General features: G+C 69.3%; 51 protein-coding genes and 1 riboswitch (2 of these 52 running past the window's edge). Of the genes, 17 read left to right on the top strand and 34 right to left on the bottom strand.

Annotated elements, in window-relative coordinates:
* A protein-coding gene (locus MRB47_RS01020) for a glutathione S-transferase family protein (protein WP_252101659.1) crosses the window boundary here: on the top strand, positions 1-342 show its 3' portion. It extends 273 nt beyond the left edge of the window; the window shows 342 of its 615 coding nt (coding positions 274-615); its start codon lies beyond the left edge, outside the window; it ends in the stop codon at positions 340-342.
* A gap of 104 nt (positions 343-446) precedes the next feature.
* Here MRB47_RS01020 and MRB47_RS01015 read toward each other — a convergent pair whose 3' ends face one another.
* The 3 genes from MRB47_RS01015 to alr form a co-directional block, all read right to left on the bottom strand.
* On the bottom strand, positions 447-1,466 hold the full coding sequence (locus MRB47_RS01015; protein WP_103736850.1) for a cytochrome-c peroxidase: 1,020 nt from the start codon (positions 1,464-1,466) through the stop codon (positions 447-449).
* A gap of 238 nt (positions 1,467-1,704) precedes the next feature.
* Entirely contained in the window at positions 1,705-2,538 is an 834-nt protein-coding gene (locus MRB47_RS01010) for a hypothetical protein (RefSeq protein ID WP_252101658.1), read from the bottom strand.
* Between the two features lie 8 nt (positions 2,539-2,546).
* A complete protein-coding gene (gene alr, locus MRB47_RS01005; RefSeq protein ID WP_252101657.1) occupies positions 2,547-3,644 on the bottom strand; it encodes an alanine racemase in 1,098 nt (365 codons plus the stop codon).
* A 140-nt stretch (positions 3,645-3,784) separates the two neighbouring features.
* Here alr and lplT point away from each other — a divergent pair, with 140 nt between their 5' ends.
* The 3 genes from lplT to MRB47_RS00990 all read left to right on the top strand — a co-directional run bounded on the left by lplT (position 3,785) and on the right by MRB47_RS00990 (position 6,636).
* Complete coding sequence (gene lplT / locus MRB47_RS01000) at positions 3,785-5,062, top strand: lysophospholipid transporter LplT (protein WP_011803644.1); 1,278 nt, start codon at positions 3,785-3,787, stop codon at positions 5,060-5,062.
* Positions 5,063-5,212: 150 nt separating this feature from the next.
* Positions 5,213-6,154, top strand: a complete 942-nt coding sequence (locus tag MRB47_RS00995; protein ID WP_103736853.1) for a DMT family transporter — start codon at positions 5,213-5,215, stop codon at positions 6,152-6,154.
* Positions 6,151-6,636: a glutathione peroxidase gene (locus MRB47_RS00990; RefSeq protein WP_252101656.1), complete on the top strand. Its 486-nt coding sequence runs from the start codon at positions 6,151-6,153 to the stop codon at positions 6,634-6,636. The genes MRB47_RS00995 and MRB47_RS00990 overlap by 4 nt, the downstream gene beginning before the upstream one ends.
* A 266-nt stretch (positions 6,637-6,902) precedes the next feature.
* Here MRB47_RS00990 and MRB47_RS00985 read toward each other — a convergent pair whose 3' ends face one another.
* The 11 genes from MRB47_RS00985 to MRB47_RS00935 all read right to left on the bottom strand — a co-directional run bounded on the left by MRB47_RS00985 (position 6,903) and on the right by MRB47_RS00935 (position 16,891).
* Positions 6,903-7,631: a helix-turn-helix transcriptional regulator gene (locus MRB47_RS00985; RefSeq protein ID WP_252101655.1), complete on the bottom strand. Its 729-nt coding sequence runs from the start codon at positions 7,629-7,631 to the stop codon at positions 6,903-6,905.
* 77 nt (positions 7,632-7,708) lie between these two features.
* Positions 7,709-8,179: a GyrI-like domain-containing protein gene (locus MRB47_RS00980; RefSeq protein WP_012655292.1), complete on the bottom strand. Its 471-nt coding sequence runs from the start codon at positions 8,177-8,179 to the stop codon at positions 7,709-7,711.
* A gap of 92 nt (positions 8,180-8,271) precedes the next feature.
* A complete protein-coding gene (locus MRB47_RS00975) occupies positions 8,272-8,661 on the bottom strand; it encodes a VOC family protein (RefSeq protein ID WP_252101654.1) in 390 nt (129 codons plus the stop codon).
* Between the two features lie 99 nt (positions 8,662-8,760).
* Entirely contained in the window at positions 8,761-9,630 is an 870-nt protein-coding gene (locus MRB47_RS00970; RefSeq protein WP_252101653.1) for a ProQ/FINO family protein, read from the bottom strand.
* A 61-nt stretch (positions 9,631-9,691) separates the two neighbouring features.
* Positions 9,692-10,930: a glycolate oxidase subunit GlcF gene (gene glcF, locus MRB47_RS00965; protein WP_088887896.1), complete on the bottom strand. Its 1,239-nt coding sequence runs from the start codon at positions 10,928-10,930 to the stop codon at positions 9,692-9,694.
* 25 nt (positions 10,931-10,955) lie between these two features.
* Positions 10,956-11,753, bottom strand: coding sequence for a YoaK family protein (locus MRB47_RS00960; protein WP_123675321.1), 798 nt, complete (start codon positions 11,751-11,753; stop codon positions 10,956-10,958).
* 270 nt (positions 11,754-12,023) lie between these two features.
* Complete coding sequence (glcE, locus tag MRB47_RS00955; protein ID WP_252101652.1) at positions 12,024-13,133, bottom strand: glycolate oxidase subunit GlcE; 1,110 nt, start codon at positions 13,131-13,133, stop codon at positions 12,024-12,026.
* 103 nt (positions 13,134-13,236) lie between these two features.
* On the bottom strand, positions 13,237-14,187 hold the full coding sequence (locus tag MRB47_RS00950; protein ID WP_252101651.1) for an SMP-30/gluconolactonase/LRE family protein: 951 nt from the start codon (positions 14,185-14,187) through the stop codon (positions 13,237-13,239).
* A gap of 139 nt (positions 14,188-14,326) precedes the next feature.
* On the bottom strand, positions 14,327-15,754 hold the full coding sequence (locus MRB47_RS00945; protein WP_252101650.1) for an ammonium transporter: 1,428 nt from the start codon (positions 15,752-15,754) through the stop codon (positions 14,327-14,329).
* 46 nt (positions 15,755-15,800) lie between these two features.
* Positions 15,801-16,139, bottom strand: coding sequence for a P-II family nitrogen regulator (glnK, locus tag MRB47_RS00940; RefSeq protein ID WP_011803632.1), 339 nt, complete (start codon positions 16,137-16,139; stop codon positions 15,801-15,803).
* A gap of 20 nt (positions 16,140-16,159) precedes the next feature.
* The gene (locus MRB47_RS00935) at positions 16,160-16,891 is read right to left on the bottom strand and encodes a TorF family putative porin (RefSeq protein WP_172205344.1); all 732 of its coding nucleotides are present in this window, start codon (positions 16,889-16,891) and stop codon (positions 16,160-16,162) included.
* 219 nt (positions 16,892-17,110) lie between these two features.
* Between MRB47_RS00935 and MRB47_RS00930 the strand changes: the two genes are divergently transcribed.
* Positions 17,111-18,649, top strand: a complete 1,539-nt coding sequence (locus tag MRB47_RS00930) for a YifB family Mg chelatase-like AAA ATPase (protein WP_252101649.1) — start codon at positions 17,111-17,113, stop codon at positions 18,647-18,649.
* A gap of 45 nt (positions 18,650-18,694) precedes the next feature.
* Positions 18,695-20,419: a methyl-accepting chemotaxis protein gene (locus MRB47_RS00925; protein WP_252101648.1), complete on the top strand. Its 1,725-nt coding sequence runs from the start codon at positions 18,695-18,697 to the stop codon at positions 20,417-20,419.
* A gap of 122 nt (positions 20,420-20,541) precedes the next feature.
* Here MRB47_RS00925 and MRB47_RS00920 read toward each other — a convergent pair whose 3' ends face one another.
* Entirely contained in the window at positions 20,542-21,351 is an 810-nt protein-coding gene (locus tag MRB47_RS00920) for an SDR family NAD(P)-dependent oxidoreductase (protein WP_252101647.1), read from the bottom strand.
* Positions 21,352-21,459: 108 nt separating this feature from the next.
* On the opposite strand from MRB47_RS00920, the gene MRB47_RS00915 reads away from it, so the two are divergent.
* Positions 21,460-22,377, top strand: a complete 918-nt coding sequence (locus tag MRB47_RS00915) for a LysR family transcriptional regulator (RefSeq protein ID WP_252101646.1) — start codon at positions 21,460-21,462, stop codon at positions 22,375-22,377.
* A 30-nt stretch (positions 22,378-22,407) separates the two neighbouring features.
* Here MRB47_RS00915 and MRB47_RS00910 read toward each other — a convergent pair whose 3' ends face one another.
* From MRB47_RS00910 to MRB47_RS00900, 3 genes are read right to left on the bottom strand one after another with little or no spacing between them, the layout of a single operon-like run.
* Positions 22,408-23,997 carry an ATP-binding cassette domain-containing protein gene (locus MRB47_RS00910; protein WP_252101645.1) on the bottom strand — a complete coding sequence of 530 codons (1,590 nt, stop codon included), beginning with the start codon at positions 23,995-23,997 and terminating at the stop codon, positions 22,408-22,410.
* Positions 23,994-25,889, bottom strand: a complete 1,896-nt coding sequence (locus tag MRB47_RS00905; RefSeq protein WP_252101644.1) for an ABC transporter permease — start codon at positions 25,887-25,889, stop codon at positions 23,994-23,996. Before MRB47_RS00905 ends, MRB47_RS00910 begins: the two co-directional genes overlap by 4 nt.
* Before the next feature lie 18 nt (positions 25,890-25,907).
* Complete coding sequence (locus MRB47_RS00900) at positions 25,908-27,104, bottom strand: ABC transporter substrate-binding protein (RefSeq protein WP_252101643.1); 1,197 nt, start codon at positions 27,102-27,104, stop codon at positions 25,908-25,910.
* Between the two features lie 202 nt (positions 27,105-27,306).
* On the opposite strand from MRB47_RS00900, the gene MRB47_RS00895 reads away from it, so the two are divergent.
* A complete protein-coding gene (locus tag MRB47_RS00895) occupies positions 27,307-28,080 on the top strand; it encodes a ferredoxin--NADP reductase (RefSeq protein ID WP_252101642.1) in 774 nt (257 codons plus the stop codon).
* 170 nt (positions 28,081-28,250) lie between these two features.
* On the opposite strand, the gene MRB47_RS00890 is transcribed toward MRB47_RS00895, so the two are convergent.
* Positions 28,251-29,093: a glycine zipper 2TM domain-containing protein gene (locus tag MRB47_RS00890; protein ID WP_252101641.1), complete on the bottom strand. Its 843-nt coding sequence runs from the start codon at positions 29,091-29,093 to the stop codon at positions 28,251-28,253.
* A 125-nt stretch (positions 29,094-29,218) separates the two neighbouring features.
* On the bottom strand, positions 29,219-30,136 hold the full coding sequence (locus MRB47_RS00885; RefSeq protein WP_252101640.1) for a YihY/virulence factor BrkB family protein: 918 nt from the start codon (positions 30,134-30,136) through the stop codon (positions 29,219-29,221).
* A gap of 131 nt (positions 30,137-30,267) precedes the next feature.
* Here MRB47_RS00885 and MRB47_RS00880 point away from each other — a divergent pair, with 131 nt between their 5' ends.
* On the top strand, positions 30,268-30,804 hold the full coding sequence (locus tag MRB47_RS00880; RefSeq protein WP_012655272.1) for a shikimate kinase: 537 nt from the start codon (positions 30,268-30,270) through the stop codon (positions 30,802-30,804).
* 69 nt (positions 30,805-30,873) lie between these two features.
* Here MRB47_RS00880 and MRB47_RS00875 read toward each other — a convergent pair whose 3' ends face one another.
* From MRB47_RS00875 to MRB47_RS00860, 4 genes are all read right to left on the bottom strand, one after another.
* Positions 30,874-31,446 carry a YcbK family protein gene (locus MRB47_RS00875; RefSeq protein ID WP_252101639.1) on the bottom strand — a complete coding sequence of 191 codons (573 nt, stop codon included), beginning with the start codon at positions 31,444-31,446 and terminating at the stop codon, positions 30,874-30,876.
* A gap of 33 nt (positions 31,447-31,479) precedes the next feature.
* Entirely contained in the window at positions 31,480-33,081 is a 1,602-nt protein-coding gene (locus MRB47_RS00870) for a murein L,D-transpeptidase (protein WP_252101638.1), read from the bottom strand.
* Positions 33,082-33,116: 35 nt separating this feature from the next.
* On the bottom strand, positions 33,117-35,906 hold the full coding sequence (gene metH, locus MRB47_RS00865; protein ID WP_252101637.1) for a methionine synthase: 2,790 nt from the start codon (positions 35,904-35,906) through the stop codon (positions 33,117-33,119).
* Positions 35,907-35,936: 30 nt separating this feature from the next.
* A riboswitch (S-adenosyl-L-homocysteine riboswitch) is annotated at positions 35,937-36,058 on the bottom strand.
* Between the two features lie 166 nt (positions 36,059-36,224).
* Entirely contained in the window at positions 36,225-37,577 is a 1,353-nt protein-coding gene (locus tag MRB47_RS00860) for a sigma-54 interaction domain-containing protein (protein ID WP_252101636.1), read from the bottom strand.
* A 203-nt stretch (positions 37,578-37,780) separates the two neighbouring features.
* Between MRB47_RS00860 and petA the strand changes: the two genes are divergently transcribed.
* Both petA and ccoG read left to right on the top strand, forming a co-directional pair.
* Positions 37,781-38,395, top strand: coding sequence for a ubiquinol-cytochrome c reductase iron-sulfur subunit (gene petA, locus MRB47_RS00855; RefSeq protein WP_011803614.1), 615 nt, complete (start codon positions 37,781-37,783; stop codon positions 38,393-38,395).
* A 43-nt stretch (positions 38,396-38,438) separates the two neighbouring features.
* Complete coding sequence (gene ccoG / locus MRB47_RS00850) at positions 38,439-39,851, top strand: cytochrome c oxidase accessory protein CcoG (RefSeq protein WP_252101635.1); 1,413 nt, start codon at positions 38,439-38,441, stop codon at positions 39,849-39,851.
* 86 nt (positions 39,852-39,937) lie between these two features.
* Here the strand turns inward: ccoG and MRB47_RS00845 are convergent, their stop codons facing one another.
* Genes MRB47_RS00845 through MRB47_RS00830 form a run of 4 tightly spaced genes read right to left on the bottom strand, consistent with a single transcriptional unit; the run spans position 39,938 to position 43,453 of the window.
* Positions 39,938-40,930 carry a tripartite tricarboxylate transporter substrate binding protein gene (locus MRB47_RS00845; RefSeq protein WP_252101634.1) on the bottom strand — a complete coding sequence of 331 codons (993 nt, stop codon included), beginning with the start codon at positions 40,928-40,930 and terminating at the stop codon, positions 39,938-39,940.
* Between the two features lie 26 nt (positions 40,931-40,956).
* On the bottom strand, positions 40,957-41,880 hold the full coding sequence (locus MRB47_RS00840; protein ID WP_252101633.1) for a dioxygenase: 924 nt from the start codon (positions 41,878-41,880) through the stop codon (positions 40,957-40,959).
* Positions 41,881-41,925: 45 nt separating this feature from the next.
* The gene (gene catC, locus MRB47_RS00835; protein WP_252101632.1) at positions 41,926-42,222 is read right to left on the bottom strand and encodes a muconolactone Delta-isomerase; all 297 of its coding nucleotides are present in this window, start codon (positions 42,220-42,222) and stop codon (positions 41,926-41,928) included.
* Between the two features lie 28 nt (positions 42,223-42,250).
* Entirely contained in the window at positions 42,251-43,453 is a 1,203-nt protein-coding gene (locus MRB47_RS00830) for a muconate cycloisomerase family protein (RefSeq protein WP_252101631.1), read from the bottom strand.
* Positions 43,454-43,602: 149 nt separating this feature from the next.
* Here MRB47_RS00830 and cynR point away from each other — a divergent pair, with 149 nt between their 5' ends.
* Positions 43,603-44,529, top strand: coding sequence for a transcriptional regulator CynR (gene cynR / locus MRB47_RS00825; protein ID WP_220638304.1), 927 nt, complete (start codon positions 43,603-43,605; stop codon positions 44,527-44,529).
* 44 nt (positions 44,530-44,573) lie between these two features.
* On the opposite strand, the gene MRB47_RS00820 is transcribed toward cynR, so the two are convergent.
* The gene (locus MRB47_RS00820; protein ID WP_220638303.1) at positions 44,574-45,062 is read right to left on the bottom strand and encodes a PACE efflux transporter; all 489 of its coding nucleotides are present in this window, start codon (positions 45,060-45,062) and stop codon (positions 44,574-44,576) included.
* Positions 45,063-45,133: 71 nt separating this feature from the next.
* Between MRB47_RS00820 and MRB47_RS00815 the strand changes: the two genes are divergently transcribed.
* The 4 genes from MRB47_RS00815 (at position 45,134) to MRB47_RS00800 (ending at position 49,822) form a co-directional block, all read left to right on the top strand.
* Positions 45,134-46,057 carry a LysR family transcriptional regulator gene (locus MRB47_RS00815; RefSeq protein ID WP_012655259.1) on the top strand — a complete coding sequence of 308 codons (924 nt, stop codon included), beginning with the start codon at positions 45,134-45,136 and terminating at the stop codon, positions 46,055-46,057.
* 29 nt (positions 46,058-46,086) lie between these two features.
* Entirely contained in the window at positions 46,087-47,004 is a 918-nt protein-coding gene (locus tag MRB47_RS00810) for a PPK2 family polyphosphate kinase (protein WP_252101630.1), read from the top strand.
* A 180-nt stretch (positions 47,005-47,184) separates the two neighbouring features.
* Positions 47,185-48,489 carry a Glu/Leu/Phe/Val family dehydrogenase gene (locus tag MRB47_RS00805; protein WP_011803604.1) on the top strand — a complete coding sequence of 435 codons (1,305 nt, stop codon included), beginning with the start codon at positions 47,185-47,187 and terminating at the stop codon, positions 48,487-48,489.
* A 352-nt stretch (positions 48,490-48,841) separates the two neighbouring features.
* Entirely contained in the window at positions 48,842-49,822 is a 981-nt protein-coding gene (locus MRB47_RS00800) for a porin (protein WP_252101629.1), read from the top strand.
* A 7-nt stretch (positions 49,823-49,829) separates the two neighbouring features.
* On the opposite strand, the gene MRB47_RS00795 is transcribed toward MRB47_RS00800, so the two are convergent.
* Complete coding sequence (locus MRB47_RS00795; RefSeq protein WP_088888631.1) at positions 49,830-51,116, bottom strand: CaiB/BaiF CoA transferase family protein; 1,287 nt, start codon at positions 51,114-51,116, stop codon at positions 49,830-49,832.
* Between the two features lie 128 nt (positions 51,117-51,244).
* On the opposite strand from MRB47_RS00795, the gene MRB47_RS00790 reads away from it, so the two are divergent.
* On the top strand, positions 51,245-52,159 hold the full coding sequence (locus MRB47_RS00790) for a LysR substrate-binding domain-containing protein (RefSeq protein ID WP_252101628.1): 915 nt from the start codon (positions 51,245-51,247) through the stop codon (positions 52,157-52,159).
* Between the two features lie 88 nt (positions 52,160-52,247).
* On the opposite strand, the gene MRB47_RS00785 is transcribed toward MRB47_RS00790, so the two are convergent.
* The 4 genes in view from MRB47_RS00785 to MRB47_RS00770 are tightly spaced (at most 26 nt apart) and all read right to left on the bottom strand, a layout consistent with a single transcriptional unit that may run on beyond the window.
* Entirely contained in the window at positions 52,248-52,670 is a 423-nt protein-coding gene (locus MRB47_RS00785) for a PaaI family thioesterase (RefSeq protein WP_411275719.1), read from the bottom strand.
* Complete coding sequence (locus MRB47_RS00780; RefSeq protein WP_252101627.1) at positions 52,667-53,824, bottom strand: acyl-CoA dehydrogenase family protein; 1,158 nt, start codon at positions 53,822-53,824, stop codon at positions 52,667-52,669. The genes MRB47_RS00785 and MRB47_RS00780 overlap by 4 nt, the downstream gene beginning before the upstream one ends.
* Positions 53,825-53,850: 26 nt before the next feature.
* Positions 53,851-55,059 (bottom strand): thiolase, encoded by a 1,209-nt coding sequence (locus MRB47_RS00775; protein ID WP_252101626.1) that lies wholly within the window; start codon positions 55,057-55,059, stop codon positions 53,851-53,853.
* Positions 55,056-55,061 carry the 3' end of a Zn-ribbon domain-containing OB-fold protein gene (locus MRB47_RS00770; protein WP_252101625.1) on the bottom strand. 378 nt of this gene lie beyond the right edge of the window, so only the last 6 of its 384 coding nucleotides appear in the window; the start codon falls outside the window, past its right edge; the stop codon is at positions 55,056-55,058. Before MRB47_RS00770 ends, MRB47_RS00775 begins: the two co-directional genes overlap by 4 nt.

Below are 55,061 nucleotides of genomic sequence, written 5' to 3'. Positions count from 1 at the left end.
GCGCGCATGCAGGAATTCCACAGCTACCTGGCCTCCACCGTGCACATCGCCCACGCCCACCGCCCGCGCGCCAGCCGCTGGGCCGACGAGCCCGAGGCCCAGGCCGCCATGCAGCGCAAGGTGCCCGCCAACATGACCGAGTGCTTCACGCTGATCGAGCGCCACTACCTGGGCGACGGCCCGTGGGTGCTGGGCGAGCAGTACTCGGTGGCCGACGGCTACCTCTTCACCGTTGCGGGCTGGCTCAAGAGCGACGGCGTGGATATCGCGCAGTTTCCCAAGGTGCACGCGCACTCCCAGCGCATGGCGCAGCGCCCCGCGGTGCAGCGCGCCCTGGCCTGACGCCCAGGCGGGCATACCCGCCCCCCAAAAAAAGCCGGCGCCCCTTGCGAGGCCCCGGCCTGTAAAGGCCCGCAAGCGGGCCGGCTTTCATCCGTGACGGCGCATCAGTCGAAGGGCTGGGGGCGCTTGGTCGCATCGCTGGAGGGCGGCAGGATCGGCAGGGCGATCTGCGGCTGATCGCCCGTGAGCGTCTTGAGGAAGGCCACGATGTCGGCGTTCTCCTGCGCGGTGAACTTCTTGCCCAACTGGATGCGGCCCATGGTGTCCACGGCCTCGGCCAGCGTGTCGGCAGCGCCGTCGTGGAAGTAGGGGTAGGTCAGTTCCACGTTGCGCAGCGTGGGCACCTTGAAGTTGAAGCGCTCGGCATCGTTGCCCGTGACGGCGGAGCGGCCCTCGGCCGGGTTGTCCGTCTTGTATGCCTCCACCAGGCCCATCTTCTGGAAGGAGTTGCCGCCCAGGTTGGGGCCGTTGTGGCAGGCCACGCAGCCGCTGGTCTTGAAGAGCTGGTAGCCGCGCAGTTCCTGCGCCGTGATGGCCTTCTTGTCGCCCTTGAGCCATTGGTCGAAGCGCGCGTTGGGAGTCACCAGCGTTTCCTCGAACGCGGCGATGGCGGCCGTCACCTCGTCGATGGTGAGCTTGTCATGCCCGAAGACCCGCTTGAACTCCGCCACGTACTGGGGAATGGAGCGCAGCATGTCTACCGCGAGGTCATGCGAGAAGGCCATCTCGCCCGGGTTGGCGATGGGGCCGCCCGCCTGCTCTTTCAGGTCCTTCGCGCGGCCGTCCCAGAACTGGGCCAGGTTGAGACTGGAGTTCAACACCGTGGGCGAGTTGATCGGGCCTTTCTGCCATTTGTCGCCGATGGAGGTCTTGAGGTTGTCCGAGCCCCCCATGCTCAGGTTGTGGCACGAGTTGCACGAGATGAAGCCCGAGCGCGACAGGCGCGGATCGAACCACAGCTTCTTGCCCAGCGTGACCTGGGCGGGGTTGGTCACCTTGTGGGGCGCGATGGGCTGCACGGGCTCCTGTGCGCCGGCGCTGCCCATGGACAGCAGGGCCGCAGCCGAGACGATGCCCAGGAAGAACCGCGCGGCGGGACGGGAGGAGGGGGACTGGCTTTGCATAGGGGACTCCACTTCTTGTTCAGCGAACGTTCAAAGCGCTGCACGCCCGAGCACCCGGGGCGCCCCTGCGGGCCGCACAGCAGGTGTTCGCTGTGAGAGTCATTCTTCGGGAAGACCCTGAGTAATGGCTTGATGCAAAACAAAGCCAAAAACATTTTCAGCAAAATGGTCTTTCAGCAACCCAGCGCCCATCACCAAGGCATGACGCGGGGGCCGCAGGGCCCCGCCAGAGGCAAGGTCAACGGCCCCGCAGCAGTTGCACCGCGTGTGGCAGCGAGCGCGCCTGCGGCAGCCAATGGTCCAGCGCCGCGCCCAGGGCCACCGCGCACAGCAGGGCGCCAAGCAAGGGCTTGCCCGTCAGGCGCCAGGCCGCGCCAAGCCAGCCCGCGCGCTCCGCGCCCATCAGCGCCCGTGCCGAGGCCACGGAGAACGCCAGTTCGACGGCCACGGCCAGCAGCACCTCGCTGCCAAAGTACAGCCACGCCAGCGCACCCGCACCCCCCAGCAGCGCCACGCCCACAACGAAGATCGCCACCACCGGCACGACCACCACGGCGGCTTCGTCGGCGCTTCCCGCGGCCTCCAGCGCGCCCGAGGCCGCGTCGCCCAGATCACCGCCCCATCCGGTGCCGCCAGCGCCATCTGCGACCGGCGCTTCCCACTGCCCAGTCGCGCCCGCCCCGCCAAAGTCGCCGCCACCGCCGTGCAAGGGTGGCGCGGGGCCCTGCGGCCCCGGGCCGGCGGGCCAGCCCGCATCGGGTAGCAGGTCCAGCCCGTCGGGCGCATCGCCCGCATCGCTGCGCCGGCGCAGCAGCCATGCGGCCCACAGGCGCAGCACCAATAGATAGACCCCATATCCCACGCCCAGCGTGACCAGGTAGCGCAGCGCCAGCGACGGCACGCCCAGCGCCATCTGCGCATGGGACACCGCCCACATCACACCCAGGATCAGACTGCCGATGCACCAGCCGTGCAGCCGCAGGGCATGGCGCTGGCGCAGGCCCTCCTGCAGCCGCTGCGGCAGGCGCATGCCGCGCCACGAGGCGCCCGTGCGGCCGCGGACCCGGACCATGGAGGGAATCAGTCCTGCACCACCACGGGCACGCGCGGTGCCAGCGCGCACATCAGCTCGTAGCCGATGGTGCCGCCCGCTTGCGCTACCTCGTCGATAGGCAGCACGGCGCCGTTGGCGGCGCGGCCCCAGAGCGTGACCTCGGCCCCCAGCCCCGCGCCGGGCACGGGCGTGAGGTCCACGGCCAGCATGTCCATGCTCACGCGCCCGATGGTGCGCGTGCGCACCCCGTTCACCAGCACGGGCGTGCCGGTATCGCAGTGGCGTGGATAGCCGTCGGCATAGCCGCAGGCCACGATGCCGATGCCCAGCGGCCCCTGCGCCGTGAAGCGCGAGCCGTAGCCCACGGTGTCGCCCGCCTGCAGCTGCTGCACGCCGATGATGCGCGAAGCCAGCGTCATGGTGGGCTGCAGGTCCCAGTCGGCCGCGCGGCGCTCGGGATGGTCAGGCGCGCTGCCGTACAGCACGATGCCCGCGCGCACCCAGTCCAGCCGCACCTGCGCATCACCGCCGTGGCGCAGCAGCGCGGCGCTGTTGGCGATGCAGCGCTCGCCCGGCAGGTCCTGCGTGGCGGTCTGGAACGCCTGCACCTGGTGCGCGATGCCGCGCGGGCCGTCGGCGTCGCTGAAGTGTGTCATGCACGAGATTTCGTCCACCTGGGGCAGCGCGTTCAGGCGCGCCCAGGCGCTGCGGTAGCGCTCGGGCGTGAAGCCCAGGCGGTTCATGCCGGAGTTCATCTTGAGGAACACGCGGTGCGGCACCTGCGTCTTGTGCGCGGCCAGCCAGTCGATCTGCGCATCGCAGTGCACGGCATGCCACAGGCCCATGCGCGAGCACAGCTCCAGGTCGCGCGGCTCGAACACGCCCTCCAGCAGCAGGACCGGGCCGCGCCAGCCGAGAGCGCGCACGCGCTCGGCCTCGGCCAGGTCCAGCAAAGCGAAACCGTCGGCGGCGCGCAGGCCTTCGAACACGCGCTCGATCCCGTGGCCGTAGGCGTTGGCCTTGACCACCGCCCACACGCGCGCATCGGGCGCGGCACGGCGCGCGCGCTCCAGGTTGTGGTGCACGGCTGCGGGGTGGATGGTCGCAAGAATGGGGCGCGGCATGGGGGTGTTTCTACGGACTGGACGGGGGCCATTCTGGCACTGGGCGCGCAGGGTCGCGTGATATAACCGCCCGTCGCTCCTCGGAGTGTTTCGAATTTTCACAGGCCATCATTCCCGCTGATGGAGCCACCAGCCACCCGATGAAGCGCGGTTTCTACACCATCATGTCGGCGCAGTTTTTCAGCTCGCTGGCCGACAACGCATTGTTCGTGACCGCGGTGGAACTGCTGCGTACGAGCGGCGCGCCGGAGTGGCAGCGCGCGGCGCTGGTGCCCATGTTCGCGCTGTTCTACGTGGTGCTGGCGCCGTGGGTGGGCGCATTCGCCGACTCCATGCCCAAGGGGCGGGTGATGTTCATCAGCAATGCCATCAAGGTGGTGGGCTGCCTGATGATGCTGTTCGGCCACCACCCGCTGCTGGCCTACGCCGTGGTGGGCCTCGGTGCGGCGGCGTATTCGCCGGCCAAGTACGGCATCCTCACCGAGCTACTGCCCGCGTCGCAGCTGGTCAAGGCCAACGGCTGGATCGAGGGGTTGACCATCGCCTCCATCATCCTGGGCGTGCTCGTGGGCGGCCAATTGGTCGCACCCCACATCGCCAGCCATCTGCTGGCGTTGGACATGCCGGGCATCGATCTAGGCATCGACCTCGCGGCCGAGGCCGCCATCCTGGCGCTGGTGCCGGTGTACATGCTGGCAGCGTGGTTCAACCTGCGCATCCCGCACACCGGCGTGGAGATGCGCCCCCTGCCGCCCAACCCGCTGGCACTGCTGCCCGACTTCTGGACCTGCAACGGGCGCCTGTGGCGCGACAAGCTCGGGCAGATCTCGCTGTCCACCACCACGCTGTTCTGGGGGGTGTCGGGCAACCTGCGCTACATCGTGCTGGCCTGGAGCGCCGCGGCCCTGGGCTACAGCACCACGCAGGCCTCGGCCCTCGTGGGCGTGGTGGCCATCGGCACGGCCGCGGGCGCGGTGGCGGCGTCCCTGCACATGCGCCTGGACATGGCCACGCGCGTGATCCCGATGGGCATCGCCATGGGCCTGCTGGTGATCCTGATGAATGTCATCAGCAACATCTGGCTGGCCATTCCGTTCCTGATCCTGCTGGGCGGGCTGGGCGGCTTCCTGGTCGTGCCCATGAACGCGCTGCTACAGCACCGGGGCCACAACCTCATGGGCGCGGGCCGCTCGATCGCCGTGCAGAACTTCAACGAACAGGCCGCCATCCTCGGCATGGGGGCGTTCTACAGCCTGTCCACCAAGTTCGGGCTGTCGGCCTTCGGTGCCATCACGGCCTTCGGCATGCTGGTGGCGGGCGTGATGTGGCTGATCGGCCGCTGGCACGCGCACAACGTGCGCAGCCATCCCGAGGAAGTGGAGCACCTGCTCTCCATCGCCCGGCACGACCACCACTGAACCGGCGCGTGGGGCTACCCCGCGCAGCCCCACGCGCCCGCCGTCGCGCCGGCAAAATGCGCCGCGAAGGCTGGGCGTCTTCGCGCCTTCACCACTCTGTTTTTGATAGCTACTTGCGCTTAACAGTTAAGCGCTACGGCCACTTTTTGCATGCAATCTCCGCTTCCCGCCCTGGCCTTGCTGTTCAACGCCTTCATCTGGGGACTGTCCTGGTGGCCGTTCCGGCAGATGCACGGCGCGGGACTGCACCCGCTGTGGGCCACGGCGCTCATGTATGGGGCCATCCTCCTTGTGCTGCTGGCGCTGCGGCCGGGCATTTCCGCGCAGCTGCGGCAGCACAAGGCCCTGTGGTTGCTGGCGCTGTGCTCGGGCCTGAACAACGTGGCCTTCAACTGGGCCATCACCATTGGCGACGTGGTCCGCGTGATCCTGCTGTTCTATCTGATGCCGGCCTGGAGCGTGCTGCTGGCCTGGCGCTTCCTGGGCGAGCGGCCCACGCCGCAGGCGCTGGCGCGGCTGCTGCTGGCCTTCAGCGGCGTGCTGCTGGTGCTGTGGCCCGCCGAGGGCGGCCTGCCGCGCCTGCTCGCCGCCCTGACGCTGGCCGATCTGCTCGCGATCCTCGGCGGCTTCACGTTTGCCGTGACCAACGTCACCCTGCGCCGCCTGCACGCCGTCCCGGGCCAGGCGCGCATGGTCGCCATGTTCGGCGGCTGCATGCTCATGGCGCTGCTGGCGGCCCAGCTGGGCCGATCCCTGGGCCTGGTGCCGCCCTTTCCACCGCTGAACGCCACCTGGGCCTGGGTGGCGGCGCTTCTGGCGGTCGTGCTGCTGATCGGCAACTGGGCGCTGCAATTTGGCGCCGCGCGCCTGGCGGCAGGGACGACGGCGATCATCATGCTGTCGGAGGTGGTGTTCGCCAGCGGCTCCTCGACCCTGCTGGGCGCTGCACAGCTGACGGGCGGGACCCTCGCCGGCGGCGCGCTGATCCTGCTGGCGGCCGGCTGGTCGGTCTGGCGGCCGCGGGTGCATGCAGCAGGCACACCCCGCGCCCCCAGTGATAAGGTGACGGACACACGACCGGAGGCCCCATGACCACTGTGTATGACTTCGACGCGACACGCATCGACGGCGCACCCCAGCCACTGAGCGACTTCCGCGGTCAGGTGCTGCTCATCGTCAACACCGCCAGCGCCTGCGGCTTCACGCCGCAGTTCACCGGCTTGCAGGCGCTGCACGAACGTTATGGGCCGCGCGGGCTGGTAGTGCTCGGCTTTCCGTGCAACCAGTTCGGCCACCAGGACCCGGGCAGCAACGACGCCATCGCGGGCTTTTGCCAGCGCAACTATGGAGTGCAGTTTCCCATGATGTCCAAGATCGACGTCAACGGCAGCGACGCGCACCCGCTGTACCGCTGGCTCACCGGCGAAGCGCCCGGCGTGCTGGGCACCAAGGCGATCAAGTGGAACTTCACCAAGTTCCTGGTCGGCCGGGACGGTCAGGTGATCCGCCGCTACGCGCCGCAGGAGGCTCCCGAGAAGCTCACGGTCGACATCGAGGCAGCGCTGGCGGCCTGAGGCCAAGCGGTTTTCACAAGCGGTCCGGCGCGACATACACGCTCCACAAAGGCCGCGGCAAGTACAGCCCCGATACCGGCCTCCGGGCCTGCCAAGACCAGCCAAGGCAGCAAGCGGGCTACGGCCCGCGGCTCTCACCGTGCCATGCTGCGTGGGTACGCCGTGGGGGGACAGGTTTGCAGCGCGCGCAGGCCCGGCGCTGGACTGCGGCCGGCGGTCAGGACGGCCCATGGCAATCCATTCCCGCAGCGGAGGAGCAAAAAAGGTCAGGAGGAGAACGCGGCGCCGTCCAGCCCCTCGGCCGGGCAGTGACGCATCCGGGCCTCGACCTGGCGCAGCAGGTCGGCCAGGGTCTTGCCGGGTTCCTGGCGGAAGCGCTCTTCCAGCACCTCAAAGGCCGCGATGCGGTCGATGCGAAAGCCCCGGAAGTCATCGCGCAGCTCGCACCAGGCCGACAGCGTCCACACCTTGCCCCAGTAGAAGCAGCCCAGCGGCCGCACGCGCCGCAGGCTGGGCCGGCCCTGCACGTCGGCGTAGTCAAGCCGCACCACGTGGCAGGACTGCACGGCCTCGCGCAGCGCCTGCAGCGCGGCCTGGGCGCGCGTATCCAGCCCCGAGCCCGGCGCGTAGAGCGCTTGCGCCTCGGCCGCCGCGCGCGCGGCGGGCGGCAGCACCGAGAGGATCTTGCCAAGCGCACCCTCGATCTCGCGCGCCATGCCGCCATCGACCCAGGTCTGCGCAAGCCGCGCGGCGGCCACGAGGGCGTTGGCCTCGCCCTGGCTGAACATCAGCGGCGGCAGCTCGAAGCCCGCGCCCAGGCGGTAGCCCACGCCGGCCTCGCCTTCAATGGGTATCCCCTGGTGCTGCAGGTCGGCCACGTCGCGGTAAATGGTGCGCAGCGACACTTCCAGCCGCCCCGCGAGAAAGGCGGCCGTGGACAGACGCCGGCCCCGGATGAGCTGGGCGATCTGGAACAGGCGGTCGGCACGGCGCATGGAATCTCAGGCCACGGAAGGAATGGTCCGCATGGTACGGTGCCGGGTGCCAGGCAGGACAGCGCCCGGGCCTGCACTCAGAGCAGCACGCCGATGTGCAGGGCGACGCACTCCGGCCCCTCGTAGCATTCGAAGTCGGTGTCGAAGCGGCGCCGCACCTCGGGATGTTCCTCGAAGTAGCGCCATGCGGCGGCCCAGGCGTCGAGCACCATCTGCGGCATGGGCCCCTCGCAGTGGAACACCAGATAGCTGCCCGGCTGCACCTCGATGCGGGCCGCGCCCACCGGCGGATCGGCCTGCACGGCGGCCGACACGCCGGCCGTCACGTCGAAGGCGCCATGCTGATCGGACTCATAGGCACTGTAGACGCCGTAGAGGCGCCCGTCGGCCCCGGGCCCGGGCAACTGGCGCGCCCAGCTTTCGGTGAAGAACTGGTCCCACAGTGCGCCTATGCGCGCCCGTTCGGGCTGGGCCTCGTCTCGGTTGCAGGTGCGCACGGCAACGCCCGCCACGCTGAACGCCGGCACCTGGACGGTGATTGGGGTCATGGAAATCTCTCCTCAACGGAATCCAAGAACGCGCCGATGCTGCCGCCACCCTGCTGACAACGGGGTGTCAGCAGGCTGTGCGAGCCGGCGCCTCAGCGCGCCATGGCGTGCAGGCCGATGGTGTTGCCCTCGGTATCGCGCACGTGGGCGATGTACCCCATGGCCTGGGGCAGCTGCGTGCAGGCATCCACGACCTGGCCACCGGCAGGCACTACACGGGCCAAAGCCGCCTCCACGCTGGGCTCGCAGTCCAGGTAGATGCGCACGCCCGCGTCAGGCGCCGCGCGGCGCTGCGGGCCCGCCACCAGGCAGCCGCCCGTCGCGGGATCGTCCTTGGAGAACAGGGCCATGGGTTCGCTGCCGAAGTCTTCGCGGCGCATGGGCCGGTCCAGCATGCGCTCGTAAAAGGACTGCGCACGGCCGAGATCGGCGCACGGAATCTCGAACCAGTTGATGGCCTGGCTGGATGAGGGGATGGTCATGGAGGGGCTCCTTGAAAGCATGTTGCGAAGGCCTCCATGCTGCGGGGAAGCTGCTGACAGCGTCGTGTCAGCAGCCTGTCACCACCCCTCGCGCCGCGCTCAGGCGCCCGGTGCGCGGCGCTGCCGTGCCCGCTCGAGCATCTGCGCAGCCTGCCGAGCGGGCAGGCCGTACATGTCGGCAAAGGCCTCGGGGGTCTGGCCGCTGGCCTCGAAGGCACGCAGCAGCGCCTCGGCCTTGGCATCGCGCTCGGCCACCTCGGCAAAGGCTTCATCGAGCAGGGCGTTGGCCTTCTCGTCGCGGCCGCGCACCAGCGCGTCATAGGCCTCGCGCGTGAGGCCGCTGGCCTCGAACGCCTGGGCAATGCGCCGGCGCAGCTTGGCCGTCAGATCCTCGCCGTCCTGCGGCTTGCGCCGGCGGAACACCTCCAGCAGCGCGTGGTGCACATGCTCGGGCGCCATGTCCTCCACGGGCTGGCCCTGCAGGTCGTGCCGCTTCATGCCCTGGGCCACGGCATTCAGGTAGCGCGTGGAACGTGTGTGGATGGACAGGGCGAGCTTGAGCGCGTCCTTGTCGATGGCTTCGCCATGCGCGGCCAGCAGGTCCTGGAAGATGCCGCGCTTGAGCGGCAGGAACTGCGCACCGAACAAGTGCGGATACCAGCCCGCCAACTGCTCCAGCAGCGGGTGCGTACGGCGGGGTGCACCCGCCGCGGGGCCGCCCTTGGCGCCGGCCTGGGGCGCATCGCCTGCGGCCTGCGCTCCCGGCTCACGCCGCCCCCCCGCGCGGCCACGGCCGCCGCGGCGATTGGCCCTGGGCGCGCGTGCGGCGCCGCTGTCAGCGGCAGGTGCCGGGCTGGCCGACGCGGGGCTCTCCGGTGTCGCATGGCCTTCGGCCGCGGGGACCGCAGCGGCGGTGGATGGCACGCCTTCGTCGTGGATCGGAGCGGGTGCGTTCACGGTGTCGTTCATGGCTCGAAAGCGCGCGGCCGGGCCCCGAAAGCCCGCCCCGCGCGGCGGTCAAAACCCGCCATCATGCCAGCAATGCAGCGTCCAGCACCTCCACCCAGTGCTTCACGGGAATGCCCGTGCCGCTTTGCAGGTGGGTGATGCAGCCCATGTTGGCCGAGAGGATGGCCGCAGGCGGCTGCTCGGTGAAGGCCTCGCCCAGCGCGCCCAGCTTGCGGTCGCGCAGCTGGTACGACAGTTCCGGGTTGAGCACCGAGTAGGTGCCGGCCGAGCCGCAGCACAGGTGCGACTCGGTGCGCGCCACGCGCAGCTCGAAGCCCAGCGCCGCCAGGTGCCGCTCCACGCCGCCGCGCAGCTTCTGCCCGTGCTGCAGGGTGCAGGGCGGGTGGTAGGCCAGCGGGGCCGCGGGAGGCTGGATGCGCCCGCGCAGACGCTCTACCAGATCGGGCAGCAGTTCCGACAGATCGCGCGTGAGGGCGCTCACCCGCGCTGCCTTCTCGGCGTATTGCGCGTCGTTGCGCAGCAGGTGGCCGTATTCCTTGACGGTGACGCCGCAGCCCGAGGCATTCATGACGATGGCCTCCACCTCGCCGCGTTCCACATAGGGCCACCAGGCGTCGATGTTGGCGCGCATCTGGGCGAGGCCCCCTTCCTGATCGTTCAGGTGGAACTTGACCGCGCCGCAGCAGCCCGCCTCGCGCGCCACCACGGTCTGTATGCCTGCAGCATCCAGCACGCGCGCCGTGGCATTGTTGATGTTGGGCGCCATGGACGGCTGCACGCAGCCCTCCAGCAGCAGCACCTTGCGCGCATGGCTGCGCGTGGGCCAGGCGCCCGCGTCCTGGCGCGGCGGCACCTTCGCGCGCAGGCGCTCGGGCAGCAGGCCGCGCACGGCCTGGCCCACCTTCATTGCCGGGGCAAAGAGCGGCGATGGCAAGCCTTCCTTGAGCATCCAGCGGGCCGCCGCCTCGCCACGCGGGCGCGGCACTTTTTCCTCGACGATGCGCCGGCCGATGTCCACCAGATGCCCGTACTGCACGCCACTCGGGCAGGTGCTCTCGCAGTTGCGGCAGGTCAGGCACCGGTCCAGGTGCAACTGCGTCTTGCGCGTGGGCTCGGCCCCTTCCAGCACCTGCTTGATGAGGTAGATGCGCCCGCGCGGTCCGTCCAGCTCATCGCCCAGCAACTGGTAGGTGGGGCAGGTGGCAGTGCAAAAGCCGCAGTGCACGCATTTGCGCAGGATGGCCTCGGCCTCCTGCCCTTCGGGCGTGCCCTGGTACTGGGGTGCGAGCTGGGTCTGCATGGTGTGTCGTGGAGATCGTGGAGGGTTAGCGGCGCGCGGGGGCGTCTTCGGCGGGTGCGGGGGCGCAGCGCGCGCGCCACAGCTGGGCCAGGCGCTGGCGATCGGCGGCGAGGGGGGGCAGCGACAGCGCCAGCAGGATGGACGCCAGCGGCACCACCCAGATGAAGCCCACGTACTTGAAGCCCGCCGCGCCGACCACGCCGCCGGCGGTGAACATGCCCAGCAGGCTGGCGAACATGCGCAGGCGCGTCTTGTTGGCATGCACCTGCGACTCGCGCGGCGTGCCGCTGCGGTTCCAGTACAGGGCCTTGCCCATCTCGATGCCGAGGTCGGTGACGATGCCCGTCATGTGCGTGGTGCGGATCTGGGCCGAGGACATCTTGGTCACCACCGCGTTCTGCAGCCCCATGATGTAGGCCAGCAGCAGCACCGTGAGGGGCACGGCGAACGGCGTACGCCAGCCCAGCGTGATGGCCCCCATCAGGCCGAACAACAGCATCAGCACCGCCTCCAGCAAGAGCGGCAGCGCAAAGCCGCTGCGCAGGTGCTGGTGGCGCGCCCAATTGACGAGGATCGCCGTGGAGCCCGCGCCCGACATGAACGCCCACAGCGTGCCGATGGCGCTGAGCACCAGCGTCATGTTGCCCAGCACCAGGTTGTCGGCCACCAGCGAAAGGAAGCCCGTCATGTGCGAGGTGTACATGTGCACGACCAGAAAGCCCCCCGCGTTGATCGCTCCCGCGTTGAACGCCAGCAGCAGGCCCAGCGTGCGGTTGGTGACCGTGGTGCGGTGCCGCCCGGTCAGGTGGCGCAGCAGGCGCATGGCTAGGGCCTGTTCACACTATTTTTGCCAGTGCGAATGGCGTGAAAACCGCGCCAATCTAGGCGCGTGACGACGCCAAGGCCGGGGCCTTGGCTAGGAGGGCAACGACGAATGGCGCGGTTTTCACTCCGTTCCCTCCGGGTTGCGATCAAAAAGGGCCATTCGCGGCGTTGCCAAGCCTCGCTGGGGTAGCACCCCAGCTTCGTTTGGCGCCTTGCGCCTGGCCCTTTTTGATCGCAACGCATCTGGCAAAAATAGTGTGAACAGGCCCTAGACGAGGCGCCCGGGGTTGAAGATGCCGGCCGGGTCGAACGCCTGCTTGAGCCGCTGGTGGATCGCAGCGAGCGCCGCAGAATTTGCATCAAAAACGGCTCTAGCGCTTATCCCATCTGCGCTAGCAGCTATGAATAGAGAAGCACTACCCCCCACCTCGGCGGCCAGTTCATGCAGTGCATCGCCGTGCTGCGGCAGCGCCTGCACCCAGCGCAGACCGCCGTGCCACTCCACCAGCGGGGGCGCCACGCCCGCGGGTAATGCCAGCACGGGCGCGGTCTGGGGAACCGACAGGCGCCACAGCGCATGGTCCGCCGCGCGCGCGGCGAACCAGGGCAGGCGCTGGTCGCGGCAAGCCTGCCAGTCGTTAGGCACGGTGGGAGCGTCTTGCAACTCACCTCCCATGCTGCGGCAGGCGGCCTGCACCGCCGCCTGCGCGCCACGCAGGCGCACGTAGAGCTGGCCGCGGCCCGCATCCTCGACCCAGCAGCTGGCGTTGAGCGGCAGCGGCTGGCCGCCCCAGGCGTTGAGGCGGCGCAGCGCCTCGGCCTGGTCGCAGTCAAAGCGCAGCGTGGCCTCCGCCGGCGGCACCGGCAGCACCTTCAGGCTGACCTCGGTGATCACGCCGAGCTGCCCCCAGGCCCCGGCCATGAGGCGCGAGACGTCATAGCCCGCCACGTTCTTCATCACCTGGCCGCCAAAGCGCAGCAGCTCGCCGCGCCCGTTGATGATCTCCACGCCCAGCACGTAGTCGCGCACCGCACCCACGCTGGCGCGCGCCGGGCCCGACAGGCCGGCCGCCACCATGCCCCCTACGGTGCCGCCTTCGGCAAAGCGTGGCGGCTCGAACGGCAGGCTCTGGCCATGGCGCGCGAGCAGCGCCTCCAGCTCCGCCAGCGGCGTGCCGGCCAGCGCGGTCACCACCAGTTCGCTGGGCTCGTAGCTCACGATGCCGGCCAGGGGCCGCATGTCCAGCGGCTCGCCGGCATGCTGCGGCGCGCCCGGGCCATGGAAGTCTTTGGTGCCTCCGCCGCAGATGCGCACGGCGCTGCGGCGGTCTGCGCTGTCGCGCACGCGGTCGATGATCTGGCGAAGGGCTGCGTCCATCCGGCGATGGTACTGCCCTGCCCTTTCGGGCGGCCGTGGCGCAGGTTTGATTTTTTTGAACGCGCGGCGTGAATGGCGCTGGCAGCCATGCGCGCCGCAGGGGTCAAGGCTGGCCGATCTCGCACCAGGCCACGGGCAACCCCGCCACGGCCACGCGGGTGGACAGCACCTGCCCCGACTGGGGCCAGCGCGCCAGCTCATCGGCACTGCGGCCCTTGCGTGCAGAGGTGACGAACAGCGTGTGCCCGTCCGGCCCACCGACGCAGGGCATGGTGGGGCAGGACAGCGGCGTGGGCAGCTCGGCCAGAACCTCGCCGCGCGGCGACAAGCGCAGCACACGCGCGCCCTCGTACAGCGCGCACCAGTAGGCGCCTTCGGCATCCACAGCGGCACCGTCCGGGCGGCCGCCATAGGGGACTGCCTCATCGCGCGCCGCAAAGCGGTGCAACACACGCGGCGCCCCGATGGGCTCCAACTGCGCGTTGCAGTCCCAGGCGTGGATGGTGTGCGAGGGCGTGTCGCTCCAATACAGCGTGCGCCCGTCCGGCGACCAGGCCAGGCCGTTGGCGGTGGCCACGCCGTCCAGCATGCGGCGCACCGTGGGAGCATCGGGACCGCCCTGGTCCCCGCCGCGCAGGTCGATGCAGTACAGCGCAGCGACGGGCTGGCGCGGGCCCTGGGCTGGCTCATGCACCGTGCCCACCCACAGGCGCCCGAGCGCGTCGCACTTGCCGTCGTTGGCACGCTCGGTCGCCGGGTCGATGGGCAAGTGCGCCAGCGTGAGGAGCGGCCCGCCCCAGCGCGGCGCGTGGCAGATGCGGTCGCGCAGCGCCACCACTAGGCCTGCGGGTGTGCCCCCTTGGCGCGCCGGCGCGATGCAGCCGGGCTCGGCCGGCAGGGGCCAGCATTGCGCATCGCTCCCGTGCACGCCGCTGCGCCACAGCGCGCGGCCAGCGATGTCCACCCAGTACAGACGGGACTCCAGGGGGTGCCAGAAGGGAGATTCGCCGAGTTGCGCGGGCGCGGCGGCCAGGGGCGTCCAGGCAGTGTTCATGCAGGCATTATTGGCCGCGGGCCTGCGCGCCGCCCAAAGAAAAGGCCCGCCAAGGGCGGGCCCAAAAAAGGGACAGGGAGTTGCTCGCTTGTCATCGGGGGCGCCGCGCCACCACGCGGCGCCCGCCGTTCAACGCCGCTCAGCGGTGGTAGGCCGTCTCGCCGTGGGAGGTGATGTCCAGGCCCTCGCGCTCGGCTTCCTCGCTCACGCGCAGGCCCACCAGCAGGTCGGCGACCTTGTAGGCGATGAAGGACACCACGCCCGACCACACGATGGTGAACAGCACGCTCTTGACCTGCACCCACACCTGCGCGCCCATGCTGAAGGTGTCGGGCGTCAGGCCGCCGGTGCCGCCCAGGCCCTGGGCCGCGAACACGCCGGTGAGGATGGCGCCCACGATGCCGCCCACGCCATGCACGCCGAACACGTCGAAGGCGTCGTCCACGTTCAGCATCTTCTTCAGGCCACCCACGCCCCACAGGCAGACCAGGCCGGCGATCAGGCCGATCGCGATGGAGCCCATGGGACCCACGAAGCCCGCGGCGGGCGTGACCGCCACCAGGCCGGCCACGGCGCCCGAGGCCGCGCCCAGCATGGAAGCCTTGCCCTTGTGCAGCGCTTCGCCGGCAATCCACGACAGCGTGGCAGCCGAAGTGGCCAGCACGGTGTTCACGAAGGCCAGACCGGCAGCAGCGTTGGCGGCACCGGCAGAGCCGGCGTTGAAGCCGAACCAGCCCACCCACAGCAGCGAGGCGCCCACCATGGTCAGCGTCAGGCTGTGCGGGGTGAAGGCCTCTTTGCCGAAGCCGATGCGCTTGCCCACCATGTAGGCACCCACCAGGCCCGCGATACCGGCATTGATGTGCACCACGGTGCCGCCCGCAAAATCGAGCGCGCCGTCGGCCGCCAGCAGGCCGCCACCCCACACGATGTGGGCCATGGGCACGTAGCTGAAGGTGAACCACAGCAGCGCGAAGATGAGCACGGCCGCAAAACGCATGCGTTCCGCAAAGGAGCCCACGATCAGCGCCACGGTGATGGCCGCGAACGTGCCCTGGAAGGCGATGAACACGTATTCGGGAATGGTCGCCAGCGCACCAAAGGTTTCCTGGCTCACGCCCTTCAGGAAAAGCTTGGACAGGTCGCCCACGAATTGGCCCTCGCCGGAGAACGCGAGGCTGTAGCCATAGATGGACCACAGCAGCGACACCAGGGCAAAGATCACGAACACCTGCATCAGCACGGACAGCATGTTCTTGGTGCGGCCCAGCCCCCCGTAGAACAGGGCCAGGCCCGGGATGATCATCAGGATCACGAGCAGCGTGGAGGTCAGCATCCAGGCGGTGTCGCCCGAGTCCACCTTGGGCGCGGCGGGCGCCGCTGCCGCGGGTGCGGGTGCGGGTGCCGCAGCAGGTGCTGCGACGGGCTCGGCAGCGGGCGCAGGCGCGGGGGCGACGGCCACGGGCTCCGAAGCCGCCGCGGCCGCGTCGGGTGTCTGGGCCAGCGCGCCGGCGCCACCGGCCAGCAGGCTTGCACCGATCAGTAGGGAAGCAAATAGTTTTTTCATGGCAGATCTCTGGGTCGGGAGGGACGAATGCCTGTGCGGCGCGCGCTCACAGGGCTTCCTGGCCGGTCTCGCCGGTGCGGATGCGCACCACCTGCTCCAGGTGCGCCACGAAGATCTTGCCGTCGCCGATCTTGCCGGTGCGGGCCGCGCCTTCGATGGCCTCGATGACGCGTTCCACCAGCTCGTCGGCCACGGCGGCCTCGATCTTCACCTTGGGCAGGAAGTCCACGACGTACTCGGCGCCGCGGTACAGCTCGGTATGGCCCTTCTGGCGGCCGAAGCCCTTCACCTCGGTCACGGTGATGCCCTGTACGCCGATGTCCGACAGGGACTCGCGCACCTCGTCGAGCTTGAAGGGTTTGATGATGGCGGTGACCATTTTCATGATCGGTTCCTTGTCGAGAGTTAAAGGGTCTTGGTGAGGGAGACGATCAGGCGGGCCTTGTTGGCATCGCCGAAGAAGCCCTTCTTGTTGGCTCCGGCAACCGCCGCGGACAATGACAGGCCGGCGCCGAAGTCGTAGGCGCCGCCCACGCTGTAGTCCACGTAATTGGGCACGCCCAGATCCTTGATGTCGCTGGCAAAGCGCGTGTAGCCCACGGACGCCTTCAGCGTGACGCTGGGCGCAACCTCCTGCGCAAACGCCAGGTTCAGGTAGCCCGTGTTGCGCCCGCGGTTGCTGGAGGTCTTGGCGCCCGCCCAGCCGAAGTAATCCTTGGACACGGTGTGCGAGTACTTGGCCGTGAACGGGCCGTACGTGGCCGCACCGTACAGCTCGGTGGTGTTGCCGCTGGTGTTGCCCGGGTACACATACGTGAGCGCGCCCACATCCAGGTCCACCTCACCGGCCTTGAATTTGTAGCCACCGTAGAAGTCGGCCTCGATGGAGTTGCCGGACAGCCAGTCCACGCTGGAGTTCCAGTTGCCCACGTAGAAGCCGCTGTCGCCAAAGCTGTAGTCGAACCCGCCCTGGATGGCCGGGTTCACGGCCTTGATGCGGTTCACGTCCTGGTCCTGGCCGCGGAACTTGTAGTTGCTGGTCAGCGACACATTGGCAGTGAGCTGGGCGCTGGCAAGGCCCGGTACGGCGACGGCCGCAAAAGCGAGGGCCAGGGTCTTGAGGGAAAAGCGGTGCATGGTTCCTCCAGTGTTGGGCGACGGTTGACACCCCCTCAATGCATGGACCGTGCCACCCCGAAATCCGCCCCGCGACGGCCTGCCGGGTACCATCCTGAGACATACGTGCAGTCACAGGGGTTGCAGCCCGGCGCATTTCGCACCAGCCTGGTGCAGGGCCGCCCCCTGGCGCATCCCGTCGCCATAGTTGCACGCACATGCCTGGGGAGATCCGTTGCGATGAGTCTTGCTTTGGTGCAAAGCCGCGCCCTGCTGGGCCTGCACGCGCCCGCCGTTACGGTGGAAGTACACCTGGCCAACGGGTTGCCCAGCTTCGCGCTGGTGGGCCTGGCCGATGTCGAGGTCAAGGAGGCGCGCGAGCGCGTGCGCTCCGCGCTGCAGAACGCCGGGCTGGAATTCCCGGCCAACAAGAAGATCACCGTGAACCTGGCGCCGGCCGATCTGCCCAAAGACTCCGGCCGCTTCGACCTGCCGATCGCGCTGGGCATCCTGGCCGCGAGCGGGCAGATCGACGCGGCCCGGTTGGACGGCTGGGAGTTCGCCGGCGAGCTATCGCTGTCGGGCCTGCTGCGCCCGGTGCGCGGCGCCCTGGCGACCAGCTTGGCGCTGCGCGCGCTGGCGCAGCCCGTACGCACGGTGCTTCCCCCCGGCAGCGCCGAAGAAGCTGCGCTGGTGCCGGGCACCGAGATCTACCGCGCGCACCACCTGTTGGACGTGGTACGCCAGTTCGTGCCCGTGCCCCCGCCGAACGATGATGGCGCGGACGACGGCGGTTGGCAGCGGCTGCAACCCGCGCCGCCGGCCCCGGCCACCGATGGCCCGGACCTGGCCGACGTGAAGGGGCAGGCCGCGGCCAAGCGCGCACTGGAGATCGCTGCCGCAGGCGGGCACGGGCTGCTGCTCGTGGGGCCCCCGGGCTCGGGCAAGTCCATGCTGGCCCAGCGTTTTGCCGGGCTGCTGCCCCCGATGGGGGTGGAGCAAGCGCTGGAGAGCGCGGCCATTGCCAGCCTGGCCGGGCGCTTCAGCCCCGCACAGTGGATGCAGCGCACCACAGCCAGCCCGCACCACAGCTGCAGCGCGATCGCGCTGGTGGGCGGGGGCTCGCCGCCGCGCCCGGGCGAGATCTCGCTCGCGCACGAGGGCGTGCTGTTCCTCGATGAATTCCCCGAATTCGCCCGCAGCGCCCTGGAGGCCCTGCGCGAGCCGCTGGAGAGCGGGCGCATCACCATTGCCCGGGCGGCGCAGCGCGCCGAGTTCCCGGCGCGCTTTCAGCTCGTGGCGGCCATGAACCCCTGCCCCTGTGGTTTTGCGGGCTCGCACCAGCGCGCCTGCCGCTGCACACCCGACCAGATCGCGCGCTACCAGGGCAAGCTCAGCGGCCCGCTGCTGGACCGCATCGACCTGCATGTGGAGGTGCCCGCGCTGCCGCCCGAGGAACTGCTGGGCGCCCCGCCCGGCGAACCCAGCGGCGCCGTGCGCGAACGCGTGGCCCGCGCGCACGAACGAGCGCTCCAGCGCCAGGGCAAGGCCAACCAGGCATTGCAGGGTCAGGAGCTGGAACAGATGGCGGCGCTGGACGCGCCGGCCGCGCGGTTCCTGCAGGCTGCGGCGGCGCGCCTGGCGTGGTCGGCGCGCAGCACGCACCGGGCCCTCAAGGTTGCACGTACTATTGCCGATCTATCGGGCTGCGAGACCGTGGGCGCCGCCCATGTGGCCGAAGCCGTGCAATACCGGCGCGCCCTGCGCGCACTGGCGTGACGCGCCACCGCTGCCCTTCCTTGTTTGAATCCGCCTGAAGATCCTATGAAAAACCTCAGCATCGGCACCCGCCTGGGAGGCGGCTTCGCCCTTGTCCTGCTGCTGATGGCCCTGATGACGGCCTTTGGCGTATGGCGCCTGCAGACCGTGGCACAAGCCACCAACGAGATGACGCAGCAACCCCTGGCGGTGGAGCGCATGATCAGCGACTGGTACCGCTACGTGTACAGCGCGGCACGCCGTACCTCGGCCATCGTCAAGAGCACGGACCCCTCGCTCGGCCAGTTCTTCGCGGCAGACACCGCCACCTCCACGCGCGAATCGGCCGAGCTGCAAAAGCGTATCGAGACGCTGCTCACCAGCGACGAGGAAAAGGCCCTATGGGCCGACATCCAGAAGGCGCGCGTGACCTACCTGTCCTCGCGCGACCAGGCCGTGAAGGCCAAGGCCGAGGGCCAGCTGGAGGAGGCCGAACGCCTGCTCACCCAGGTGTACCTACCCGCCACCGACCAGTACGTGGCGCTGATCCAGCGCCTGCTGGACATGCAACGCGCCCGCATCGACGCCACGGCGCAGGGGATCAATGTCACCTATGGGCAAAGCCGGCTGTGGCTGATCGTGCTGGGCGTGCTCGGCCTGGGCGCAGGCGCCCTGTGCGCATGGTGGCTCACACGCGGCATCACGCGGCCGCTGGCGCAGGCCGTGCAGGTGGCGCGCGCCGTGGCGGCCAACGACCTCACCAGCCGCGTGCAGGTCGATTCGCGCGACGAGACCGGCCAGCTGCTGCAGGCGCTGCAGGAGATGAACGCCAGCCTGTCGCAGGTGGTGGCGCGCGTGCGCTCGGGCACCGACGGCATCGCCACGGCGTCCAGCCAGCTCGACGCAGGCAACCAGGACCTGTCCTCGCGCACCGAGGAGCAGGCCAGCTCGCTGCAGGAAACCGCCGCCTCGATGGAGCAGCTGACCAGCACCGTGCGCCAGAACGCCGACAACGCGCGTCAGGCCAACCAGTTGGCCTCCTCCGCCGCGCAGACGGCCACGCAGGGCGGCCAGGTGGTGGCCGGCGTGGTGCAGACCATGGGCGCCATCAACGCCAGCAGCCGCAAGATCAGCGACATCATCGGCGTGATCGACTCGATCGCCTTCCAGACCAACATCCTGGCGCTGAATGCCGCGGTGGAGGCCGCACGCGCCGGCGAGCAGGGCCGCGGCTTTGCCGTGGTGGCCGGCGAGGTGCGCGCACTGGCACAGCGCAGCGCGGCTGCCGCCAAGGACATCAAGGGCCTGATCGGCGACTCGGTCGCCAAAGTGGAGGAAGGCTCCCACCAGGTCGAGGAAGCCGGCCGCACCATGGACGCCATCGTGCAGAGCGTGCAGCGCGTGAGCGACCTGGTGGCCGAGATCACCGCCGCGAGCCAAGAGCAGAGCGCGGGCATCGAGCAGGTGCACCAGGCCATCACGCAGATGGACCAGGTCACGCAGCAGAACGCCGCACTGGTGGAGGAAGCCACCGCCGCCACGGGCTCGCTCAAGGCCCAGGCTGGCCAGTTGGCCCAGGCAGTGAGCGTGTTCCGCGTGGAAGGCCTGCAGGCCACCCAGACGGCAACGGCAACGGCAGCGCCCGCCCCCCTCCGCCGGCCCGCACCGGCCACAACGACCAAGCCCACCGTAGCAGCGCGCACGCTGGCGGCGCCCGCCCGCCCACCGGCAGCGGCCAAGGCGGCCCCGGCCGCCGCGCGCCACAGCGACGACGATTGGGAAGCCTTCTGAGCGCCCCGGGCGGGAATGCCCCACCTGCCGCGTTTTGCTACGTTATTTATAGCTGTTGGCGCTGATCTAACAAGCGCTACAGCCCAAAAATGCAGTAAAGCAACCAGGCGCAGCCCCGAGCGTCAGACGAACATGCCGCCCGATGCCTCGATGCGCTGTGCGTTCACCCAGCCCGTGCCCGGCTGCAGCAGCGCAGCGATCACGCCACCGATGTCGTCCGGCAGGCCCACGCGGCCCAGCGCGGTCTGGCCGGCGATGAAGGCGTTGAGCTGCGCGTTGTCGCGCACGGCGCCGCCGCCAAAATCCGTCTCGATCGCGCCAGGCGCCACCACGTTCACGGCAATGCCGCGCGCGCCCAGTTCCTTGGCCAGGTAGCGCGTCAGCACCTCCACCCCGCCCTTCATCGCCGCATAGGCCGCGTAGCCCGGTAGCGCGAACCGCGCCAGGCCCGACGACACGTTCAGGATGCGCCCGCCGTCGTTCATCAGCGGCAGCAGCTTCTGTGTGAGGAAAAACACGCCCTTGAGGTGGATGTTGACCATGTCGTCGAACTGCGCTTCGGTGGTCTCCATGAAGCTGGCATACACGCCCACGCCGGCGTTGTTCACGAGGAAGTCGAAACGCTCGCGCTGCCAGTGCCGCGCCAGCACGTCGCGCATCTGGCCTGCGAAAGCGGTGAAGGTGGCGCTGGCCGCCACGTCCAGGGGCAGCGCCACGGCGCGGCGGCCGAGGGCCTCGATCTCGGCGACGACGGCCTGCGCCTCGGCGGCCTGACTGCGGTAGGTCAGGATCACATCGGTGCCGGACCGCGCCACGTGCAACGCGGCATTGCGGCCCAGTCCGCGGCTGGCGCCGGTGATGAGGGCGATGGCCGGACGGGCGGCCATGCCGGCGGTGGCCGTAGAGGAGGAAGAAGATGCGGCGTGGGTCATGGCGGGAACCTTTCAGTGAGGAGTGAGAAGCAGTGAGCGGACTCTATTGATCCGCTTCAGATTCATAAATCACTGAAAATTGATTGCATCGTTCTTTGGATACGAACAATGAGCCCGTTTGACCGCATGCACATCTTTGCCCGCGTGGCCGAGTTGGCCAGCTTCACGCAGGCCGCCGAAGCGCTGGGCATCCCCAAAGCCAGCGCCTCCACCGCCGTGCAGCAACTCGAAACCCAGCTTGGCACGCGCCTGCTGCATCGCACCACGCGGCGCGTCCAGCTCACGCAGGACGGGCAGGCCTATTACGAGCGGTGCAAGGACCTGCTGGCGGACGTGGACGAGCTGCAGTCCATGTTCCAGCACCTCGACGGCGCCGGCCTGAAAGGACGCGTGCGCATCGACATGTCCACCGGCATGGCGCGCAACGTGGTGGTGCCCCGCCTGCCCGAACTGCTGGCGCGCCACCCCGGTCTGGAAGTGGAGCTGAGCAGCACCGAGCGCCGCGTGGACGTGGTGCGCGAGGGCTTCGACTGCGTGCTGCGCACGGGCGCCGTGGTGGACAGCAGCCTGGTCGCGCGCCCGCTGGGGCTGGCGCGGCTGGTCAACTGCGCCAGCCCGGCCTATCTGCGCGCCTATGGCACGCCACGCTCGCTCGCCGACCTGCCGGGCCACCGGCTGGTGCATTTCGTGAATACGCTGGGCGCCCGCTCTGCAGGCTTCGAGGCCGTGGTGGATGGCGCACTCGTGCTCACCCCCATGCAGGGCGCCCTCACGGTGAACAATGCCGAGGCCTACATGGCCGGCTGCCTGGCGGGGCTGGGCCTGATCCAGGTGCCGCATCTGGGCGTGGTGGACCTGCTGGCGCGCGGCGATCTGGTCGAAGTGCTGCCGCAACTGGCCGCCCCGCCGATGCCGCTCACGCTGATGTACGCCAACCGCCGCAACCTGCCGCGGCGCGTGCGCACGGTGATGGACTGGCTGGCGCAGGTGGTGGCGGAGCATCTGGCGCAGGTGGCCGCCGCCTGAGCGGCCTGGCCCCCACGTGTCCCTGGGCCGCTACACGCCCAGGTACTGCCGCCGCGCCGCGGCGTCGCCCGCCAGCTGCGCCATGCCGGCGCTGTACACGATGCGGCCCTGCTCCAGCACGCAGGCGCGGTCGGCCACGGCCTCGGCGAAGGGCAGGTTTTGCTCGCTCAGCAGGATGCCGATGCCCTGCGCCTTCAGCGCGCGGATGGTGCGCGCCATCTGCTGCACGATGACCGGCGCCACGCCCTCCGAGGGCTCGTCCAGCAGCACCAGCAGCGGCTGGCCCATGAGGGTGCGCGCCACGGTCAGCATCTGCTGCTCTCCGCCGCTCATGCGCCCGCCGGGGCGGTCGGGCATTTCGCCCAGGTTGGGGAACAGCGTGAACAGCCGCTCGGGCGTCCAGTGCGGCGCGGGTTCGCCACCCGGCCAGTGGCGCGGCGGCTGGCGGCCGACCTCCAGGTTTTGCAGCACCGTCAGGTCGGTGAAGATGCGCCTGTCCTCGGGCACATAGCCCAGGCCCAGGCGCGCGATCTGGTGCGCGGGCAGGCCGTGGATGGCCTGGCCCTGCAGCCGCACCTGACCTTCGGTGCGCGCCAGCAGGCCGGCCAGGCTTTTCAGCGTGGTGCTCTTTCCCGCGCCGTTGCGGCCCATCAGCGCCACCACCTCGCCACGGCCCACGCTGAGCGACACGCCGTGCAGGATATGGGCGGCGCCGTACCAGGCGTTCAGGTGGTCTACGGCGAGCAGCGGTGTGGACTTGGGCAGCCCCTCACCCCTCCCTCTCCCCAAAGGGGCGAGGGCGACCGGTTGCGCCGGACTTACTCCCTCTCCCTCTGGGAGAGGGCGGGGGTGAGGGCCGGCCACCGCAGGCGCCTCTTCCAGCCCCCCGCCCAGATACGCCGCCTGCACACGCGCGTCCTGGCGCATGGCCTCGGGCGGGCCTTCGGCCAGCAGCTGGCCGCGCACCAGCACGGCCACGCGGTCGGCCTGGCCGAAGACCACGTCCATGCTGTGCTCGGTGAACAGCACAGCCATGGCGCGCTCGCGCGCGAGGCGCCGCACCAGCCGCATCAGCGCCAGGCGCTCGGCGCTGACCATGCCGGCCGTGGGCTCGTCCATCAACAGCAGGCGCGGCGCGTGCGCCAGGGCCATGGCCAGCTCGACGCGCTTGACATCGCCATAGGCCAGCTCGCTGCAGGGGCGGTCGGCCTGATCCTGCATGCCCACCTGCTCCAGCAGGGCCAGCGCGTCCGGCACGCGGTGCTGGCCGGCGCAGCGCCACCAGCGCCAGCCGCGTCGGTCGTGCGACAGCAGGGCCAGCTGCAGGTTCTGCAGCACGGTGAGGCTGGCGCAGGTCTGGGCAATCTGGAAGGTACGGCCCACACCCAGGCGCCAGATGACGCGCGGCGGCAGGCCGGTGATGTCCTGGCCGGCCAGCAACACGCGGCCGGCGTCGGGCCGGATCTGCCCGCCCAGCATGTTGAAGCAGGTGCTCTTGCCCGCGCCGTTGGGGCCGATCAGCGCCAGCAGCTCGCCGGCCGCCAGCGCGAACGACACGCCCTGCACGGCCTGCACGCCGCCAAAGGACTTGCGCAGGCCCTCCACGCGCAGCAGGCTCATGCGATTACTCCTTTTTTAGGAGCTATCAGCGCTTGCCAATATTGCGCAAAACCCGAAATTCCCTGTGGAAACAGCAGCACCAGCGCCAGCATGATGCCGCCCAGCAGCGCGCGCCAGTAGTCGGTGGCGCGGGCCACGCTGTCGTGCAGCCAGGTGAAGGCCGCCGCGCCCACCAGCGGGCCGGCCAGCTGCTGCATGCCGCCCAGCAGCACCATGACCAGGCCGTCGACCGACTTGCCGACCCACAGCACCTCGGGCGCCACGCCGCCCTTTGAAAAAGTGAACAGCGCGCCCGCCAGCCCGGCCAGCAGGCCGGCGACGACGAAGGCCGCCCATTGCACGCCGCGCACGTTGATGCCAATGGCCTCGGCGCGCGTGGCCGAGTCGCGCGCGGCGCGCAGCGCCCAGCCCAGGGGCGCGAACAGCAGGCGCCGCAGCAGGTAGAGGCCCGCCGCGACAAAAGCCAGCACCAGCCAGTAGAAGGCCGTGCCCTGCGCCCAATCGGGCGGCCAAACGCCGGTCAGGCCATTGCTGCCGCCCGTGAGGCCGTCCCACTGGAAGGCGATGGCCCAGGTGATTTGCGCGAAGGCCAGCGTCAGCATGGTCAGCGACACGCCCGACAGGCGCACGCAAAACCAGCCATAGAGCAGCGCCCCGCCCGCCGCCACCAGGGGGGCCAGCAGCAGCGCCGCGCCCATGGGCAGGCCCGCCGCGCGCGTGAGCAGCGCCGCGCCATAGGCGCCCAGGCCAAAGTAGGCCGCGTGGCCAAACGAATGCAGCCCGCCCGGCCCCAGGATGAAATGCAGGCTGGCGGCAAACAGCGCGGCGATGAAGATGTCGGCCAGCAGCACGCTGGCGTAGCTGCCCTGGCCCAGAGCGAGCGGCAGCAGCGCCAATGCCAGCAGCAGGACGGCCCAGCCGGTGCCGGCCAGCGGGCCGGCGCCGGCCAGGGGCGCCTCGGGCGCGCCCACGCCGCGCACGGCGGCCTGCGGCCGGCCCAGCAGCCCCCAGGGGCGCCAGATGAGCACGGCAGCCATGACCAGAAACTCCACCACCAGGGTGAGTTTGGGGAAGGCGATCGCCACCCCTGCGATCTGCACCACGCCCAGCCAGATGCACACGGCCTTGAGCTCGGCGATCAGCAGCGCGGCGACAAAGGCGCCGGGCAGCGAGCCCATGCCGCCCACCACCACGACGACGAAGGCCGCGCCTATGGTCAGCATGTCCAGTTCCAGGCTGGCGGGCTCGCGCGGCAGCTGCAGCGCGCCACCCAGGCCGGCCAGCGCCGCGCCCAGCGCGAACACGCCGGTGAACAGCCAGGCCTGGTTCACGCCCAGGGCGCCGACCATCTCGCGGTCCTGCGTGGCGGCGCGCACCAGCGTGCCCCAGCGCGTGCGCGTCAGCAACAGCGTGAGCAGCAGCAGCACCAGCGGGCCGACGGCGATGAGCAGCAGGTCATAGGCCGGAAAGCGCCGGCCCAGGATGTCCACCGCGCCTTCCAGCCCCGGCGCGCGCGGGCCGAACAGTTCCTGCGGGCCCCACAGCCACAGCGCCGCGTCCTTGATCACCAGCACCAGGGCAAAGGTGGCCAGCAGCTGCAGCAGCTCTGGCGCACCGTAGACACGGCGCAGGAGCAGCAGCTCGACCAGCGCGCCCAAGAGGCCCAGAACCAGCGGCGCCAGCAGCAGCGCGGGCCAGAAGCCTATCGCATCGCCCAGCAGCGCGACGCTGGAATACGCTACGTACAGCCCCAGCATGTAGAACGAGCCATGGGCAAAGTTGACGATGCGGGTGACGCCAAAGATCAGCGACAGCCCGGCCGCCACCAGGAACAGCGCGGACGCGCCGGCCAGGCCGTTGAGCAGCTGGGCCAGCAGGCCGGAGAGGTCCATGCGTGCAGGTTCAGTGCGTCAGGGTGCGGCCGGCCGCAGCTTCTTCACCTCGGCGTCGGACGGCTGGAACTTGGCGCCATCCATGTACTTGAAGTTCACCATCACCCCCTTGCCGCCGTACAGCCCGGTCTTGCCCACATAGGCGCCCATGGTGGACTGGTGGTCCTGGGCGCGGTAGGTGATGGGGCCGAACGGCGTGCGCACCTCCAGGCCGCGGAAGGCGGCGATGAGCGCCTCGGTGTCGGCGCTGCCGGCCTTGCGCAGCCCCGCGGCGATGGACTGGATAGCGTTGTAGCCCACCACCGAGCCGGCGCGCGGATAGTCCTTGAAGCGCTTGCGATAGGCGGTGGCAAAGGCGTCGTGGTCGGGTGTGAAGATGGCGTACCAGGGGTAACCGGTGACCACCCAGCCCAGCGGCGTCTCGCCCTGCAGCGTGTCCAGGTACTCGGGCTCGCCCGTGAGCAGGCTGACCACGCCCTTGCCCTGGAACAGGCCGCGCGTATTGCCCTCGCGGACAAACTTGGCGAGATCGGCCGCGAACAGCACGTTGAAGATGGCGTCCGGCTTGGCATCAGCCAGCGCCTGCACCACGCTGCCGGCGTCCACCTTGCCCAGCGGTGTGGCCTGCTCGGCGACAAACTCCACATCCGGCTGCGCTGCGGTAAGCAGCTTCTTGAACGTGGCCACGGCCGACTGGCCGTACTCGTAATTGGGGTAGACGATGGCCCAGCGCTTTTTCTTCATGGCCGCGGCCTCGGGCACCAGCATGGCCACCTGCATGTAGGTCGAGGGGCGCAGGCGGAAGGTGTAGCGGTTGCCCTGTTCCCAGACGATCTTGTCGGTCAGCGGCTCGGCGGCCAGGAAGAAGCGCTTTTTCTGCTGCGCGAAGTCGGTCAGCGCCAGCCCCACATGCGACAGAAAGCTGCCCATGAGCACGTCCACCTTCTCGCGCGCGATCAGCTCCTCGGCGGCGCGCACGGCGTCGGCCGGGTTGCCGTTGTCGTCGCGCGTGACCAGCACCAGCTTCTTGCCGCCAATGCCGCCGGTGATGTTGATCTGCGCCAGCGCCAACTCCATGCCCTTCTTGTAGGGCTCGAGGAAGGCCGGCTGGGCCTTGTAGCTGTTGATCTCGCCAATGGTGTAGACATCCTGCGCCTGGGCCGCGCCCAGGGCGCAGGCCAGCATGGCCAGGACGGTGGTGAATGACTTCTTCATGCGTGAATCCTTGCTGCAGCGCAACAGCCGCGGCCCGCAACTGTACCGCCGCCGCCGCCTTGCCCCACAATATGCGGGTTTGCCCGCATGACGGGCGGGCGGTTCGGCGCAATTCGGCTTATGCCTGACACGAATAAAAAAACCGCGACACTAGCCGCAAAGCCCAGCCTCCCCCACTTTTCATCTTTCTTCCTGTCCATCCATGAGCGCATTTCACGAAGAGCGTGTACTGACCGTACACCACTGGACCGACCGCCTGTTCTCCTTCACCACCACGCGTGACCCGGCGCTGCGGTTCTCCAACGGCCACTTCACCATGATCGGCCTGAAGGTGGACGGCAAGCCGCTGCTGCGCGCCTACAGCATCGTTAGCGCCAACTACGAGGAGCACCTGGAGTTCCTCTCCATCAAGGTGCCGGACGGCCCGCTGACCTCGCGCCTGCAGCACATCCAGGTGGGCGACTCCATCATCGTGGGCAAGAAGCCCACGGGCACGCTGCTCATCGACTACCTGTTGCCCGCCAAGCGGCTGTACCTGATGTCCACGGGCACGGGCCTGGCGCCGTTCCTGAGCGTGATCCGCGACCCCGAGACGTACGAGAAGTTCGAGCAGGTGATCCTGATCCACGGCGTGCGCCAGGTGGCCGAGCTGGCCTACCACGACTACATCACCAAGGAACTGCCCCAGCATGAGTTCCTGGGCGAACTGATCACCAAGCAGCTCAAGTACTACCCCACGGTCACGCGCGAGCCCTTCCGCAACCAGGGCCGCATCCCCGACCTGATCGACAGCGGCAAGCTGGCCGCCGACCTGGGCCTGCCCGAACTCAACCCGCTGGACGACCGCGTGATGCTCTGCGGCAGCCCGGAGATGCTGGCCTCGCTCAAGGAACTGCTGGAAAAGCGCGACTTCGAGGAAGGCAACACCACGCGCCCCGGCGACTTTGTGATCGAGCGCGCCTTCGTGGAGAAGTGACGCACGCGGCCCTCGCCGCGTCGATTTGCTAGCAAAATAGGAGCTATTGGCGCTTGCCCACAGGCGATCCAACGCCAATCCCCCTTCAAAACGGCCTGCCCGCAAGCGCAGGCCGCTTTTATTTTCGTAGCACCTGGGTAGCCACTCTCGTCAAGCGCAGGCCCCTGCGCTCAATAGCCCCGGTCCACTACGCGCACCGGCTCCACGCCCGCGCGGTCGGCATCCGCCCCCGGGTCCACGCGCAGGCTCTTGCCCTGCACGCGCACGGCCGTGCCCTCGGCCAGCGGCTGGGCGCGCGTGAAGTTGCGCACCGAACCGTCATCCATGCGCACGCGCATCTGGTAGACCGTGGTGGTACGGGCGCGCTGCTCCACCTTGTGGCCCACGTAGCCGCCGCCCACGGCGCCCAGCACCGTGGCCGCGGTGCGGCCCGATCCCTTGCCGATCTGGTTGCCCAGCACGCCCCCCAGCACACCGCCGGCCACCGCGCCCACGCCCGTGGCCGGCGCGGCCTGCTCGACAGCGCGCACCGACTCCACCCGCCCGCAGGTGGCACACACCGGCGCCGCACTGCGCTGCGCCACGGCCCGCTGCAGCGGTTCGCCGCGCTGGGTTGGCACTGGCGAGGGCGATGCCCCCGGCTGTGGATAGCCCTGTGCATACGTCTGTGGATCGTCCTGTGGATACGCCTGCGGAGAAGGCGGCGCTGCTGCGCGCCGGGCTACGGGATTCACTCCTGAATCGAGAGCTGCCATCGCTTGCTGCGACTGGGCTAGAGGCGCTTTTTCATTCAACACTTCCGCCTCGGGCGTGCGCGGCGCAGTGGCTGCCAGCGTGGCAGCCGGTCCGCCGGCCGCGGAGTCGCCAGCAGGCGAACCGCCGCGCAGGTTCTGCGCCAGCAGCGTGCCGCCCAGGGCCAGCACACTCACGCCCAGCACGCCCACGGCGGCCCACAGCCATTTGAGCGAAGCCGCGGACGGGGCCGCGGCAGGGGAAGCAGAGGTGGAATGCATGTGCTCGTTCGGTTGCCAGAGGAAAAGCCGCGGGCTGCGCATGCAGCCGCCACGGCACCGGCGCCAAGGCTAACGCCGGCCCTGCTTCACAAAACCGCGCGCGGCGTAACGGACGTAATCAGCGGTCAACGGCCCGCCGGCGCGGAGGCGGCGGTACGCGTTTCGTGCAGCGCTCGCGCGCTGGCGGCCGAGAACAGCAGCACCGCGGACGAAAAGTAGATCCACATCAGCAGCACCACCAGCGAGCCCGCAGCGCCATAGGCCGACACCACCGCCGCGGTGGACAGGTACAGCGCCAGCAACTGCTTGCCCACCGTGAACAGCGTGGCGCCCACCACCGCGCCGAATACCAGGCAATGCGTGGGCGGCTTGGGGCCGCTGCCGATGCGCATCAGCCCCAAGAACAGCGCCACCGCCACGGCGAAGGCCACGGCCTCATTGACGATCTGCAGCAGCGTGCCCGAGCCGAACGGCAACCGCGCGCTGGCCCAGGTGGCCAGCACGTTGATGGCCGTGGACAACACCAGCGACACCAGCAGCAGAAAGCCGATGGCCAGCACATAGGCCAGGCCCCGCAGGCGCAGCGAGGCCATGCGCCACCACGCCTTGCGCTCGGGCGCGGGCTGGCCGTGTGCCCACAGCCGCTCCAGCGCGCTCTGCAGCTCCACAAACACCCCCGTCGCGCCGGACAGCAGCAGCACGAAGCCGGCCACCGACGCGAGGCGCCCCTCGGCCGGTTCCTGCGCGCTGGCCAGCGCCAGGCGCACCACCTCGGCGCCGCGCTCGCCCATCACCCCGCGCACCTGGGCGATGAGGTTGCTCTCCAGGTAGGCCTGGTCGATCCACCACCCGAGCACCCCCACCAGCAGCAGCAACAGCGGCGCCAGGCTCAGCATGCCGTAGAACGACATCGCCGCGCTCATGCGCAGGCCGTCGGCGTCCAGCCACATCTGCACGGCGCGCACCAGAGGCGCAATGGGCTGCAACACCCGCTGCAGCAGTGGCTGGGCAATAGATTTGAGGCTCTGCAGGGTCAGTGGCATGGCCCGATTGTGAACAGTGCGGGCCCGGCCCCCTGTCGGCGCAAGCCGATAGCCGGCCGCGCACCGGCTGCCGCACGGACCAGGTGGACGCTCTTACACTTCCCAGTCCTCACTCACCACGACAGACAAGCATGCAAACGCGTTGCGCCCTGGTCGGCATGCCGGGCTCGGGCAAATCCACGGTGGGCCGCCAGCTCGCCCGCCGTCTGGGGCTTCCCTTCGTGGACCTGGACCAGCGGCTGGAGCAGCGGCTGGGCACCAGCATCCGCGACTATTTCGACCAGCATGGCGAAGCGGCCTTTCGCGACCACGAGGCTGCGCTGCTGGCCGAGCTGGCCGCCCAGCCCGGCGGCATGGTGCTGTCCACCGGCGGCGGCGCCGTGCTGCGCGAGGACAACCGCGCCACGCTGCGCCGCGGCTTTCCCCATGTGATGTACCTGCGCGCTTCGCCCGACGAGATCTTCAAGCGCATCAAGCACGACCGCACGCGCCCCCTGCTGCAGGTGGACGACCCGCTGGCCCGCCTGCGCGACCTCTACCGCGCGCGGGACCCGCTGTACCGCGAGGCCGCGCACTACGTCATCGAGACCGGCCGGCCCACGGTGCACACGCTGGTCAACATGATCATGATGCAGCTGGAGATGGCGGCGCCGGGCGACCCGGTATAGCAAGCGCCCCTCCTCAGACATGAAAAAGGCCCCGCATGCGGGGCCTTGGTTCTCTTGCGGCGCAGAGGCTTACCAGCTGCGCACACGTCCGGTGTCGATGTGCACGAACTGTTCCCGGGCGTAGTAGCCCACGCCGCCCGCCCGCAGGGAGATGGCGGCGTCGCGCAGGTCGCTCAGGGACACGCCGGGCAGGCGCACGTCGATGGCCTTGCCGTCCATGTGCAGGCTGCGCCGCGCCACACCGCCGCCGCGCGTGGTGCGCAGCGTCTCGTTGGTATGGGGGCTGCGGTAGCCGGAGATCACCTCGAACGGCTGCTGCGTCTGCAGCGTCTGCCGCACGCGGTGCAGCAGGTGGAACAGATCCGGGTCCATCACGCCGACGTCGCCGCTGTAGTGGTCGCGCAGGAAGTGGTTGAGCGTGGGCAGCGCCGCGGGAACGAATTGTTCGCCCTGGGCGTAGACCAGCGCCAGCCGCTCATGGGTGTGCAGGTGGTTGAAGGCCAGGCGCCGCGCAAGGTCCTGCTCTTCGCTGAGCGACGCCAACGCCGCCTTGGGCAGCAGCACCGCGGCCGCTGCGGCGTGCGCGACGGCGGCGCCGCGCCCCAGGAATAGACGGCGGTGGGGGTTGAGCGGTGGAGCCATGCGCGAAAAACCTCGAAAAAGCGAAAAAACGCGCTATTTTGGACCGATCACCCCGGCAGCACTACCCGCGCGGACCACATCGTAGGGTTTTGCCGAATGCTGGCGCAGCAGGCTGGCGAGCTTGCGGTCATGGCCGTACAGGTCGCCATAGAAGTGCGGACGGCCGTCCTGCACCACCACGGTGATGTGCGTGATGATGACCGGCACCGGATGCGGCAGCCGTACGAACACGGGCTTGGGCTGCGCCATGGCCGCACGGATGCGCTCCACGGTCCAGGTGGGATCGTCCTGCAACACGAACTGGGCGAGCGCCACCGGCTCCTCGACACGCACGCAGCCGTGGCTCAGGTCGCGCCGGCTGCGGCCGAACAGCGTGGGCGCCGAGGTGTGGTGCAGGTAGATGTTGTCGTTGTTGGGCAGCACGAACTTGATATCGCCCAGCGCGTTCAGCGGCCCTGGGCGCTGGCGTATGCGCGCCTGGCCTGCCAGCACGGCGCCCAGCATCTCGGGTGTGGCGTCGGTGCTCACGCCCGCCGCGCTGACGAACTCCATGCCCTGCCGGGCCAGGTAGCCCGGGTCGCGGCGCAGGCGCGGCACGGTTTCGCCGCGGGCGATGGACGGCGGGATGTTCCAGTACGGGCTGAATTCGATGGACTGCATGTCCTCATCGAACAGCGGCGTGCGCGTATCCAGCGCCTTGCCGACGATGACCGCCATGGACAGGCGCAGCGTGATCCTGCCACCCGCGTACTCATAGGCGCGCAGGCGGTATTCGGGCACGTTCACGGCGATCATGCGCGGGCCCTGCAGCACGGGCGTCCAGCGCAGACGCTCCATCTGCAGCGCGATCTGCTCGGCGCGTGCGGCCGGGGGCACATTCAGCGCCGCCAGCGTGGTCGCGCCCAGCACCCCGTCCGCCTCCAGCCCGTGGCGGCGCTGGAAGGCCGTGACGGCCTCGACCAATGCGGGGGTGTATTGCGCTGGCGCGGACGCTGCGGGCGGCTCGCCCGTGGGCTGCGGCGGCAGGTCGCCCAGCGCCACCAGCCGCTCGGCCAGTACGCCCAGGCCCGCCCAGGGCTGGCCCGGCGTGAGCTTGCGGCCCGGCAGCGCGGGCAGCGGCTGCGCCCAGGCAGGGTGAGCGCCCAGCGCGCGGTACTGCGCCAGCAGTGCGCGCAGCGCCGGGTACATGGGCACGCGGGGGATGGCCGCGTCCCGCGCCTGCTGGATCTGGCCGTCGGCCAGCGCGGCCTGCAGCGCGGCGCGCAGGTCGGGCTGGGGGCGGCGGGAGTGGTCGTAGCGCTCGTTGAGCCGTGCCGGATCGATGCGCCCGCCGTGCAGCTCATACAGGTAGCGCTCCACGGCCTGCGTCAGCTCCTGGTCGAGCGCCACGGCGGAGGCGGCATCCAGGCCGCGGGCGGCTGCGGCCGCCAGCGCATCACTCAGGTGCTGCGCGCCATAGTCGGCCGGCTCCAGCCCATCGGCTGCGGCTTCGTTGAGCCAGCGCACCGCTTCATGCGCAGCCGGCAGGGGGCGCCCGTCAGCCGTCAGCCAGGACGGGTTCGCCCAGGCAGCCAGCGGCATCCAGGCCGCCAGCAGCAGGGGGGCAGTGTGGTGTGTCAGCAGGCGCAGGTTCATGGGTCGATCTTGGCATGGCCTGCGCCGACCAGGCGCTAAAGCCCCAGATTCGGCGCGAGCGCGCGCTCCACCTCGGCCAGGGGCACTCCGCTGCGCTGGGCCATGTCCTGCACCTGCGCATCGTCGATCTTGCCGACGCTGAAGTAGGTGCTCTCGGGGTGGCTGAAGTAAAAGCCGCTCACACTGGCCGCGGGCGTCATGGCGTAGCTGTCGGTAATGTCCATGTCCACGTCCGCCGTGCCCAGCAATGCAAACAGCGGCTTCTTCACCCGGTGATCAGGGCATGCGGGGTAGCCCGGCGCGGGGCGGATGCCCACGTACTTCTCGGCGATCAGTTCGTCGTTGGACAGCCGCTCGCCCGCCTGGTAGCCCCACCAGTCGGTGCGCACGCGGTGGTGCAGCCATTCGGCACCGGCCTCGGCCAGGCGATCGGCCAGGGCCTTGAGGGTGATGGCGCTGTAGTCGTCGTGGTCGGCCATGAACTCGGCCACCTTGGCATCCACGCCGATGCCGGCAGTGACGGCAAACGCGCCAATGTGGTCGGCCTGCGTGGGTGCGCCACCCTCCGGGCGAGGCGCGATGAAGTCGGCCAGGCAGCGACTGGGGCGCATGCGGCCCTCGGCGTCGGGCTGCTTCTCGGCCTGCTGGCGCAGGCCGTACCAGGTGAGCACGACCTTGTCGCGCGCGGCATCGGCATACAGCTCGATGTCGTCATCGCGCACGGTGTTGGCGGGCCAGAAGCCCACCACGGCGTGGGCCGTGAGCCAGCGGCCCTCCACGATCTTCTTGAGCATGGCCTGTGCGTCGCGGAAGACGCGCGTGGCTTCCTCGCCCACCACCTCGTCCTGCAGGATGTCGGGGTACTTGCCGGCCAGGTCCCAGGTCTGGAAGTACGGCGCCCAGTCGATGAAGGGCACCAGCTCGGCCAGGTCGATGTTCTTGATCACGCGCCGGCCGATGAACTTGGGCGCCGGCGGCTGGTAATGCGCCCAGTCGATGCGCGTCTTGTTGGCGCGGCACTGCGCCAGCGGCCACACCGGCGTCTTCTTCTTGTTGGCATGCAGGTGGCGCACATGGTCGTAGTCGGCCTGCACCTCCGCCAGGTAGCTGTCCTTGTGCTCGCCCAGCAGGCTCTGCGCCACGCTCACGCTGCGCGAGGCATCGGGCACGTAGACCACGGGGCCCTGGTACTGCGGCGCAATCTTGACGGCCGTGTGCACGCGCGAGCAGGTGGCGCCACCGATCAGCAATGGAATCTTCTTGATGCGGAAGTACTCGTCCTTGTCCATCTCGCCGGCCACGTACTGCATCTCTTCCAGGCTGGGCGTGATCAGGCCCGACAGGCCGATGATGTCCGCGCCTTCGGCCTTGGCGCGCGCCAGGATTTCATGGCAGGGCACCATCACGCCCATGTTGATGACCTCGAAGTTGTTGCACTGCAGGACGACGGTCACGATGTTCTTGCCGATGTCATGCACGTCGCCCTTCACGGTGGCGATGACGATCTTGCCCTTGCTGGACACATCCAGGCCGGCGACTTCCTGCTGGCGCTTTTCTTCCTCGATGTAAGGGATCAGGTGGGCCACGGCCTGCTTCATCACGCGGGCGCTCTTGACCACCTGCGGCAGGAACATCTTGCCCGCGCCGAACAGGTCGCCCACGATGTTCATGCCGTCCATCAGCGGACCTTCGATCACGTGCAGCGGGCGGCCACCGCCTTGCACCACGATCTGCTGGTAGGCCTCCTCGGTGTCTTCGACGATGAAGTCGGTGATGCCGTGCACCAGCGCGTGCGACAGGCGCTCGCCCACGGGTTTGGGCGCGTCGGGGGTGCCGCGCCATTCGAGCTTCTTGCCCTCGTCCTTGGCCGCGCCCTTGGCGGCCTCGGCGATCTCCAGCAGGCGTTCGGCCGCGTCGGGGCGGCGGTTCAACACCACGTCTTCCACACGCTCGCGCAGCTCGGGGTCGAGGTCGTCGTAGACGCCGACCATGCCCGCGTTGACGATGCCCATTTCCATGCCGGCCTTGATGGCGTGGTACAGGAACACGGTGTGGATCGCCTCGCGCACCGGCTCGTTGCCGCGGAAGCTGAACGACACGTTGGACACGCCGCCCGACACCTTGGCACCCGGCAGATGCTGCTTGATCCAGCGCACGGCCTCGATGAAATCGACCGCGTAGTTGGCGTGCTCTTCGATGCCCGTGGCGATGGCGAAGATGTTCGGGTCGAAGATGATGTCTTCGGGTGGAAAACCGACCTCGTCCACCAGGATGCGGTAGGCGCGCTCGCAGATCTCGATCTTGCGCTGGTAGCTGTCAGCCTGGCCCTGCTCGTCGAAGGCCATGACCACGGCAGCGGCGCCGTAGCGCTTGATGAGCTTGGCCTCGTGCTTGAACTTCTCCACGCCTTCCTTGAGGCTGATGGAGTTGACGATGCCCTTGCCCTGCAGGCAGCGCAGGCCAGCCTCGATCACCTCCCACTTGGAGGAGTCGACCATCACCGGCACCCGGGCGATGTCGGGCTCGGAGGCGATGAGGTTCAGAAAGCGCACCATCGCGGCCTTGCTGTCCAGCATGGCCTCGTCCATGTTCACGTCGATGATCTGCGCGCCGTTTTCCACCTGCTGGCGCGCCACCGACAGTGCCTGCTCGTACTGGTCGTTCAGAATCATGCGCGCGAACGCCTTGGAGCCGGTGACGTTGGTGCGCTCGCCCACGTTGACGAACAAGCTCCCCTCGCCGATGAACACGGGCTCCAGCCCCGACAGGCGCATGGGCGGCACGGCGTGCGAAGGGACGGAAGATGCGGGGGCGGACGACGGCATGGGGCTCACCTGGATAACAAGAACAGACACATCAGGTGAGCGCCGTTGGTACACGCACGGCTGCATGCCGCGGTGGGCCCGAGCCTGACGCCGCCACGCGCGAGCCGCCTGTGCGGCCCCGGCCGGCGGGCGCTGCAGCGCTCCTCGGGAAAGCGTCGAATTCTACGCGGCCCACCTTTGGGGGGCAGGCATATGGATATACCCCCACGTGCACTGTGCGCCCAGAACATGGCCCCTACACGGGCCGGTGGTTGGTTCAAGTAAAAACAGACCGCAAGCCAATCACAGCAATCGCTGACAGCTATCAAACAAGGAGCATCAGCCCTGCTCCCGTAACAGTCGCAGCTTGCGGTACAGCGTGCGCGTGCTGACCCCCAGGGCGCGCGCCAATTCGCGACGCGACGCGGCCCCCCCCGCCAGCGCCGCGCGCAGCGCCTCGGATTCGATGTCACGCAGGGTGGCGTGATCGGGCTGCTGCGCAGCGCGGGCCGGCGCCGCCGCGGGCGCATCGAACGAGAGCGCGCGCTCGATCGTATGGGCGGTCACCACCGCGCCGTCGGTCAGCAGCGCGGCACGTTCCAGCACGTTGCGCAGCTCGCGTACGTTGCCGGGGAAGGGGTGCTGCGCCAGCCGGCGCAGCGCCGCGGGCGCAAGCACCAGGCCCCGCCCCCCGGCCACGCGCTGCAGGAGCGATTCCGCCAGCAGCGGAATGTCCTGCGGGCGTTCGCGCAGCGCGGGCAGCTGGATGGGAAAGGTGCTCAGGCGGTAGTACAGGTCCTGGCGAAACCGCCCCTCGCGCACCATGGCGCGCAGGTCGCGGTGGGTGGCCGCCACCAGGCGGATGTCCGCGCGGCGCAGCTCGGTGTGGCCCACGCGGCGGTAGGTGCCGCTTTCCAGCAAACGCAGCAGCTTGACCTGCATGGTGAGCGGGATGTCGCCCACCTCGTCCAGGAACAGCGTGCCGCCGTGCGCCGCCTCCACCAGGCCGGCGCGTGCGGCATGGGCGCCGGTGAAGGCGCCACGCTCGTGGCCGAACAGTTCGCTCTCGAACAGCGTCTCGGGCAGGCTGGCGCAGTCCACCACCACCAGCGGCCGCCCCGCGCGCGGGCTGGCCTCGTGCACGGCGCGCGCGGCCAGCTCCTTGCCCGTGCCCGACTCGCCCAGCAGCAGCACGCTGGCCTGCGACGGGCCCACGCGCGCGATCAGCTCCAGCACGGCCTGGAACGCGGGCGCGCGCCCGATCATGCCCAGCGCGCCCGGCTGCCCCTGGGCAATGCGCAGCGGCTCCATCTTCTCCAGAAAGTACTGGGGCTGGCCCGCCTCGTCGCGCAGCGGCACCAGTTCGATCTGCACATATTCCTCGCCCGCCGGGGTGTGGTGCAGGTGCAGCACGCGCTCGCGCTGGCCACTGAAGAGCGAGCGCGCCAGCGGGCAGGTCTCGCCCGCCTGGTCGCACGGCACGGGCGAATGGTGCGAGACCGCATGGCAGGTGCGCCCCACCACCGGCGCGCCCTGGCCGAACTGGCGACGGTAGGCGCCGTTGGCGGCCACGATGCGGTAGCCGCGGTCGAACAGGATGTGCGGCTCGGGCAGCCCCTCCAGCCAGGAGGCGAGCAGCGCGGTCTGCGCCACCTGCGCCGGGGTGGGGGAAAGATCAGGGATGTCGGCCATGGTGACATATGGTGTCACAAATGGCATGCATTGGCAGTGTTTCTGCCGTCCACCATGGCAGCGCTGACTCCTTGGGTGGATGCAAGCCTTTGTTCCACATGGAGATTTCGCACGGAGTGCCGCGCAGCCAGGCTGGCACGGCTCTTGAGTCAGGACAAGCAAGCGCGCGGCCCCTTGGCCGCGCCCATCGTGAAGGAATCGCCATGACTGCCCTCCCCGCCTCGTGCACCTGCGCTGCGCCCGACGCAGAACGCCGCACCCTGATCCACGCCACGGCCGCCGCCGGGGGCCTGGCAGCCGTCGGCGCGGCCGTGCCCCTGGTCAGCAGCCTGGCGCCCAGCGAACGCGCGCGTTCCCTGGGCGCGGCCGTGGAGGTGGACATCGCAGGCCTGCCGCCGGGCGGCATGCTCACGGTGGAGTGGCGCGGCAAACCCGTCTGGATCGTGCGGCGCACGCCGGAGATGCTGCAGTCGCTGCAGGGGCTGGAGGCACAGTTGGCCGACCCCGCATCGGCCAAGGACCAGCAGCCCGACTACGCGCGCAATACCCACCGCTCCATCCAGCCGGAGGTCTTCGTGGCCATCGGCATCTGCACGCACCTGGGTTGCTCGCCCACGGCCGTGGCCCCGGGCGCGCCGCAGTCCGGCCTGGGCGCGGGCTGGCCCGGGGGCTTCTTCTGCCCCTGCCATGGCTCCACGTTCGACAACGCGGGTCGCGTGTACCGCAACAAGCCCGCCCCGACGAACCTGGAGGTGCCGCCGCACCGCTTCCTGAGCGCCACGCGGCTGCTGATCGGCGAGGACAGCGCCAGCGCCTGATCGACCGCCCTTCGCCCAAGACCATCACAACCACGCCCCTTCCATGCCCGCCCCACAGACCCAGCCCCCCGCTGCCGAACGCGACGTCTACGTCGACCTGTACGAAGCCAAGAAGAAGATCTACCCGCGCGCCATCGGCGGCGTGTTCACGCGCTGGCGCTGGGCACTGGTGCTGCTCACCCAGGGGGTGTTCTACGGCCTGCCCTGGTGGCAGTGGGGCGAGCGCCAGATGGTGCTGTTCGACCTGGGCGCGCGGCGCTTTTACCTGTTCGGCCTGGTGCTGTACCCGCAGGACTTCATCTACCTCACCGGCCTGCTCATCATGTCGGCGCTGTCGCTGTTCCTGTTCACGGCGGTGGCGGGGCGGCTGTGGTGCGGTTTTGCCTGCCCGCAGACGGTGTACACCGAGCTGTTCCTGTGGCTGGAGCGCCTGACCGAAGGCGACCGTAGCGCGCGCATGCGGCTGGACAAGGGCCCGTGGACCTTCGAGAAGCTGTGGCGCAAGACGCTCAAGCAGCTCGCCTGGGTGTCGGTGGCGCTATGGACCGGATTCACGTTCGTGGGCTACTTCGTGCCCATCCGCCAGCTGGGCGGCGAGCTGCTGGCGCTGCACGGCACCTGGCAGATCTTCTGGGTGGGGTTCTACAGCTTCGCCACCTATGGCTTCGCGGGCTACATGCGCGAGCAGGTGTGCAAGTACATGTGCCCGTATGCACGCTTTCAGAGCGCAATGTTCGACAAGGACACGCTCATCGTCACCTACGACACCCAGCGCGGCGAGCCGCGCGCCGCGCGCAGCAAGAAGGTAGACGCCAAGGCCGCCGGCCTGGGCGACTGCATCGACTGCTCGCTGTGCGTGCAGGTGTGCCCCACGGGCATCGACATCCGCAAGGGCCTGCAGTACGAGTGCATTGGCTGCGGGATGTGCGTGGACGCCTGCAACACCGTGATGGACAAGGTGCAGTACCCGCGCGGGTTGATCCGCTACGCCACGCAAAACGGCATGCAAAACCGCTGGAGCAGCGCACAGATGCTGCGCCGCGTGCTGCGCCCGCGCGTGCTGTTCTACAGCGCCGTGCTGCTGGCGCTGTGCACGGCCATGCTGGCCAGCCTGGTCACGCGCACGCCGCTGAAGGTGGATGTGGTGCGCGACCGTGCCGCGCTCTCGCGCGTGGTGGCGGGTGGGCAACTGGAGAACATCTACCGCGTGCAGGTCATGAATGCCACCGAGCAGCCCCAGCGCTACCGCATCACGGCCAGCGGCCTGCAGGGGCTGCAGGTGGCCTCGGAGCCCGAAGTGGAGATCGGCCCCGCCGAGTCGCGCTGGGTGGCGGTGCGGCTGCAGGTGCCCTATGGCGCCGCGCCCGCCGGTTCGCACACCGTGCACCTGGACGTACAGGCGCTGGGCGACCGGGCGCAGGTGTCGGAAAAGACCGTGTTCCTGGTGCCGCGCTAGGCGCGGCCGCACATCACAAGCCAAAAGAGCTTCCAGCGCCCTTCTATCAAGCGCTGAAAGCTCCTTATTTCATAGCAACTTCGCTATCAATCCATGCGGATGTTGCGCTCCTTGATCAGCGCACCCCAGCGGGCCAACTCCTTGTCCAGGTGCGTGGCCAGCTGCTGCGGCGTGGTGCCGATGGGCTCGGCGCCGATGGTCTCGAACTTGGCCACGGTATCGGGCTGCTTCATGGCGTCGATCAGCGCGGCGTTGATCTTGTTCACGATGGCCGCCGGCGTGCCCGCGGGCGCGAACACGGCGAACCAGGGCGAGACCTCGTAGCCCGGCACGCCGGCCTCGGCGATGGTGGGCACGTCGGGCAGCGTGGCCGAGCGCTTGGCGCTGGTCACGCCCAGCGCGCGCAGCTTGCCGGCCTGGATGTGCGGGCGCGCCGAGGTGATGCTGTCGAACATCAGGTCCACCTGGCCGCCCAGCATGTCGGTCACGGCCGGGCCGCTGCCCTTGTAGGGCACGTGCAGCAGGTTCAACCCGGCCATGGAGGCGAACACCTCGCCCGCCAGGTGAATGGAGGTACCGTTGCCGGCCGAGGCATAGGTGAGTTTGCCGGGGTCGCGCTTGGCATGGGCGATCACGTCGGCCACGGACTTGTCGGTCGTCTTGGCGGTGTTCACCACCAGCACGTTGGGCACGATGGCCAGCAGGCTGATGGGCGCGAAGTCCTTCACCGGGTCGTAGCTCAGGCGCGGGTACAGCGCCTTGTTGGTGGCCATGCCGATGGACGTGATCATGATGGTGTAGCCATCGGCCGGCGACTTGGCCACGGCGTCGGCTCCGATGTTGCCGCCCGCGCCGGGACGGTTCTCGATCACGAAGGGCTGGCCCAGCGTGCGGCCGGCCTTCTCGCCCAGCGTGCGGGCAATCACGTCCATGGCGCCGCCCGGAGGGAAGGGCACGACCCACTTGATGGGCTTGGAAGGCCAGTTGGCGTCGGGCTGGGCCACGGCGGCGGCGGGCAGCAGGCCTGCGGCGGCCAGGGTGCAGGCGCCCAGCAGGGCAATGCGGCGGGAGAAAGTCATGGTGTGTCTACCTCAGGTCCAGGATGTCAGGCGGCGGCCACGCGGTCCATGCGTGCCTCGGGGCGCTGCTCGTCGGCCGACAGGGCCTTTTGCAGCACGAAGTCAAAGCGCACGCGGGTGAACGGCGCGCTGATGCCCAGCGATTCATAGCCGGCGGCGGGCGTGCCCGGCTCCAGCGTGACCACCAGGCCGTCGCGCGTGGCGAAGGCGAAGTCGTCGTCCAGGAAGCTGTCGCCCGGAATGTTGACCTGCGTGGTCAGCGTGCGCAGGCCGTCTGCCACCACCAGGAAGTGGATGTGCGCGGGTCGGTTGCCATGGCGGCCCAGGGCGTCGAACAGTTCGGCCGTGGGGCTGCCCGGCGGGATGGCGTAGCCCGGTGGGATGAAGCTGCGAAAGCGATAGCTGCCGTCCGCCCCCGTGCGGATCTTGCGGCGCAGGTGGTAGGGCGCCTGGTCGGGGTCGAAGTGCGAGTAGCGGCCCAGTTCGTTGGCGTGCCACACGTCCACCAGCGCGCCGGCCACGGGCTGGCCGTCGGTGTCGAGCACGCGGCCTTCCATCACCACCACCTCGCCGCGCGGCGGCTCCTCGCCCTCGTCCAGGCGCACCTCGCGCTCGGACAGCGGCGCGCCGGCCACGAACAACGGGCCCTCGATGGCGCGCGGCGTGCCCGCGGCGCGCTGGGCGCGCTCGTCGGCCTCGTCCATGCGGATGTCGATCAGGCGGTCAAAGCCCAGGCCGGCGGTGATCAGGCCCGTCTGGCCGCTGGCGCCCAGGCGCGTGAGCCAGCCCACGCCGGCCCAGAACTCGTCGGGCGTCACGTCCAGCTCTTCGATGGTGCGGAACAGGTCCGTGACGATGCGCTGCGTGATCTGGCGCACGCGGGCATTGCCCTCGGCCACGTGTACGGTGTTGACGATGTCCAGCAACTGCTGGGCGGTGTATTCGGCCATGTCTCTCTCCTGTGGGATGGAATGTGGGGTGTCGGGGGCCGTGCGTCAGCCGGCGGCGCCTTCCTGCACGATGGCCGACGGATGGTTGGCCAGCGGCGTCACGTGGATGTCCATGTAGGGAAACAGCGGCAGCTGCGACAGCAGCTGGTGCAGCTCGTCGTTGGACTGCACGTCGAACACGCTGTAGTTGGCGTACTCGCCCACCACGCGCCAGATGTGGCGCCAGCGGCCATCACGCTGCAGGTCTTGCGAGTACGTCTTCTCGCGGGCCTTGATTTCGTCGGCCTGCGCGGCGGGCAGGTCGTGGGGAATCTTCACATCCATGCGAACGAGGAACAGCATCTGGGTTTCTCCTGGCAAAAAAAGGGGTTCAGGCGGGCTGCGCGCTGGCGCGGCCCAGGTCCACGTGCACGGGCGTGAGGCCCTGGCGTGCACGGTCGAAGCGGTCGAGCCGCTCGGGCACCACGGTGAGGCCGAAGCCCGGCCCGTCGGGCAACTGCAGCGCGAAGTCGGAAATGGCCATCTGCTGCTCCACGATGTCGTCCACCAGCAGCTGCGGGCCGAACAGCTCGCAGTTGTGGTGCGTGCCGCCCAGCGTGGCAAACACATGGGCCGAGGCAGCGCTGCCGACGGAGGTCTCCAGCATCGTGCCGCCGTACCAGCCGATGTCGGCGGCGCGCGCCACGTCGGCCACGGCGCGCGTGCGCAGCAGGCCGCCGTGCTTGGCGATCTTGAGCGAGAACACATGGCAGGCGTTGTGGCGCGCCAGGCGCATCGCGTCCTGCGGCGTGCAGACGGTCTCGTCGGCCATCACCAGCGCGGTGTGGGGCAGCGTGGCGGTGAGCTGGCGCAGCGCCTCCTCGTTCCACTGGGCCACGGGCTGCTCGATCAGGCCCACGCCGGCGTCGATCATCTCGGGCAGGTAGCGGCGCGCGGTGGCGCCGTCCCAGGCCTGGTTCACGTCCACCGTCATGCTGGCGCGGCCGTCCAGCGCGCGGGCGATGCGTGCCACGTGCGCCACGTCGTCCTGCGGGGCGCGCGCGCCGATCTTCAGCTTGAAGATGCGGTGGCGGCGCGCGGCCAGCATCTTCTCGGCCTCCTCGATGTCCTTGGCGGAGTCGCCGCTGGCCAGCGTCCAGGCCAGGGGCAGGCTCTCGCGCTGCTTGCCGCCCAGCAGTTGCCACACGGGCAGGCCCAGGCTGCGCGCCACGGCGTCGATGGCAGCCTGCTCCACGGCGCTCTTGGCAAAGCGATTGCCCTTGCAGGCCAAGTCCATGCGGTGCAGCAACTGCTCGAAGCGGCCCGCGTCCTGGCCGATCACGGCAGGCGCAAGGTAGCTGTCGATGGCGTGCCGGATGCTCTCGGGCGATTCCTCGTTCCACGAGGGACCGCCGATGGTCGCGGCCTCGCCGAAGCCGCTGGCACCATCGCTCAGCCACAGCTGCACGATCACGGGGCTCTGGCGCTGGATGGCGCCGAACGAGAGCTTGTGCGGGCGGATCGTGGGGATGTCCAGGATGCGTGCCTGGATGCGTTCGATGCGCAGCACGGAAGCGGAAGGAGAAGTCGTCATGGAAAGCGGGCCGTGGCGGAAAAAAGCGTTACGGGCCATGACCTTAGCGCTGCCATCGGGGCGAATCCAATGAGATATATTGCAGTTTTTGTTCGACGCCATCGAACAGTCACAGGTTTTAGGGTTAACCCTTAGAACGGATTGCACCCATGGAACTGCGCCAGTTGCGGTACTTCTTGAGCGTGGCCGAGACCGAGCACCTCACCCGCTCGGCGGATGCGCTGTTCGTCACACAGTCCACGCTCTCGCACGGCCTGCGCCAGCTGGAGGCCGAGTTGGGCGTGCCGCTCTTTGACCGCCTGGGGCGCGGGCTGCGCCTGTCGCAGGCGGGCCATGCCTTTCGCGACCACGCGGCGCGCGCGCTGCAGGAGCTGGAAGCCGGGCGGCAGGCCGTGGCAGACATGAGCGCGCTGCAGACCGGCACGCTCCAGGTGGGCGTGATCCCCACCTTTCTTACGCGCTTCGTGCCCGACGCGGTGGCCGCCTTCAGCGCGCGCTACCCGGGCGTACAGCTCACCGTGCGCGACCTGCGCAGCGGCCAGATCGAGGAACTGCTGATCGCCGGCCGGCTGGATCTCGGCATCGCCTTCCATCCCGCGAGCCGCGAGGAGATCGAGGCCGAGCCGCTGTTCGAGGAACGCATGCATCTGGTGGTGCACCAGGGCCACCCGCTGGCGCGCAGGCAGCGCCTGCGGCTGGCCGAGCTGGCGGGCGTGCCGCTGGCGCTGCTGCCGGCCAGCTTCGCCACGCGCCGGTTGATCGACGCGGCCTTCGCCCAGGCGGGCGTGACGCCGCTGGTGCGCGTGGAGATGGAGTCGGTGGATGCGCTGCTGCAGGCCTGCCGCAGCGGGCCGCTGGCCACCATCGCCGCGGAGCACGCGGCCCTGCACGCGGGCCCCGACATGCGCGCCGCCGTGCTCACCGAGCCGCGCACCGTGCGCCGCGCCGGCCTGCTGTGGCGCCGCGGCGCCTCGCGCAGCGCCGCGGCGCGCGAGTTCGTGGCGCTATTGCGGCCCGCCATCGCACGCACCGCTGCTCCGCCTTCCCTGCAGGGCAGTGTTGCACAGCAAGAGTAAAAAATGGCTCTAGCGCTTACCAGTCAAGCGCAAGCAGCTATGAACTAAGGAGCGCCTACCGCTACCCCGGCTGGCGCGGCAGCAGGCACGGCCTGGGCCGATGCGGGCAGGCCGAAGATGCGGTCGAACGCCCAATTGAAGGCGTAGGTGTAGACAAGGAAAAACAGCAGCAGGCCGGCCTCCATCACCGTGGCCTGCCACAGGCTCACGCCGAACCACCAGGCCATCAGTGGGATGAGGACCAACGCTAGACCGCCCTCGAAGCCCACGGCGTGCACCACGCGCCGCAGTACGGAGCGGCCCTTGACGCGCTGGCGCGCCTCCCAGCGCTCGAACAGGGCGTTGAAGGTCACGTTCCAGGCGATGGCCAGCGCGGACGCGACGACGGCCATCACCCCCGAAGCGCCCGCGCCCTGGCCAATGGCCATGAAGAGCAGGCTGGAGACGATGATCGCGATGATTTCGTAAAGGGTGACAAAGACCACCCGGCGCTTCGGCCCCTGCAGGCCGACAGCATGTGTTGTTGCACTCATGCGGCGCAGTATAGGGAGTGAAATCTGAAGGAAAAAGTCATCTTCTTTCAGAAATATTGATAGATTGGCGCATGGCCTTCACTTCCGACAACGTCCTCGTGTTCCTGGCCGTGCTGGACCGCGGCTCGTTCTCCGCCGCGGCGCGGGCGCTGTCGCGCGTGCCCTCGGCCGTGAGCATGGCCATCGCCCAGCTGGAAGCCGAGCTGGACATGCCCCTGTTCGACCGCAGCGGCCGCGAGCCGCGCCCCACGGCGGCCGCGCGTGCGCTGGAGCCGCAGGCACGCGCGCTGGCGGCGCAGCTGCAGCAGCTCAATACCCAGGCGCTGGCGCTGACCCAGGGGCTGGAGGAGCGCCTGACCCTGGCCATTGCACCCGAGCTATTGGCCGCGCGCTGGCACGGCCCGCTGGCCACGCTGGCGCAGGACTACCCGCTGCTGCAAGTGGAGGTGCTGGCCGCGCCCCAGGCCGATGCGCTGGCCCTGCTGCATGCCGGGCGCGCCCAGCTCGCGCTGGTGTTCGAGCGCCCCAGCCTGGACGGGCGGGAAGACTTCCAGGAGGTGGGCAGCGAAACCCTGGTGGCCGTCATCGCGCCGCAACATCCGCTGCTGGCGCCGCGCGCGGCGGGTGCGGGCCCTGCAGGCCTGCGCGAGGAACACCTGGCCGGCACGCGCCAGATCGTCGTGGCCGGGCGCGACCTGGGGCAGACCGATGCGCGCTTCGTCTACGCGCGCCACCATTGGCGCACCGACAGCCACTTGGCCGCGCTGGGCTTGATCGAGGCAGGCCTGGGCTGGGGCTGGCAGCCGCGCGCGCTGGTGGCGCCGCGCATCGCCGCCGGCACGCTGGTGGAACTGCCCCTGGAGAATCTGAGCAACGGCGCCCAGTTGTGGGTGGACGTGGTCTGGTCGCGCGAGCGCCCGCTGGGCCTGGGCGCACGCCGCTTCGTAGAGTTGATGGCGCGCCAGCGGCCCGGCAGCAGCCCGGCGCCACAATAGCCAGGCACTGACCATCTTGAGGAGCGTTCATGCCCACCTACCTGCCACCCTTTGACATCGCCGACGACGCGCTGGCCAAGCAATGGCGCCAGTGGCAGCCCAAGGACTTCGCCCCGAACGGCGGCAACGGCAAGAACGACAAGAACGGCAAGCATGCCGACAAGGACAACGGCGCGCTGCACCTGAAGGACTACGACCCTGGCGCCAAGCCCTTTTCCTGCGGCGACAAGGCACTGGACAAGGCCCGCGTGGAGGAGCTGGCGCTGGAGCTGGACGCGCTGCAGGACCTGCTGTACGCCGACCGCCGCTACAAGCTGCTGGTGGTGCTGCAAGGCATGGACACCGCCGGCAAGGACGGCACCGTGCGCGGCGTGTTCGGCCGCATGAGCGCCCTGGGCGTGCATGCCGTGGGCTGGAAGGCGCCCACCGAGCTGGAGCGCGCGCACGACTACCTGTGGCGCATCCACCGCCAGGTGCCGGGCGCGGGCGAGCTCACCGTGTTCAACCGCAGCCATTACGAGGACGTGCTGGTGCCCGTGGTGAACGGCTGGATCACGCCCGAGCAGCAGCGCCAGCGCTATGCGCACATCAACGACTTCGAGCGGCTGCTGGCCGAAACGGGCACGGTGGTCATGAAGTTCATGCTGCACATCAGCAAGGACGAGCAGCGCCAGCGCCTGCAGGAGCGCCTGGACGACCCCACCAAACACTGGAAGTTCGACATGGGCGACATCCAGGTGCGCGAGCAGTGGGACGCCTACCAGCGCGCCTATGAGGCCTTCCTGCCCGCCACGCACACCCCGTGGGCGCCGTGGACCATCGTGCCCGCCGACTCCAAGACGCACCGCAATCTGATGATCGCCAGCGTGCTGCGCGGTGTGCTGCAGCGGTTGGAACTGCGCTACCCCCCGGGCGACCCCGCGCTGGAAAAGTTCACAGTCAAATAGGGCTCTAGCGCTTGCATGGCAAGCGCCAACAGCTCCTTTTAAAGGAGCAAATTTCACCAAGACGCGGGCATGGCAAGGTTATGCATCGAATGCATTAGATGGAAACATGGCGGCGTTGGACAGCCCTGGGCGACAGGCATAAAGTGCTTCGCTTGGTAGACATTCCCCAAGGAATTCCGCATGTCCAACACCCCCAACCCACCCCTTCCCACCCACGCGCTGCCGTCGTATCTGGACCCCAACCACCTCGGCCCCTGGGGGGTGTATCTGCAGCAAATCGACCGCGTCACCCCTTACCTGGGCAGCCTGGCGCGCTGGGTGGAGACGCTGAAGCGCCCCAAGCGTGCGCTGATCGTGGACGTGCCCATTGAGCTGGACAACGGCACCATCGCCCACTTCGAGGGCTACCGCGTGCAGCACAACGTCAGCCGAGGCCCGGGCAAGGGCGGTGTGCGCTTTCATCAGGACGTGACCCTGTCCGAAGTCATGGCCCTGTCGGCCTGGATGAGCATCAAGAACGCGGCCGTGAACGTGCCCTACGGTGGCGCCAAGGGCGGCATCCGCGTCGACCCCAAGACCCTGTCGAAGGCCGAGCTGGAGCGCCTGACGCGCCGCTACACCAGCGAAATCGGCATCATCATCGGCCCCTCCAAGGACATTCCCGCCCCCGACGTGAACACCAACGCCCAGGTCATGGCCTGGATGATGGACACCTATTCCATGAACGTGGGCACCACCGCCACCGGCGTGGTCACGGGCAAGCCCGTGGACCTGGGTGGCTCGCTGGGCCGCGTGGAGGCCACGGGCCGCGGCGTGTTCACCGTGGGCGTGGAGGCCGCGCGCCTGACCGGCATGGCCATCGAGGGTGCGCGCGTGGCCGTGCAGGGCTTTGGCAACGTGGGTGGCACGGCCGGCAAGCTGTTTGCCGAGGCCGGCGCCAAGGTGGTGGCGGTGCAGGACCACACCGGCAGCATCCACAACGACAAGGGTCTGGACGTGCCGGCGCTGCTGGCGCACGTGCAGCGAACCGGCGGCGTGGGCGGATTCGCCGGCGCCGAGCCCATGGCCAACGACGCCTTCTGGGGCGTGGCCTGCGACATCCTGATCCCCGCAGCGCTGGAGAGCCAGATCACCAAGGACAACGCGGGACGGATCCAGGCCAAGATGGTGATCGAGGGCGCCAACGGCCCCACCACCCCCGAGGCCGACGACATCCTCAACGACAAGGGCGTACTGGTGCTGCCCGACGTGATCTCCAACGCCGGCGGCGTGACGGTCAGCTACTTCGAGTGGGTGCAGGACTTCTCCAGCTTCTTCTGGACCGAGGACGAGATCAACGCCCGCCTCGTGCGCATCATGAAAGAGGCCTTCGCTGGCGTGTGGCAGGTGGCGCAGGAGAACAAGGTCACGCTGCGCACGGCGACCTTCATCGTGGCCTGCAAGCGCATCCTGCATGCGCGCGAGATGCGCGGCCTATACCCCTGAAACGGCCCGCTCCGTGCGCAAGGCGGCCTGCGGGCCGCCTTTTTCTTTGCCTGCCCTTCCCGGCCCCGGCGCACGCGCATACGGGACATCGCGGATGGCGCGCGCGCACCCCATTTTTATAATCGGCCGTGCAGACTGCCCTTGGCGGCCTGCATGCGCCCTTTTGTTCGGGCAGGCCGCAGTCCCTGTGGCCACCTGGAATCCCGAACCGTCTGCCGGGCGCGTCATCGCGCTGGCCATTCCTGCGATGGCCAGTTTCATTGCTCTCCCTGCTGCCTGCGGCAGCGCCACGCCCATGCCTTCCCCGCGAGGGAGCGGCAGGGCGTTTCATCACACAAGGAGTCTCCCCAGGATGCGCATGTCTCAATGCCTGCCTCTCAGTTTTGCCACCCTCGCCGCCCTCGCCCTGCCGGCCGCCGCGCAGTCGCAAGTGACCATCAGCGGCTATCTGGACACCGGCGTCTTTCGTGACTACGACAAGACCCGCAAGCTGGGGACGATCCAGCGCAGCCATCTGGCGGTGGCCGGCACGGAAGACCTGGGCGGTGGCCTCAAGGCCAACTTCCGCCTGAGCACACGCTTCGAGCTGGATACGGGGCAATCCGAAGGGGCGGGCAGCAAGCCCTTCTGGCATGACGAATCCACCGTGGGCCTGCAAGGCGGCTGGGGCCAGTTGCGCCTGGGCCGCGCCCTCAGCGCGATGTGGAGCCAGGAATGGAAGTTCGACGCCTTCTCCAACTTCAACCGCATTGCCTCCACCGCCTGGCACATGGCCCACTACTACACGCCCACCGACCGCGCCAGCAACAACGGGGCCGCGGAGTACGGGCGCATGACCAACGGCATCTACTACGACTCGCCCACCTGGGACGGCTTCTCGTTCAATGCCAGCGCCTCGACCGAGCGCACCCAGGCACCCGGCCGCGACGGGCGCGGCGGCTCGGTGGCACTGAACTACGACCAGGGCCCGGCGGCCGCCATGGTGGGCTACGAGCGCAACGGCAGCGGTGACAAGGACCTGTTCCTGGGCGGTCTCTACCGCCTGGGCGCCGCCACGCTGATGATGGCCTACGACCACAGCCGCGCGGGGAGCAGCCCCGATACGTCGCGCATGGTGTCGGTGGGCGGCAGCTACGCCCTGGGTGTCACCACGCTGCGCGCAAGCTATGGCCGCCAGCGGCTGAACGACGGGGTGACCCACCACATGGCGTCACTGGGGGCGGAGTACCACCTGTCCAAGCGCACCATGCTCTACGCGAGCCTGGGGCACCAGCGCTACGAACACAACCCCTCGCGCACGGCGTTCGGCGTGGGCGTGGCCCACGCCTTCTGACGCTGCCTCAGAGCACGCGCTGCGCGCGCAGCGCCTGCAGTTGCGCGGCATCCAGCCCCAGCCGCTCGCGCAGCACCTCGTCGGTGTGCTGACCCAGTGCGGGCGGGGCATAGCGCAGGGTGACGGGCGTATCGGACAAGCGCAGCGGGCTGGCGGTGGTCACCACGCGGTTGACCACCTCGCCGGCCGGCGGCTGGGCGCCGGGGTAGCGCTGCTGCTCCACGCGCAGTCCGCGTGCGCGCACCTGCGCATCGTCGAACGCCTGGCCGACGTGGTTGATCGGGCCGCAGGGCACGGCCTTGTCCTCCAACAGCGCGATCCAGGCGGCCGTGGGCCGCGTGCGCGTGAGGGCGGCCATCAGGGGGATCAGCGTCTCACGGTGGGTCACCCGGCCGGCGTTGGTGGCAAAGCGTTCGTCGCCGGCCCAGTCGGTACCCGCCGCTTCGCAAAAGCGCGCGAACTGCCCATCGTTGCCGATGGCCAGCAGCATGTTGCCATCCTGCGTGGGAAAGTCCTGGTAGGGCACGACGCTGGGGTGGGTGTTGCCCTGGCGCTTCGGAATGTTGCCGGCGTTGAGGAAGCCCGCACCCTGGTTGGCCAGCACCGCCATGGCCACGTCCAGCAACGCCATGTCGATGTGCTGGCCGCGTCCCGTGCGGTGGCGCGCCTCCAGCGCACCCAGGATGGCGGTGGTGGCATACATGCCGGTGAACAGGTCGATCACGGCCACGCCCACGCGCATCGGGCCGCCGCCAGGCTCGCCATCGGCATGGCCGGTGATGCTCATCAGGCCGCTCATGGCCTGGATCAGCAGGTCGTAGCCGGCCCGCGGCGCATACGGCCCGGTGTGGCCGAAGCCGGTGACCGAGCAGTAGATCAGGCGCGGGTTCAGGGCCGACAGGCTTTCGTAGTCCAGCCCGTAGCGCTTGAGGCCGCCGGTCTTGAAGTTCTCCACCACCACATCGCTTTGCTGGGCCAGCTCGCGGATCAGCCGCTGCCCCTCGGGCGTGGCCATGTCCACGGTGACGGAGCGCTTGTTGCGGTTGCAGGCGGCGAAGTAGCAGGCGTGTTCGCTCGGCTGGCCGTCGGCATCGGGAAAGAACGGCGGCCCCCAGTGGCGCGTGTCGTCGCCATCGCCGGGCTTCTCGATCTTGATCACGTCGGCGCCCATGTCGGCCAGGTTCTGGGTGCACCACGGGCCGGCCAGCACGCGCGATAGGTCGAGCACGCGCAGATGGCCGAGCGCGCCGGCGCGGCCTGCGCCTGGGGAAGATGAGGAATCAGGGGTGGTCATGGACAGGCGGTGGTTGCCGAGCGGAAGGCGCATGGTACGGCCCGACTCGGCGCCGCGGCTTTGCATTTGTGAAAGCTGGCGTTCACGCAGGGCCGCCAGGGTATCCAGCGCTTTCTACAATGCCGGCCATGGCCATGCATTTCGATCTTGTGGATCTGCGCCTGATGGTGCACATCGCCGACGCCAACAGCATGACGCGCGGCGCGGAACTCTCCTTCATCTCCCTGCCGGCGGCCAGCACGCGCATCAAGAACCTGGAAGAAAGCATCGGCACCAAGCTGCTGTACCGCACCAGCCAGGGCGTGACGCTCACACCGCCGGGCCAGGCCTTCGTGTCCCACGCGCGCATGGTGCTCGGGCAGATCGAACACCTGCGCGGCGACATGCAGGAATACGTGCGCGGCATCAAGGGCCATGTGCGCGTGTTCGCCAACACCACCTCTCTGGGCGAATTCCTGCCGCCGGTGCTGCGGCACTTCCTGCGCCGCAACCCCGACGTGAACATCGACCTGCGCGAGCGCCTGTCGCACGACATCGTGCGCGCCGTGACCGAGGGGCAGACCGACATCGGCATCGTCGCCGGCCTGGTGCGCACCGAGAACCTGGAGACCCTGCCCTACCGCCGCGACCGGCTGGTGTTGGTGGTCCCCAAGGGCCACGCCCTCGACGGCGAGATGCAGATCGACTTTGCCGACACGCTGGAGCTGGACTACGTGGGGCTGCACGAATCCAGCGCCATCCATGCCTTCCTGCGCCACGCCAGCGACCAGCTGCACCGCCCGATCAAACTGCGCATCCAGGTCGGCAACTTCGAGACGGCCTGCCGCATGATCGAGGCCGGCGTGGGCGTGGGCGTGCTGCCCGAGTCCGCCGCCAGCCGCCATGCGCAGGCCATGGACATCGCCATCGTGCCGCTGTCGGACGCCTGGTCGGTGCGCGAGATGCAGATCTGCGTGCGCAGCATGGAGGCCCTGCCCAGCTTTGCGCAGGAACTGGTGGACCTGCTGGTGGCCGATGCGCATGGGCGGCTGCAGCTGGAGTGACCGCCGCAGCGGCAGCGGCAGCGGCAGCGGCCCGCGCGATCTTTGAGTGAAATTGGCCTCTAGCCCTTGCTAGACAAGCGCTAGCAGCTCACTTTTTTGAATCAAGCGTGGTCGGCGCCAGCCAATACTTGAAGGTGCCGTGTGCGGTGGCCACGAGCTGGCCGTCCTCGTCCAGCAGTTGGCCCGCGCAACTGCACAGGCTGCGCGTGGCATGCACCACCCAGCCTTCGGCCAGCAGCGCGCCGCGCCCCGGGCGGTGAAAGCGACTGCTCATCTCCACCGTCACCGCGGTCTGCGAGGGCGCCTCGGGCAGCTCGCCTGCGGCGCGCGACATCACGGAATCCAGCAGCGCCATGACCACGCCGCCATGCGCAGCGGGTAACTGGTTGAGCAGTTCCTCGCGCAGGTGCGGCAGGCGCACCTGCACCTTGCCCGGCGGCGCCGGCACCTGCGCGGCGCCGATCAGGCGCATGAAGGCGCTGCGGTCCACCAGCGGCCGCGCCCCGCTCATGCGGCGCGCGCCGCGCGCACCATGTTGCGCGCGATGATGATCTGTTGGATCTGCGTCGTGCCCTCGTACAGGCGGAACAGGCGCACGTCGCGGTAAAAGCGCTCGATGCTGTACTCGGCCATGTAGCCTGCGCCGCCCAGGATCTGCACCGCACGGTCGGCCACGCGGCCGCACATCTCGGTGGCAAACATCTTGGCGCACGAGGCCTCGGTGGAGACGTTGTGCCCGTCGTCGCGGCGGCGCGCGGCGTCAATGGTCATGCACTCGGCGGCGTACAGCTCGGCCTGGCTGTCGGCTAGCATGGCCTGCACCAGCTGGAAGTCGCAGATGGGCTGGCCGAACTGCTTGCGCTCCAGGGCATATGCGAGGGCGTCGCGCAGGATGCGCTGGGCCACGCCCACCGCCACCGCGGCGATGTGGATGCGGCCCTTTTCCAGCACCTTCATGGCGGTCTTGAAGCCGCGGCCCTCCTGCAGGCCGATGAGGTTGGCCGCCGGCACCTTGACGTTGTCGAAGATCACGTCGCAGGTGTGGGCGCCGCGCTGGCCCATCTTTTTGTCGTACTTGCCAAAGCTGATGCCGGGCGTCTTGGCGTCCACGATGAACGAGGACACGCCGCCCGCGCCCTTGTCGGCCGGGTTGGTGCGTGCCATGAGCGTGAACATGCCGGCGTGCGGCGCATTGGTGATGTAGCGCTTGGTGCCGTTGACGATGTAGTGGTCGCCGTCCTTGATGGCCGTGGTGCGCAGCGATGCGGCGTCCGATCCCGCCTCGGGTTCGGTCAGCGCGAACGAGGCGATGACCTCGCCGGTGGCCAGCTTGGGCAGCCACTGGGCCTGCTGCTCGGGCGTGCCATCCATCAGGATGCCCTGCGAGCCGATGCCCACGGTGGTGCCGATGACCGAGCGGAAGGCCGGCGCCGTCTGGCACAGCTCGAACAGTACGCGGCACTCCTCCTCCATCGTCAGCTCCAGGCCGCCGAACTTCTCGGGAATGGTCATGCCGAACAGGCCCAGCTCGCGCATCTCCTGCACGATGGACTCGGGAATTTCATCGGTCTCGGCCACTTCGTTCTCGGCCGGCACCAGGCGTTCTCGCACAAAGCGGCGCACGCTGTCGAGCAGGGCTTCCAGGATGTCTGGGTCGCGGATCATGAGGGTTCTTTCTTCGGTATGCGGGTTCAGAGGGTGTCGGCGGTGCCGAGCACGGCGGTGGACTGGCTGGACAGCGTGCCGCCGTTGCCATGCACCACGGCGGTGTCATGACGCGATAGCTGGCGCGCGCCGGCCTCGCCACGCAGCTGGCGCACGGCCTCGATCAGCGCAAAGATGCCGTACATGCCCGGGTGCACGCACGACAGGCCGCCGCCGTTGGTGTTCACGGCCAGGCGCCCGCCGGGCGCGATGCCGCCGTTCTGCACGAAGGCGCCGGCCTCGCCCTTGGCACAGAAGCCCAGGTCTTCCAGGAACAGCAGGGTGTTGATGGTGAAAGCGTCGTACACCTGGGCCATGTCCATGTCTTTGGCCTGCAAACCCGCCATCGCGAAGGCCTGGGCGCCCGACTGCGCTGCCGCGGTGGTCGTCAGGTCGGGCATGCAGGAGATCTGGCGGTTCCAGATCGCGGTGGCATTGCCCAGCACATAGACGGGCGGGTTGGGCAGGTCGCGCGCGCGCTCGGCGCGGGTGAGCACGAGAGCGCCGCCACCGTCCGTCACCAGGCAGCAGTCGCGCACGGTGAGCGGGCTGGCGATCGGCCGGGCCGCCAGCACTTCCTCGATGGTGAGCGGGTCGCGCATGAACGCCTCGGGGTTCTGCTGCGCCCAGGCACGTGCGGCCACGGCCACCTCGGCCAGTTGTTCGCGCGTGGTGCCGAATTCGTGCATGTGGCGCGCGGCGGCCAGCGCATAGGCGGACACGGGCAGCACCGGCTCATAGGGAAATTCGTAGGGCTGCGGGTCCAGGAAGCGGCGTGCGGCCACGCTTTCCTTGCGCCCGAAGGTGGCCGAGCGCTGCGCGCTGCCGTAGCACACCAGCACGGCCTTGCACTGACCGGCCTCCAGCGCGCGGATGGCGGGCAGCAGGTGGGCGATGAAGCTGGAGCCACCGATCATCGTGCCGTCCACATAGGTCGGGTTGATACCGAGGTGTTCGATCACCGGCATGGTCCACATGCTGGCGTTCACACTGCAGGTGGCCAGGCCGTCGATGTCCTGCATGGTCAGGCCCGCGTCGGCCACGGCCGCGTGCGCCGCGCGCACCAGCAGCGTCATGTCGTCCATGCCGGGCGCCTCGCCGCAGCCGTAGGTGGCAGCGCCGACGATGGCTGCGCGGCCGCGCAGCGGCCGGTTCACGGCGGCGGCGTCCAAGTGGGATTGCGGAACGCGGCTCATGC

The sequence above is a fragment of the Diaphorobacter sp. LI3 genome, assembly GCF_022807955.1.
Taxonomy (GTDB): domain Bacteria; phylum Pseudomonadota; class Gammaproteobacteria; order Burkholderiales; family Burkholderiaceae_C; genus Diaphorobacter; species Diaphorobacter nitroreducens.
This window is presented reverse-complemented; position numbering and strand designations above follow the sequence as displayed.

Excerpts from the sequence above, each read along its gene's own strand:
- MRB47_RS01015 (WP_103736850.1), bottom strand. The coding sequence starts at position 1,466 with ATGCAAAGCCAGTCCCCCTCCTCCCGTCCCGCCGCGCGGTTCTTCCTG.
- MRB47_RS01010 (WP_252101658.1), bottom strand. The coding sequence starts at position 2,538 with ATGGTCCGGGTCCGCGGCCGCACGGGCGCCTCGTGGCGCGGCATGCGC.
- alr (WP_252101657.1), bottom strand. The coding sequence starts at position 3,644 with ATGCCGCGCCCCATTCTTGCGACCATCCACCCCGCAGCCGTGCACCAC.
- lplT (WP_011803644.1), top strand. The coding sequence starts at position 3,785 with ATGAAGCGCGGTTTCTACACCATCATGTCGGCGCAGTTTTTCAGCTCG.
- MRB47_RS00995 (WP_103736853.1), top strand. The coding sequence starts at position 5,213 with ATGCAATCTCCGCTTCCCGCCCTGGCCTTGCTGTTCAACGCCTTCATC.
- MRB47_RS00990 (WP_252101656.1), top strand. The coding sequence starts at position 6,151 with ATGACCACTGTGTATGACTTCGACGCGACACGCATCGACGGCGCACCC.
- MRB47_RS00985 (WP_252101655.1), bottom strand. The coding sequence starts at position 7,631 with ATGCGCCGTGCCGACCGCCTGTTCCAGATCGCCCAGCTCATCCGGGGC.
- MRB47_RS00980 (WP_012655292.1), bottom strand. The coding sequence starts at position 8,179 with ATGACCCCAATCACCGTCCAGGTGCCGGCGTTCAGCGTGGCGGGCGTT.
- MRB47_RS00975 (WP_252101654.1), bottom strand. The coding sequence starts at position 8,661 with ATGACCATCCCCTCATCCAGCCAGGCCATCAACTGGTTCGAGATTCCG.
- MRB47_RS00970 (WP_252101653.1), bottom strand. The coding sequence starts at position 9,630 with ATGAACGACACCGTGAACGCACCCGCTCCGATCCACGACGAAGGCGTG.
- glcF (WP_088887896.1), bottom strand. The coding sequence starts at position 10,930 with ATGCAGACCCAGCTCGCACCCCAGTACCAGGGCACGCCCGAAGGGCAG.
- MRB47_RS00960 (WP_123675321.1), bottom strand. The coding sequence starts at position 11,753 with ATGCGCCTGCTGCGCCACCTGACCGGGCGGCACCGCACCACGGTCACC.
- glcE (WP_252101652.1), bottom strand. The coding sequence starts at position 13,133 with ATGGACGCAGCCCTTCGCCAGATCATCGACCGCGTGCGCGACAGCGCA.
- MRB47_RS00950 (WP_252101651.1), bottom strand. The coding sequence starts at position 14,187 with ATGAACACTGCCTGGACGCCCCTGGCCGCCGCGCCCGCGCAACTCGGC.
- MRB47_RS00945 (WP_252101650.1), bottom strand. The coding sequence starts at position 15,754 with ATGAAAAAACTATTTGCTTCCCTACTGATCGGTGCAAGCCTGCTGGCC.
- glnK (WP_011803632.1), bottom strand. The coding sequence starts at position 16,139 with ATGAAAATGGTCACCGCCATCATCAAACCCTTCAAGCTCGACGAGGTG.
- MRB47_RS00935 (WP_172205344.1), bottom strand. The coding sequence starts at position 16,891 with ATGCACCGCTTTTCCCTCAAGACCCTGGCCCTCGCTTTTGCGGCCGTC.
- MRB47_RS00930 (WP_252101649.1), top strand. The coding sequence starts at position 17,111 with ATGAGTCTTGCTTTGGTGCAAAGCCGCGCCCTGCTGGGCCTGCACGCG.
- MRB47_RS00925 (WP_252101648.1), top strand. The coding sequence starts at position 18,695 with ATGAAAAACCTCAGCATCGGCACCCGCCTGGGAGGCGGCTTCGCCCTT.
- MRB47_RS00920 (WP_252101647.1), bottom strand. The coding sequence starts at position 21,351 with ATGACCCACGCCGCATCTTCTTCCTCCTCTACGGCCACCGCCGGCATG.
- MRB47_RS00915 (WP_252101646.1), top strand. The coding sequence starts at position 21,460 with ATGAGCCCGTTTGACCGCATGCACATCTTTGCCCGCGTGGCCGAGTTG.
- MRB47_RS00910 (WP_252101645.1), bottom strand. The coding sequence starts at position 23,997 with ATGAGCCTGCTGCGCGTGGAGGGCCTGCGCAAGTCCTTTGGCGGCGTG.
- MRB47_RS00905 (WP_252101644.1), bottom strand. The coding sequence starts at position 25,889 with ATGGACCTCTCCGGCCTGCTGGCCCAGCTGCTCAACGGCCTGGCCGGC.
- MRB47_RS00900 (WP_252101643.1), bottom strand. The coding sequence starts at position 27,104 with ATGAAGAAGTCATTCACCACCGTCCTGGCCATGCTGGCCTGCGCCCTG.
- MRB47_RS00895 (WP_252101642.1), top strand. The coding sequence starts at position 27,307 with ATGAGCGCATTTCACGAAGAGCGTGTACTGACCGTACACCACTGGACC.
- MRB47_RS00890 (WP_252101641.1), bottom strand. The coding sequence starts at position 29,093 with ATGCATTCCACCTCTGCTTCCCCTGCCGCGGCCCCGTCCGCGGCTTCG.
- MRB47_RS00885 (WP_252101640.1), bottom strand. The coding sequence starts at position 30,136 with ATGCCACTGACCCTGCAGAGCCTCAAATCTATTGCCCAGCCACTGCTG.
- MRB47_RS00880 (WP_012655272.1), top strand. The coding sequence starts at position 30,268 with ATGCAAACGCGTTGCGCCCTGGTCGGCATGCCGGGCTCGGGCAAATCC.
- MRB47_RS00875 (WP_252101639.1), bottom strand. The coding sequence starts at position 31,446 with ATGGCTCCACCGCTCAACCCCCACCGCCGTCTATTCCTGGGGCGCGGC.
- MRB47_RS00870 (WP_252101638.1), bottom strand. The coding sequence starts at position 33,081 with ATGAACCTGCGCCTGCTGACACACCACACTGCCCCCCTGCTGCTGGCG.
- metH (WP_252101637.1), bottom strand. The coding sequence starts at position 35,906 with ATGCCGTCGTCCGCCCCCGCATCTTCCGTCCCTTCGCACGCCGTGCCG.
- MRB47_RS00860 (WP_252101636.1), bottom strand. The coding sequence starts at position 37,577 with ATGGCCGACATCCCTGATCTTTCCCCCACCCCGGCGCAGGTGGCGCAG.
- petA (WP_011803614.1), top strand. The coding sequence starts at position 37,781 with ATGACTGCCCTCCCCGCCTCGTGCACCTGCGCTGCGCCCGACGCAGAA.
- ccoG (WP_252101635.1), top strand. The coding sequence starts at position 38,439 with ATGCCCGCCCCACAGACCCAGCCCCCCGCTGCCGAACGCGACGTCTAC.
- MRB47_RS00845 (WP_252101634.1), bottom strand. The coding sequence starts at position 40,930 with ATGACTTTCTCCCGCCGCATTGCCCTGCTGGGCGCCTGCACCCTGGCC.
- MRB47_RS00840 (WP_252101633.1), bottom strand. The coding sequence starts at position 41,880 with ATGGCCGAATACACCGCCCAGCAGTTGCTGGACATCGTCAACACCGTA.
- catC (WP_252101632.1), bottom strand. The coding sequence starts at position 42,222 with ATGCTGTTCCTCGTTCGCATGGATGTGAAGATTCCCCACGACCTGCCC.
- MRB47_RS00830 (WP_252101631.1), bottom strand. The coding sequence starts at position 43,453 with ATGACGACTTCTCCTTCCGCTTCCGTGCTGCGCATCGAACGCATCCAG.
- cynR (WP_220638304.1), top strand. The coding sequence starts at position 43,603 with ATGGAACTGCGCCAGTTGCGGTACTTCTTGAGCGTGGCCGAGACCGAG.
- MRB47_RS00820 (WP_220638303.1), bottom strand. The coding sequence starts at position 45,062 with ATGAGTGCAACAACACATGCTGTCGGCCTGCAGGGGCCGAAGCGCCGG.
- MRB47_RS00815 (WP_012655259.1), top strand. The coding sequence starts at position 45,134 with ATGGCCTTCACTTCCGACAACGTCCTCGTGTTCCTGGCCGTGCTGGAC.
- MRB47_RS00810 (WP_252101630.1), top strand. The coding sequence starts at position 46,087 with ATGCCCACCTACCTGCCACCCTTTGACATCGCCGACGACGCGCTGGCC.
- MRB47_RS00805 (WP_011803604.1), top strand. The coding sequence starts at position 47,185 with ATGTCCAACACCCCCAACCCACCCCTTCCCACCCACGCGCTGCCGTCG.
- MRB47_RS00800 (WP_252101629.1), top strand. The coding sequence starts at position 48,842 with ATGCGCATGTCTCAATGCCTGCCTCTCAGTTTTGCCACCCTCGCCGCC.
- MRB47_RS00795 (WP_088888631.1), bottom strand. The coding sequence starts at position 51,116 with ATGACCACCCCTGATTCCTCATCTTCCCCAGGCGCAGGCCGCGCCGGC.
- MRB47_RS00790 (WP_252101628.1), top strand. The coding sequence starts at position 51,245 with ATGGCCATGCATTTCGATCTTGTGGATCTGCGCCTGATGGTGCACATC.
- MRB47_RS00785 (WP_411275719.1), bottom strand. The coding sequence starts at position 52,670 with ATGAGCGGGGCGCGGCCGCTGGTGGACCGCAGCGCCTTCATGCGCCTG.
- MRB47_RS00780 (WP_252101627.1), bottom strand. The coding sequence starts at position 53,824 with ATGATCCGCGACCCAGACATCCTGGAAGCCCTGCTCGACAGCGTGCGC.
- MRB47_RS00775 (WP_252101626.1), bottom strand. The coding sequence starts at position 55,059 with ATGAGCCGCGTTCCGCAATCCCACTTGGACGCCGCCGCCGTGAACCGG.